The organism is Arthrobacter sp. Soil_N43 (genome assembly GCF_057655195.1).
Window position 1 is genome coordinate 1 of sequence record NZ_JBDGML010000081.1, and the last position, 41508, is coordinate 41508.

At 66.0% G+C, this 41508-nt stretch carries 38 protein-coding genes and 1 riboswitch; of the genes, 22 read left to right on the top strand and 16 right to left on the bottom strand.

All coding sequences use genetic code 11. The annotated features are described in order from the left end of the window. The 5 genes from AC3A3W_RS09185 to AC3A3W_RS09205 form a co-directional block, all read right to left on the bottom strand. The coding region (locus tag AC3A3W_RS09185; RefSeq protein WP_487442140.1) for an ABC transporter permease at positions 1-1193 on the bottom strand (1193 nt) is incomplete at its 3' end. Between the two features lie 360 nt (positions 1194-1553). Continuing rightward, positions 1554-2654, bottom strand: coding sequence for a substrate-binding domain-containing protein (locus tag AC3A3W_RS09190; RefSeq protein WP_487442142.1), 1101 nt, complete (start codon positions 2652-2654; stop codon positions 1554-1556). Positions 2655-2708: 54 nt separating this feature from the next. Then, a complete protein-coding gene (gene mmsB, locus AC3A3W_RS09195) occupies positions 2709-3986 on the bottom strand; it encodes a multiple monosaccharide ABC transporter permease (RefSeq protein WP_487442144.1) in 1278 nt (425 codons plus the stop codon). Between the two features lie 44 nt (positions 3987-4030). Beyond that, entirely contained in the window at positions 4031-5590 is a 1560-nt protein-coding gene (mmsA, locus tag AC3A3W_RS09200) for a multiple monosaccharide ABC transporter ATP-binding protein (protein WP_487442145.1), read from the bottom strand. A gap of 129 nt (positions 5591-5719) precedes the next feature. Continuing rightward, positions 5720-6910, bottom strand: coding sequence for an ROK family transcriptional regulator (locus AC3A3W_RS09205; protein ID WP_487442147.1), 1191 nt, complete (start codon positions 6908-6910; stop codon positions 5720-5722). 210 nt (positions 6911-7120) lie between these two features. Here AC3A3W_RS09205 and AC3A3W_RS09210 point away from each other — a divergent pair, with 210 nt between their 5' ends. After that, on the top strand, positions 7121-7948 hold the full coding sequence (locus AC3A3W_RS09210; protein WP_487442192.1) for a nitrilase-related carbon-nitrogen hydrolase: 828 nt from the start codon (positions 7121-7123) through the stop codon (positions 7946-7948). Here AC3A3W_RS09210 and AC3A3W_RS09215 read toward each other — a convergent pair. Beyond that, positions 7945-9567, bottom strand: a complete 1623-nt coding sequence (locus AC3A3W_RS09215; protein ID WP_487442149.1) for a PucR family transcriptional regulator — start codon at positions 9565-9567, stop codon at positions 7945-7947. The genes AC3A3W_RS09210 and AC3A3W_RS09215 overlap by 4 nt on opposite strands. Then, positions 9557-10789: an alanine racemase gene (alr, locus tag AC3A3W_RS09220; RefSeq protein ID WP_487442151.1), complete on the bottom strand. Its 1233-nt coding sequence runs from the start codon at positions 10787-10789 to the stop codon at positions 9557-9559. The genes AC3A3W_RS09215 and alr overlap by 11 nt, the downstream gene beginning before the upstream one ends. 101 nt (positions 10790-10890) lie before the next feature. Between alr and AC3A3W_RS09225 the strand changes: the two genes are divergently transcribed. Together AC3A3W_RS09225 and AC3A3W_RS09230 are read left to right on the top strand one after the other, a co-directional pair. Continuing rightward, positions 10891-12432 carry an amino acid permease gene (locus AC3A3W_RS09225; protein WP_487442153.1) on the top strand — a complete coding sequence of 514 codons (1542 nt, stop codon included), beginning with the start codon at positions 10891-10893 and terminating at the stop codon, positions 12430-12432. Beyond that, on the top strand, positions 12429-14156 hold the full coding sequence (locus AC3A3W_RS09230) for a flavin monoamine oxidase family protein (protein WP_487442154.1): 1728 nt from the start codon (positions 12429-12431) through the stop codon (positions 14154-14156). Before AC3A3W_RS09225 ends, AC3A3W_RS09230 begins: the two co-directional genes overlap by 4 nt. A 1-nt stretch (position 14157) precedes the next feature. Here the strand turns inward: AC3A3W_RS09230 and AC3A3W_RS09235 are convergent, their stop codons facing one another. From AC3A3W_RS09235 to purU, 4 genes are all read right to left on the bottom strand, one after another. After that, the gene (locus AC3A3W_RS09235; RefSeq protein ID WP_487442156.1) at positions 14158-14679 is read right to left on the bottom strand and encodes a gamma carbonic anhydrase family protein; all 522 of its coding nucleotides are present in this window, start codon (positions 14677-14679) and stop codon (positions 14158-14160) included. Positions 14680-14710: 31 nt separating this feature from the next. Then, positions 14711-15070 (bottom strand): class I SAM-dependent methyltransferase, encoded by a 360-nt coding sequence (locus AC3A3W_RS09240; protein ID WP_487442158.1) that lies wholly within the window; start codon positions 15068-15070, stop codon positions 14711-14713. Positions 15071-15146: 76 nt separating this feature from the next. Beyond that, on the bottom strand, positions 15147-15854 hold the full coding sequence (locus tag AC3A3W_RS09245) for a class I SAM-dependent methyltransferase (RefSeq protein WP_487442160.1): 708 nt from the start codon (positions 15852-15854) through the stop codon (positions 15147-15149). 5 nt (positions 15855-15859) lie between these two features. Then, complete coding sequence (purU, locus tag AC3A3W_RS09250; RefSeq protein ID WP_487442161.1) at positions 15860-16720, bottom strand: formyltetrahydrofolate deformylase; 861 nt, start codon at positions 16718-16720, stop codon at positions 15860-15862. A 42-nt stretch (positions 16721-16762) separates the two neighbouring features. Continuing rightward, positions 16763-16848: riboswitch (ZMP/ZTP riboswitch) on the top strand. A gap of 178 nt (positions 16849-17026) precedes the next feature. Here purU and glyA point away from each other — a divergent pair. The 10 genes from glyA to AC3A3W_RS09300 all read left to right on the top strand — a co-directional run bounded on the left by glyA (position 17027) and on the right by AC3A3W_RS09300 (position 26427). Further along, a complete protein-coding gene (glyA, locus tag AC3A3W_RS09255; protein WP_487442163.1) occupies positions 17027-18334 on the top strand; it encodes a serine hydroxymethyltransferase in 1308 nt (435 codons plus the stop codon). Positions 18335-18337: 3 nt separating this feature from the next. Next, positions 18338-19237 (top strand): bifunctional methylenetetrahydrofolate dehydrogenase/methenyltetrahydrofolate cyclohydrolase, encoded by a 900-nt coding sequence (locus tag AC3A3W_RS09260; RefSeq protein WP_487442165.1) that lies wholly within the window; start codon positions 18338-18340, stop codon positions 19235-19237. 190 nt (positions 19238-19427) lie between these two features. Next, positions 19428-20381, top strand: coding sequence for an ABC transporter ATP-binding protein (locus AC3A3W_RS09265; protein WP_487442194.1), 954 nt, complete (start codon positions 19428-19430; stop codon positions 20379-20381). 4 nt (positions 20382-20385) lie between these two features. Continuing rightward, a complete protein-coding gene (locus AC3A3W_RS09270) occupies positions 20386-21264 on the top strand; it encodes an ABC transporter permease (RefSeq protein WP_487442196.1) in 879 nt (292 codons plus the stop codon). Then, a complete protein-coding gene (locus tag AC3A3W_RS09275; protein ID WP_487442167.1) occupies positions 21261-22094 on the top strand; it encodes an ABC transporter permease in 834 nt (277 codons plus the stop codon). The genes AC3A3W_RS09270 and AC3A3W_RS09275 overlap by 4 nt, the downstream gene beginning before the upstream one ends. Before the next feature lie 85 nt (positions 22095-22179). Beyond that, entirely contained in the window at positions 22180-22743 is a 564-nt protein-coding gene (locus AC3A3W_RS09280; RefSeq protein ID WP_487442168.1) for a hypothetical protein, read from the top strand. 10 nt (positions 22744-22753) lie between these two features. Then, positions 22754-23587 carry an exodeoxyribonuclease III gene (locus AC3A3W_RS09285; RefSeq protein ID WP_487442171.1) on the top strand — a complete coding sequence of 278 codons (834 nt, stop codon included), beginning with the start codon at positions 22754-22756 and terminating at the stop codon, positions 23585-23587. An 18-nt stretch (positions 23588-23605) separates the two neighbouring features. Beyond that, positions 23606-24712, top strand: coding sequence for a tryptophan--tRNA ligase (gene trpS, locus AC3A3W_RS09290; protein WP_487442173.1), 1107 nt, complete (start codon positions 23606-23608; stop codon positions 24710-24712). A 4-nt stretch (positions 24713-24716) separates the two neighbouring features. Further along, entirely contained in the window at positions 24717-25325 is a 609-nt protein-coding gene (locus AC3A3W_RS09295; protein WP_487442174.1) for a 2'-5' RNA ligase family protein, read from the top strand. 37 nt (positions 25326-25362) lie between these two features. Then, entirely contained in the window at positions 25363-26427 is a 1065-nt protein-coding gene (locus AC3A3W_RS09300; protein WP_487442198.1) for a YihY/virulence factor BrkB family protein, read from the top strand. Here AC3A3W_RS09300 and AC3A3W_RS09305 read toward each other — a convergent pair. The 5 genes from AC3A3W_RS09305 to sdhC all read right to left on the bottom strand — a co-directional run bounded on the left by AC3A3W_RS09305 (position 26384) and on the right by sdhC (position 30830). Beyond that, positions 26384-27154, bottom strand: a complete 771-nt coding sequence (locus AC3A3W_RS09305; RefSeq protein WP_205654222.1) for an alpha/beta hydrolase family protein — start codon at positions 27152-27154, stop codon at positions 26384-26386. The genes AC3A3W_RS09300 and AC3A3W_RS09305 overlap by 44 nt on opposite strands. A 105-nt stretch (positions 27155-27259) precedes the next feature. Next, on the bottom strand, positions 27260-28042 hold the full coding sequence (locus AC3A3W_RS09310) for a succinate dehydrogenase iron-sulfur subunit (protein ID WP_205654223.1): 783 nt from the start codon (positions 28040-28042) through the stop codon (positions 27260-27262). A gap of 1 nt (position 28043) precedes the next feature. After that, positions 28044-29843 carry a succinate dehydrogenase flavoprotein subunit gene (gene sdhA, locus AC3A3W_RS09315; protein ID WP_215050415.1) on the bottom strand — a complete coding sequence of 600 codons (1800 nt, stop codon included), beginning with the start codon at positions 29841-29843 and terminating at the stop codon, positions 28044-28046. 102 nt (positions 29844-29945) lie between these two features. After that, positions 29946-30446, bottom strand: a complete 501-nt coding sequence (locus AC3A3W_RS09320) for a succinate dehydrogenase hydrophobic membrane anchor subunit (RefSeq protein ID WP_487442177.1) — start codon at positions 30444-30446, stop codon at positions 29946-29948. A gap of 3 nt (positions 30447-30449) precedes the next feature. Next, the gene (gene sdhC / locus AC3A3W_RS09325) at positions 30450-30830 is read right to left on the bottom strand and encodes a succinate dehydrogenase, cytochrome b556 subunit (RefSeq protein WP_082178227.1); all 381 of its coding nucleotides are present in this window, start codon (positions 30828-30830) and stop codon (positions 30450-30452) included. Between the two features lie 258 nt (positions 30831-31088). Between sdhC and AC3A3W_RS09330 the strand changes: the two genes are divergently transcribed. From AC3A3W_RS09330 to AC3A3W_RS09370, 9 genes are all read left to right on the top strand, one after another. Next, positions 31089-32222: a mannose-1-phosphate guanylyltransferase gene (locus AC3A3W_RS09330; RefSeq protein ID WP_205654225.1), complete on the top strand. Its 1134-nt coding sequence runs from the start codon at positions 31089-31091 to the stop codon at positions 32220-32222. Positions 32223-32311: 89 nt separating this feature from the next. Continuing rightward, entirely contained in the window at positions 32312-33532 is a 1221-nt protein-coding gene (locus AC3A3W_RS09335; protein ID WP_487442178.1) for an amidohydrolase, read from the top strand. Positions 33533-33685: 153 nt separating this feature from the next. Then, the gene (locus AC3A3W_RS09340) at positions 33686-34120 is read left to right on the top strand and encodes a MarR family winged helix-turn-helix transcriptional regulator (protein WP_487442180.1); all 435 of its coding nucleotides are present in this window, start codon (positions 33686-33688) and stop codon (positions 34118-34120) included. Positions 34121-34157: 37 nt separating this feature from the next. Next, positions 34158-34589, top strand: coding sequence for an organic hydroperoxide resistance protein (locus AC3A3W_RS09345; protein WP_487442182.1), 432 nt, complete (start codon positions 34158-34160; stop codon positions 34587-34589). Next, positions 34586-35614 (top strand): NADP-dependent oxidoreductase, encoded by a 1029-nt coding sequence (locus AC3A3W_RS09350; RefSeq protein WP_487442184.1) that lies wholly within the window; start codon positions 34586-34588, stop codon positions 35612-35614. The genes AC3A3W_RS09345 and AC3A3W_RS09350 overlap by 4 nt, the downstream gene beginning before the upstream one ends. A 314-nt stretch (positions 35615-35928) precedes the next feature. Next, positions 35929-37035, top strand: coding sequence for a BMP family lipoprotein (locus tag AC3A3W_RS09355; RefSeq protein ID WP_487442186.1), 1107 nt, complete (start codon positions 35929-35931; stop codon positions 37033-37035). A 166-nt stretch (positions 37036-37201) separates the two neighbouring features. Then, the gene (locus AC3A3W_RS09360) at positions 37202-38797 is read left to right on the top strand and encodes an ABC transporter ATP-binding protein (RefSeq protein WP_487442188.1); all 1596 of its coding nucleotides are present in this window, start codon (positions 37202-37204) and stop codon (positions 38795-38797) included. Beyond that, positions 38790-40142, top strand: a complete 1353-nt coding sequence (locus AC3A3W_RS09365) for an ABC transporter permease (protein WP_487442189.1) — start codon at positions 38790-38792, stop codon at positions 40140-40142. Before AC3A3W_RS09360 ends, AC3A3W_RS09365 begins: the two co-directional genes overlap by 8 nt. After that, positions 40139-41461 carry an ABC transporter permease gene (locus AC3A3W_RS09370; protein WP_487442190.1) on the top strand — a complete coding sequence of 441 codons (1323 nt, stop codon included), beginning with the start codon at positions 40139-40141 and terminating at the stop codon, positions 41459-41461. The genes AC3A3W_RS09365 and AC3A3W_RS09370 overlap by 4 nt, the downstream gene beginning before the upstream one ends. Positions 41462-41508 lie beyond the last annotated feature (47 nt).

Here is a 41508-nt window from a genome sequence, read left to right on the forward strand (position 1 = left end):
GTGCTGGTGTTTGAACTGACCAGAGCACTGGCGATTCCGCCGCTGGCAAAGGAAGCGATCGCGGCTCCCACCACGCTGCCGAGTGCCACCAGAACCAATGCCTCCAGGACGAACTGGAGCCCGATGGTGCGGTTGCGTGCACCGATCGCCTTCAGGACGCCGATCTCCCGGCGGCGCTCGCGGACCAGCATCACCATGATCAGCAGGATGATCAGGCCGGCGGTCCCGAGCGCGGCAACAAACGCAACGAAGGAGATGTTCTTGACACTGTCCAGCGAGCTGACGGCGGTTTCGAGGTTGCGCTGGCCCTGCGTGACATCGGCCTGATCCGACCCGAGGGCTTCCTGCAGCGCAGATTTGGCAGCGTCCACGTTTTCCATGCTGTTGACGGTGACGATCATGGTGGAGAGTTCATCGGGCAGTTCCGCGAGCGTCTGGGCCGCCGGCAGGGTCACGTAGAGCGCGTTGTTGCCGAAGGCCGTACCGGCGTCGAACAGTCCCGCCACAGTGAACGTGGTGCTGTTGATCGTGAACGTTGACCCGACGGCGAGGTTGTTCTTCTCGGCGAGGGTGGTGCCCAGCAGCGCCTTGGTGGAGGAAGCGGTGTAGTCGCCGAGACCGGTACCCTCGGTCAGCTTAAGCGCTTTGCCGGTACTGTCCACCTCGGCCCCGATGCCGGTCGCGGTGATGGGAAGGCTCCGCACCGGCTGCGTGGTTCCCGTTGTACCGGTTGTACCGGTGTCCTGGTTGCGGTTGCCGAGTGTACCGGCATCGACCGCAGCGGTGAGGCTCGTGGTGAGCGTCGTGGTGGACTGTGCGCCGGGACCGCCGAAACCCCCACCCGGGCCGCCTGTCTGGCCTGCCGCCGTCTGGGCCGCTGCTTCGGTGGCGTTGCGCAGCCGCAGCGCTTTGGTTCCGACGACGGCGGTCACGTTGGGTACGCCGGCAGCCGTCGCGGCCTGTGCCGCCGTCAACGGCTCGCCGCCGCCCTCAAAACCCTGGCCGCCGGCGGGGTTGACGGTGAGCACTGTCCCCACCGACGCGTTCAGCTCCTGGACTTTGGCGCCCACGGCCTGGTTGGCCACAAGCATGGCCAGGGCCAGTCCGATTGCTACAGCAAGAACGGCCACGACGGCGGCCGTCCTGACCTTGTTTCTGAAGGCATTGCCTACACTCCGGGCGAGAACGCTCACCTGTCTCCTTGAGATCATGTGCCGGCGGGATGGCCGGCTTCAGCTTCCACTGTTGTCCATGGCGCTGTGCGGAGGGCCAGCCGAAGCTATGTATGCGCTGTGAAGCACGGACGTGTGAATAGTGAGGGAGCGTGGGGTGGGAGGCGGCGAATAGTGAGGGAGCGTCGGGTGGGGGCGTGCGAATAGTGAGGGAGGGTCGGGTGGGAGGCGGCGAGAGGTGAGGGAGCGTCGGGTGGGGGCGTGCGGAAGGTGAGGGAGCGTCGGGTGGGGACGCCAAGAGCCCCGGCCCTCCCTTGCGGGGGAGCCGGGGCTCTTGGGTGCAGCGTCTGGCGTTACTCTGGCTTTACGCCGTCAGTGGCGCTACTTGGTGATCGGTCCGAGGACCGGATCGTCCACGTACGCCGTCTTAACGTTCTCCTGGGTCACGATAACCGGCTCCAGCAGGTAGGCCGGAACGGTCTTGACCTTGTTGTTGTAGGACTTGTCGTCGTTGATTTCGGGCTTCTTGCCAGCCTGGATGTCCTTGACCATGACAATCGCGTGCTCTACGAGCTTGCGGGTGTCCTTGTTGATGGTGGAGTACTGCTCGCCGGCCATGATGGACTTGACGGATTCAACCTCGGAGTCCTGGCCGGTGATGACGGGCAGCGGCTTGCCGGCACCCTTGACGGCAGTCAGGACAGCCCGGGCCAGCGTGTCATTCGGGGACAGCACGCCGTCCAGCGAAGCGCTGCCGTAGCTGCCGGTCAGCAGCGTGTCGGCGCGGCGCTGGGCGTTTTCTGCCTTCCAGCCCTGGGTGACGGCCTGTCCGAACGAGGTCTGGCCGGAAAGCACCTTGAGGGTGCCGTCGTCGATCTTGGGCTGGAGCACGCTCATGGCGCCGTCGAAGAAGACCTTCGCGTTGGCGTCATCCGGGGAACCGGCGAAGAGCTCGATGTTGTACGGGCCCTGCGGCTTCTTCTTCTGCATGCCTTCAAGGAGTGCCTGGCCCTGCAGCTCACCCACCTTGAAGTTGTCGTAGGCCACGTAGTAGTCCACGTTCTCGGTGTTCAGCAGCAGACGGTCGTACGCGATGATGGTCGCGCCGGCGTCCTTGGCCTGCTTGAGCTGGGTGCCCAGCTGTGCACCGTCGATCGCGCCGACGATGATGACCTTGGCGCCCTTGGTGATCATGGCACTGATCTGGTTCTGCTGCTCGGAGACGCCGCCGTTGGCGAACTGCACGTCCGGCTTGAAGCCGGCGTCCTTGAGCCCGTCGTTGAACAGCTTTTCCGCCAGGACCCAGTTCTCACTGGTCTTCTGCGGGAGTGCGACGCCGATCGAGGAGTCTTTGGGGAAAGCCTCGCCGCCTGCGGTGCCACCGCCCGTGGTGCCGGTGTCGGAACGGCCGCAGGCTGTCAGCGCCAGTGCCGCAATGGCAGCGACTGCTGCCGCCTTTCCTGCTTTACCAATCATTCGCATTGCTTGGTTCACTTTCTATAGGGGTGGGAAATACATCCGGGGAGCGGTCGGTGCTCAGGCTTCCCGGGCGATGGTTTCTTTGGTCGAGGTCACTTCATCGGGCTGAAGCGGGGCTCCGCCGCTGGGGCGGTTGAAGTTCTGGGTCAGCAGGCCGATGATGGACCGCTTGCCCTGGCTCTTGTTGTAGACGTCGAAGGCCACGGCGATCAGGAGGACCAGGCCCTTGATGATCTGGGTGAGGTCGGCGCCGACGCCGAGGAGCTGCAGGCCGTTGTTCAGGACGGCCATCACCAGGCCACCGACGATCGAACCGATCACGGTACCGACGCCGCCGGTCACCGCCGCGCCGCCGATGAAGACAGCCGCAATGGCATCGAGTTCCCAGCCGACGCCATCGAACGGGCCGGAAGCGGTGGAGCGGCCAACGAAGATCATGCCGGCCAGGCCGGCCAAAATGGCCATGTTCATCATGACCAGGAAGTTGACCTTCTTGGACTGCACACCGGAAAGCTCTGCAGCGTGGCGGTTGCCGCCGACGGCGTAGATGTGGCGGCCAACGACCGTCTTGGAGGAGATGAAGCCGTACACAAGAACCAGCACGGCCAGGATGAGGCCGGGGATCGGGAAGGACGTGCCTGGGCGGCCCGTGGCGAACAGGTACGTGGCGTAGAGGATGGCGCCGCAGATGAGGGCCAGCTTGGTGCCCATCACCCAGCCCTCGGGTACCTCTGCGCCGAGCGCCTTGGCAGTGCGGCGGGCGCGGAGTTCACCGACGACGACGAACGCGACGGCAGCGATGCCCAGCAACAGGGTGAGGTTGTTGAAGCCGGTGTTCGGGCCAACTTCCGGCAGGTAGCCCGAGCCGATGTACTGGAAGTCGGCGGGGACCGGAATGGTGTTGGACTTGCCGACGAACTGGTTGAAGCCGCGGAACAGGAGCATGCCGGCCAGCGTCACGATAAACGCGGGTATCCCCACGTACGCCGTCCAGAACCCTTGCCAGGCGCCGATCAGGACGCCGAGGCCCAGGCCGAGCAGGATGCCCGCGTACCAGGGTATTCCCCAGTCCCGAATGGCCAGGGCAACGGTGACGCCGACGAACGCCGCCACCGAGCCGACTGACAGGTCAATGTGGCCGGCGATGATGACCAGCACCATGCCGATGGCCAGGATCAGGATGTAGGAGTTGCCGTTGAAGAGGTTGATGACGTTGCCCGGAGTGAGCGTGCGGCCGTCGGTGGCGAATTGGAAGAAGACGATCAGTGCAACCAGGGCGAAGATCATGCCGAATTGGCGGGTGTTGCCGCCAAAGAGCTTCTTGAGCGCGTTCATTGTGTCAGTCCTTGTTCTGGAAGGTTCTGGAGGATTCCAGAGGGTCAGGCGGCGGCTTTGCGGGCGGAGGTCATCAGTTTCATCAGGCTTTCCTGACTGGCCTCGTCTTTGTTCAGGACACCGGTGATGGCGCCTTCGAAGATGGTGTAGATGCGGTCTGAGAGGCCCAGCAGTTCAGGCAGTTCGGAGGAGATGACGATGACACCCTTGCCCTGGTTGGCCAGCTGCTGGATGATGCCGTAGATCTCGTACTTGGCCCCGACGTCGATGCCGCGGGTGGGTTCGTCCAGGATCAGCAGGTCAGGATCGGTGAACATCCACTTGGCCAGGACCACCTTCTGCTGGTTGCCGCCCGAGAGCTTGGCCACGCCCTCCTCCACGGACGGCGTCTTGGTGCGCAGGGACTTGCGGTACTGCTCAGCCACCGTGAATTCCTTGTTGGCATCCACCACGAAGTGCTTGCTGATCTTGTGCAGCGCCGCCGAGACCGTGGTGGTCTTGATGTCATCCAGGAGGTTCAGGCCCAGGGACTTCCGGTCCTCCGTGACGTAGCCGAGGCCGGCGTCGATGGCCTGTTTGACGTTCTTGAGGTGGAGTTCCTTGCCTTCCTTGTAGATGCTGCCGGTGATGTACCGGCCGTAGGAGCGGCCGAACACGGAGCGTGCCAGTTCGGTGCGGCCGGCTCCCATGAGCCCGGCGAAGCCCACGATTTCGCCGCGGCGGACGAAGAAGTTGGAGCCCTTGCAGACCAGCCGGTCCTGGACCTGCGGATGCCCGACGGTCCAGTTCTTGACCTCGAAGAGCACCTCTCCGATCTTGGGCTCGTGGTCCGGGAAGCGCGACTCCAGGGTACGGCCCACCATGCCCTTGATGATCCGGTCCTCGTCAACGCCGTCGGCCTTCACGTCGAGCGTCTCGATGGACTTGCCGTCACGGATGATGGTGATGGAGTCCGCGATCTGCTCGATCTCGTTGAGCTTGTGGGAAATGATGATGGATGTGATGCCGCGGCCCTTCAGGCCGAGGATCAGGTCCAGGAGGTGCTGGGAGTCGGATTCGTTCAGCGCCGCGGTGGGCTCGTCGAGGATGAGGAGCTTCACGGACTTGTTCAGCGCCTTGGCGATCTCCACGAGCTGTTGCTTGCCGACGCCGATTTCCTTGATGGGGGTGTCCGGGTCTTCGCGCAGCCCCACCCGGGCGAGCAGTTCGCGGGTCCGGGTGCGGGCCTCGGCCCAGTCGATCACGCCGCGCTTCACGGGTTCGTTGCCCAGGAAGATGTTCTCCGTGATGGAGAGCTCCGGGATCAGGGCGAGCTCCTGGTGGATGATCACGATCCCTGCGTGCTCGCTGGCCCGGATGTCCTTGAACTGCTGGACCTCGGCCTGGTAGACGATGTCGCCGCTGTAGGTGCCGTACGGGTATACGCCGGACAGAACCTTCATCAGGGTGGACTTGCCGGCGCCGTTCTCTCCGCAGATGGCGTGGATCTCTCCGGCTTTAACGCGCAGATTCACATCGGCCAAAGCTTTAACGCCGGGGAATTCCTTGGTGATGGAGCGCATCTCGAGGATTACGGGATCTTTGTGCGTGGTCTCGGACGTCATGTGCCCTTACGCCTCCAATGCTGACTTCGTTGTCTGCCCCGCAAACCGCAGGGCCGTCTGATGAAAAAGTAAACTGGATCACAGCCATTGTCGTCAAGTCTTTAACGCAACAGCCAGATAACGAAAAGCTTACGAGCGCCTGATTCCGGCATGCTGGAAGACCAGGGCGGCGGCTCCCAGCGCCTCGGCACGGTTACCCAGGGAGGACATGGTCAGGGTTGTGGTTTCCCCGATGACGGGAACGGCATGCCGGACCAGGCCCCGCCGGATGGGGTCGAGCAGAAGGTCGCCGAGCCCGGCCAGGGGGCCGCCCACGACTATCACCTCCGGATTGATCAGGTTGGCGACATTGCCCAGGGCGCGGCCCACCGCCAGGCCCGCGTCGTCTATCACACGCAGCGTGGCGGAGTCCCTGGCCAAGGCCTTCCGGACGATGTCCTCCGGGGCCATCGGCGTGTCCTTGCCCCGGCCCAGCAGCTCGATCATGGTGGTGGTGGACGCGATGGTCTCGAGGCAGCCCCTGTTGCCGCAACGGCAGATCAGTCCGTGTTCGTGAATGGTGGCGTGGCCGATTTCGCCGGTGATTCCCACGCTGCCGTAGTAGGGGGCGCCATTGAGGATAAGGCCGGCACCGATGCCCGAACCGATCTTCATGAACATGAGGTTGCTGACCCCGCTGTGCGGACCCCAGGTGACCTCTGACAGCGCGCCGAGGTTGGCGTCGTTATCGATAAAAACCGGGAACTGCAGCGTGCTCTCGAGATGCTCCAGGATGTTGATGCCGACCCATTCGGGCAGGATGGCGCCCTGCGCCACGGTGCCGGTCCGCCTGTCGATGGGGCCGGGAATTCCGACGCCGGCGCCCACTATGGCGCTGCGCTCCACGCCGCTGTCCGCCAGCAGTTTCGCCAGCAGTGCGACGGCTGCGTCGATGCCCTCGTCCGCGTGGTGGCCCAGCGGCAGGAGGACCGATTCCTCGGCGATGATGTGGTAGCTCAGGGAGGCCAGCACCACGCGCAGATGCCGGCGGCCGAAGTCGATGCCCACGGCCACGGCGCCGTTGCTGTTCAGCCGGACATTGAGGGCCCGCCGCCCGGAACTGGTAATCGGCTCCGTCGATGCCAGGCCCGAGTCCTGCATGATCTTGACGATGTTGGACACGGTCGCGGTGGACAGGCCCGTTTGCCGGGCGAGTTCCGCCTGGGTGGAGGGGCCATTAAGCAGGCACTCGATGATCCGTTGCTGGTTCAGGTGCCGGAGCGCGGACTGTGACCCCGGGTTTTTGGTTCGGCTCCTCGTTGAGCGCGATGTTGAGGGCATGCTTAGAAGAGTGCACCATCGGCGCGTTGCAGTCAAGAAGTTAACGCAACTGGGCGGTTGCCCCTGTCTTGGGAGCGGGCGGACAATACGTCCCGCAACCGGCGCCGGGAAGTGCAAATGGCCCGGCGCGGAGGGCGGAACCCGGGGCTACGCTGAGGAGGAAAGCGGTCCGGAAACCGCGGACATTTACAGAATTCTCTTGAGGTGATCATGGTGTTGCTGGCGCTGATGCAGGCAAACTCTGCTGTTTTGGATGTTGACGGAAACTGCAATGCGGTGGATCAGGCGGCGCGCGAGGCCGCGGCGGCCGGCGCGCGCGTGCTGCTGACTCCCGAGCTGTTTCCCGTGGGCTATGCGCCTCTGCGGGTGCGCACCGAACTGGACCCGTCCGGCCTTCCGGCAATCCGGCGGACACTGGCCGGCTTCGCGAAGCGCCACGGGATCGCCGTCGTCTATAGCCTGCCCACCGTCACGGCCGGCGGGCAATGGCAGATTTCCGCAACACTGGTCAGCAGCCGGGGGGAGGAGCTGCTCAGCTACTCCAAAGTGCACCTGTTTGGTGCGGAGGAGCGGAAGGCGTTCAGCCCCGCCGAAGCAGCCCCCGCCGTCGTGGACCTGGACGGGATCAAGACGTCCTTGGCTATCTGCTACGACGTGGAATTTCCCGAGACCGCGCGGGCGGCGGCCGCCCGCGGCGCCGAACTGCTCCTGGTCCCCACAGCTCTCGCGCACGGCTTCGAGGAGGTGCCCCAGATCCTGCTGCGGGCGAGGGCGCTGGAAAGCCAGCTGACCGTCGCCTACGCCAACCACTCCGGTTCGGAAGACGGCTGCGAGTTCCTCGGCGGCAGCGTGATAGCCGCTCCCGACGGCTCCCTGCTGGCCGCCGCCGGGCCCGGCCCGGAACTGCTGTTCGCCGAAGTCAGCGCAGAGGCGGCCCGGGACGCGAGGGACGCCGTGCCCTACCTTGCCGAGCGCCGTCCGGCTGTCTACCGTGCCTGGGAAGACAGCCTGCGCCAGGAACGCCCGGCAAAGTCCTAGGACAACAGCTCGTCCACATACTGCAGGGCGATCCACAGCTCCGCCCGCACCTGCGCCTGGTTGAGATCAGTGTCCAGCAGTTCCGCCACTGCATTGACCTGGCGCCGCACGCTGTTGCGGTGCAGCCCCAGTACCTTGGCCGTGGCGTCCCAGCTTCCGTTTTCGCCCAGCCACGAGCGCAGCACAGTCAGCTGAGCGTCCCGCCTCTCCGGCTCCTGGCTCAGCAGCGGCTCCAGCAGCCGGCCTGCCAGCATGGTGCCGGCCTCGCGGCCGAGGAGCCCGGCCACCGTCCATGACACGTCATCCACCCTCGCGCTCTTGCCGGTGTTCCGCACCCGGGACCGCAGGGACGTCACACGCTGGTACGCTCCGGCCAGCCCCGCCAGTTCGGTGGCATCTCCGATGACCAGGCGCCAGCCGAGTTTCTCCACCTCGCTGACGAGTGCATCATCAACCTTCAGCCGGGTGACCGCGGCGAAGCCGTAGTCAGTGATCTCCACGAGTTTGGTGTCGAACAGCCGCCGCCACTGCAGCAGCTCCCGGACGGGACTGTCGCCCGCGGGCCACGTGCCCTGGTCCGCCTTGATGCCCTGCACCACCCGCAGCGGCGCGGAGCGCGTGGAGGAAGTGCTTTGGGCCAGCAGGTCCCGGAGCCCGTTGACGTGCCGGGTTCCGCCGCTGGACAGGCTGTCCGGGTGCAGCAGCAGCGCCGTGGCCAGCTGGCTCGGCGCGAGGGATCCGCTGGTCCGCTGCCGGACCAGGAGTTCCAGCAGCCCGACGGCGGATGAGACAACGCTGTTCTGCGACGGCGTCAGCGGCTGGTCCGTCCCGAGAATCAGGGCGCCGAGGTTGGCATCCCGTGTGCTGCGCAGCGGGTGCCCGAACACCAGGGCAGAGCCGGGAACGTCGAAGGAATCCATTTCCACCCGGGGGCCGCTGCCGCCGAGCAGCCTTTCGAGGAGCTGCTGCAGGGCGGAAAGCTCGACGCCGGTGCCCGCCCGGGCGCGGACCCTGCCGTCCGCGCCGACCAACACGGCCCACACCGGGACCCGCTGGGCCAAGGCGGCCAGGAGCTCATGCTCGGGGCGGGCGGAGAGGACCGCGCGCATCAGCTGCCGGTTGGTGTCGGCCAGCTGCCGGAAGACTTTGGCGTTATCTGATTCGAGCAGCTGCGAAAACTCCAGCCCGATGGCAGCGAACGGCACCGTGTCCGGTACCTCCACCAGCGTCAGGTTGTGCCGGACGCAGGCCTTGACGAGTTCCTCCGGCACGGCATCGAAGTAAGGTTCGAGCCCGAAGCCGAGGGCTCCCACGCCGGCTCCCACCAGGCGCCGGATGTAGGCGTCCACCCGCGCTTCGTTGCCTGCCTCGCCCACGAACGGCAGTCCCGCCGTGAGGAGGAACTCGCCGTCGAGCAGGTACGGCGTGGGATCCTCCAGCTCGCTGGGCTCCACCCAGCGCAGCAGGCCGGAACCGTTGCCGGCGTCGTGAAGGATGGTCAGCTGCGGCGGCAGCTTGGCCAGGAATTCCGCCAAGGTGACGGCGCTCAGCCGCTCGGCACCTGTCCCCGTTCCCGTTGCGGCTCTGGTTCCAGCTCCGGCGGCAGCGTCAGGCGACATGCGGCGCACCGTCTTCGGGGTCCTGGTAGTCGGGGCACTCGTAGGACGTGGGCTGGTCATAGGTCCGCGGAAGACGGGGCGCGATCCGGTTGATGATTTCGTCGCCGTGGCTGCCGATGGCCGAGCCCCATTCGTCCGCGCTCGCCGCCCCGGTGTCCGGATCACCGAACAAGACGGCGGTGTCGCCGACGGACACGCCGCGGGATTCCGGGCCGAGGTCCACCATGAACTGGTCCATGCACACCTTGCCGATCACGGGCACCCGCCTGCCGCCCAACTGCACAATGCTGCGTCCCGAAATGCCTTTCGGGATACCGTCCGCATAGCCGAGGGGGATCAGCCCCAGATACCTTGCCTCGTGGGTGATGGCCTGGTGTTCATAGCTCACACCGGTGCCGGCCGGAACCTTCTTCACGAGCACCACGGGAGCGGTGACGGTCAGGGCCGGGCGCAGCCCGAAATCCGCGGGGTCAAGATGGTCGGCGGGCGCCAGGCCGTAGATGGCCAGCCCGGCCCGCACCATGTCGAAGGCAAACTCGGGGCGGTCCAGGATGTTGGCCGAGCTGGACACATGCATCAGCTCCGGGTCCACGCCGCCTTCCCGGGCCTGCCGTACGGCGTCCAAGAAGGCCTCCACGGCTGCGGCGTTCCCGGGATGGGCCGGCACGTCGGCCCAGGCCAGATGGGTCCAGATGCCCCGGACAGTGAGGGTCCCCTCGAGTTCGGCGTTGCGTGCGGCGGCCACGAGGCCAGGCCAGTCCTCCGCGCGGGCGCCGCCGCGGCTCAGCCCGCTGTCCAGCTCAAGGTGGACCGCGGCGGGCCGGCCGAGCGTGCGGGCAACGCCGGCCACGACCTCCAGCTGGGCGGGGCTGCCCAAGGACATGTCGACGTCGTTTTCCACTGCCTCGCGGATGATCCCGCTGGACGCTGTGGCGAGGTACAACCAGGACAGCACCGGCGCCGTGATGCCTGCGCGGCGCAGCGCAAGAGCCTCGGTGAGCTGTGCCGTGCCGAGCCAGTCGGCGCCGCCGGCGAGGGCCGCCTGCGCCCCCTCGACAAGCCCGTGGCCGTACGCGTTGCCCTTCACCACCGCCATGAAATGCGGCGCGGGAGTGAGCGCCCGGAGGGCACGGACATTGTCGGAAATCGCGGCCAGATCAACGCTGACCCGGCCGGAAAGCACCGCCGAAGGCGTGCTGGTCTGTTGTGCATTACGTCTCATGCCAGAACACTATAGGTCATTTTGCACAACCATGAGAGATGCCTCACACGCCTAGGCTGGGTCGGGGGAAAACGACAACAACTCACGAACGGACGTCAACGATGACTGTGCCCACCACCACAGAACGGCGGCCGGCAGCGCCTGCCGGCCGGCCCGGCCTGGCCGCGCAGCTGCTGCGCCGCAAGCCGATCGGACAGATGGTCAATGAAGCCGAAACAGGCCACGGCGGCACCCGGCTGATCCGCAGCTTCGGCGTTTTCCAGCTGACCATGATCAGCGTCGGCGCGACCCTGGGAACCGGCATCCTGGTGATCCTGGGCGAATCGGTTCCGCTTGCGGGGCCGGCCATCTGGATCTCCTTCGCCATTGCCGGGCTCGCCGCGCTGCTGTCCGCGGTGTCCTACGCCGAAATGGCCGGCCTGGTTCCGGTGGCAGGCTCGAGCTACTCCTACAGCTACGCCACGTTGGGCGAGGGCATGGCCTGGATCTGTGGCTGGTGCCTCGTGCTCGAATATGCCGTCTCGGTCGCGGCCGTGGCGGTGGGCGCGGGCCAGTACGTGAACGAGTCCCTGGCGGTCTTCGGCCAGATCCTGCCCGACGCCATCTCCCAGCCGCCCGGAGACGGCGGGGTGGTGAACATCCCGGCGATGGTCATAGTTCTGCTCGCCATGATCCTGCTGGTACGCGGCGCGAAGGAAAGCGCCTGGATCAACACCGCCATCGTGGTGATCAAAGTGGGAATCCTGATCTTCTTCTGCGCCGTGGCCTTCACCGCCTTCAACGCCGGCAACTTCGAGCCCCTCCTCCCCATGGGCGCAGCCGGTGTCTCAGCCGCCGCGTCCAGCGTCTTCTTCTCCTACATCGGCTTCGATGCGGCATCCACAGCCGGCGAGGAAGCGCGCAACCCCAAGCGGGACCTGCCGCGGGCCATCATGCTCTCCATGCTGATCGTCACCACCATCTACGTCCTGGTGGCCGTGGCCGCAATCGGCGCACGGCCCTGGGGCTGGTTCGACGGCACGGAGGCCGCCCTGGTCAAGATCCTCGAGGAAACCACCGGTCAGCCATGGATCGCGCTGGTCTTCGCCGTCGGCGCCGTCCTGGCCATCGCCAGCATCGTCCTGACGGTCCTGTACGGACAGACCCGCATCCTTCTCTCCATGGCCCGCGACGGGCTCATTCCCGGGATCTTCGGCCGGGTCTCCGCAAAGACCGGCACTCCGGTTGCCGGCACCCTGATCGTCGGCATCCTCGTGGCAGTCACGGCGGGCCTGGTTCCACTCGGAGCCCTGGCAGACGCCACGAGCATCGGCACCCTCTTTGCCTTCGCGCTGGTGAACGTTGCCGTCCTCTATCTCCGCCGCGTGCGGCCCGAACTCAAGCGGACCTTCCGGGTCCCGCTGTTTCCGCTCACGCCCATCCTCGGAGCGCTCATGTGTGCGTACCTGATGGCAAACCTCGGGGCGGACACCTGGATGACCTTTGGCATCTGGATGCTGGTGGGTCTCGCGGCGTACTTCGGTTATGGCCGCCGCAACTCCAGGGTGGCTTCCCTGACTCACGAGGAATACCGTGAATTGTCCAGCCGTGAACTTTCGAGCACCCCGTCAAACCCCGAACCCATGAAGGCAGACCTTCCATGACAACCGCTACCGAATTGCCGGCTTCAGACCCGTCCAGCACGGCCACCTTCGCCCCGTCCGCCGCGGACACGCTAGGCCAGGCACCCATCACCATGCTGAATCCCGACTTCCCGTTCAGCTACGACCATTACCTCGCCCATCCGGACGGTTTGGGTTCGGTACCGCCCGAGCTCTACGGTGCGGAGGTGGCTGTGGTCGGGGCCGGCCTCTCCGGACTGGTCACCGCCTACGAGCTCATGAAGCTGGGGCTGCGCCCCGTGGTCTACGAGGCCGACCAGATCGGCGGCCGCCTGCGCACCGCCGGCTTCCCCTCCGCTCCCGGTGTGGTGGCGGACCTCGGCGGCATGCGCTTCCCCGTCTCCGGCAAGGCGTTCTACCACTACGTGGATCTGCTGGGTCTCGAAACCCAGGACTTCCCCAACCCGCTCGCGCCCGCCACCTCCAGCACGGTGATCGAACTTGCCGGGGAGAAGCACTATGCCAGCACCGCGGCGGACCTGCCGCCGTTCTTCCGCGAAGTGGCCGAGGCCTGGAAAGCCGCTGTGAACGACGGCGCCAAGTTCAGCGAGATGCAGGACGCGATCCGGGCACGCGACACGGCCCGGATCAAGGAACTCTGGAACGAGCTGCTGCCGCTGCTGGACGAGCAGACCTTCTACGGCTTCATTGCCGCGAGTGAGTCCTTCCGGGAAGCGGGCTTCGCCCACCGCGAGGCTTTCGGCCAGGTGGGCTTCGGCACCGGCGGCTGGGACACGGACTTCCCCAACTCCATCCTGGAAATCCTGCGCGTCGTTTATACCGACGCCGACGACCAGCACCGCCTCATCGCCGGGGGAGCGCAACGGCTCCCCGAGGCACTGTGGCACCACGCGCCGTCGGGCATGGCCCACTGGCCGGACGGGACGTCCCTGGCGTCACTGCATTCCGGCTCCCCGCGGGGAGCCGTGGACCGGATCAGCCGCGACGCGAACGGCGACCTGCGCATCCGCGAGCGGTGGGGGCGCGAATCGGCCTACCCGGCCGTGGTGACCACCTGCCAGTCGTGGCTGCTGTCCACCCGCATCCACACCGAAGAGGCGCTGTTCCCCGCCGAGCTGTGGACGGCGATCGAGCGCTCGCACTACATGCAGTCCTCCAAGACGTTCGTGATGGTGGACCGGCCGTTCTGGAAGGACATCGATCCGGCCACCGGCCGGGAGGCCATGTCCATGACACTGACGGACCGCCTGAACCGCGCCACCTACCTGCTGGACAACGGCCCGGACCAGCCCGCCGTGATCCTGCTGTCCTATACCTGGAACGACGACGCGCTGAAGTGGCTCGCCCTCGACGCGGACCAGCGCGTTGAACTGATGCTGCACTCGCTGGAACAGATCTATCCGACCGTGGACATCGCGAGCCACATCGTGGGCCAGCCCATCACCGTGTCGTGGGAAGCGGATCCCAACTTCATGGGCGCGTTCAAGGCGAACCTGCCCGGGCACTACCGTTACCAGCAGCGGCTGTTCACCCACTTCAAGCAGGACAAGCTGCCGGAAGCGCAGCGCGGGATCTTCCTGGCCGGCGACGACGTCTCGTTCACCGCGGGCTGGGCCGAGGGCGCCGTGACCACCGGGCTCAACGCGGTCTGGGGCGTGGTGAACCACCTCGGCGGTACATCCTCCGCAGCAAACCCGGGCCCGGGCGACCTCCTCGACGCCTTGGGACCCATCAGCCTGGACTGAGTCAGCCGGCGTGGATCTCGCGGTGCGCCTGCGCGAGGTCACGGTAGCGCGCCGCGTTGCGCTTCACGCCGTCGAACTCCTCATCCGTGAGTTCCCGGCGCACCTTGGCGGGGACCCCGGCCACGAGGGAGCGCGGCGGAACCACGGTGCCCTCCAGCACCACGGCGCCGGCTGCCACGAGCGAGCCGGCGCCGATCACCGCCCCGTTGAGGATGGTGGCGCTCATGCCGATGAGGCAGTCGTCCTCCACGGTGCAGCCGTGAACCACCGCGCCGTGCCCGACGCTGACCCGCGCCCCGACGCTGCAGGGGAATCCCGGGTCGGCGTGCAGCACCACGTTGTCCTGCAGGTTGCTGCCGGCGCCGACGCTGATGGTTGCTGTGTCGGCCCGTACGGAGACTCCGTAGAAGGCGCTGGCGTCCTCGGCGAGCGTGGCGCGGCCGATGATGGACGCCGTCGGAGCAACGAAGACGGAGGGGTGGATATCCGGGTTGTCGCCGGCGAAAGAGTAGATGGGAGCCATGCCCCCAGCCTAAGACACAGTGCAGTGCCGCTCAGGGGAGGACGACGGCGATCGGCGCGCCCGGTTCTGCTACCCGCTCAAGCTCCCGCACGACGTCGTCCGCCTGGTCCGTCGTGAGGCCCGCCAGCGACTCCACCGCCCAGACAGCCGAGAACGTGTTGTCGGCGAAGGGCAGGCGTGCAGGCTCGGCCACCGACACGCTCAGGCGGCGGGCGACGGCAAAACAAACGTTCCCGTCGAACGGATCGACGCCCGTGTAGTGGATTCCTGCCTGGACAAACCTGATGCCGTCATCGCCCGGGCCGCAGCACACGTCCAGGACTGCGTGCCGTCCCTCGGCCTTGAGCAGCGCGATAAAGGGTTCCAGTGAGGTGTCCGTCAACAAAGGCATGGTGTTAACCAGTCTCAGTTAAAACACGGCCGCTGTGAACCGCCGCTCGCTTCTGTCAGGCCGATCGGCGCGCCACCTAGTTATGCCGTGGAACGCGGAGAATCAGGAACTGGTAATGCTGCGTCCAGTGGCCGGCGCCAGGGCCGGACTCGGCGCCAGTTCCTTCCGGCCACGTGACGAATTCCTCAATCTCGCCGTGACGGCCGAAGATCTGCCGCAGTGCGGCGTCACTTCGACGGCTGAAGAATCGCCGCGGCCGGATCTGGTCTTCGGGGTTGAGCACCTCTTCGTCCTCCCCGGACCAGAGGCCGACGGCGATCGGCGCACCCGGCTCGGCCACCCGCACGAGTTCACGGACGACGCCGTCGATGTCCCGGTTGGGGATGTGCAGCAGCGTGCTCATGCTCCACAGCGCAGGGAACGCACCGTCGGCGAAGGGAAGGTTCCGGACACTCGCAACCGAGACGTTCAGGCCCTTGGCTGTGGCGATCCGCACCTGCCCTTCGGACAGGTCAACGCCGGTGTACTGGATGCCCGCCTGGACGAACTTCACACCGTCGAGCCCCGGGCCAGTGCCGATTTCCAGAACGCCGTGCCTGCCCTCGGCTTTCAGCCGGGCGATGAACAGCTCCCGCTGCTCCGCACGCTGTGCGGTCAGCGGATGCTCCGGATGCAAGATGGCTCGCTGGTTGTAGAACTTTGCCAGCATGTCCTCGCCGCTGTCCTGCGGAGCGGGGTCCTCCCCGGCCGGCGCCACGTCCTTGTCCCCGGATCCTGGCTGCAAGGAGGCTAGTTGAAAACCACGGTCCGGTTGCCGTCCAGGAGCACCCGGTGCTCGGCGTGCCACTGCACGGCCTGGGCAAGGGTGCGGCCTTCGACATCGCGGCCCATCTGCACGAACTGCTCGGGAGTGCGGGCATGATCCACCCGGATCACTTCCTGCTCAATGATGGGGCCCTCATCCAGCGCTGCGGTGACGTAGTGTGCCGTGGCGCCGATCAGCTTCACGCCCCGGTCATGGGCCTGGTGATAGGGCTTGGCGCCCTTGAAGGACGGCAGGAAGGAATGGTGGATGTTAATGGCTTTGCCGGTCAGCTCCGCGCACAGATCATCCGAGATGATCTGCATGTAACGGGCCAGGACGGTCAGTTCAATGCCTTCCTCCGCAATGATCTTCCGCAGCTGGTCCTCCGCCTGGACCTTGGTGTCGGGCGTGACAGGAATGTAGTGGAACGGGATTCCATAGAACTCTGCGAGTCCGGCCAGGTCATTGTGGTTGGAGACGATGGCCGGAACCTCGATCGGCAGCGTGCCGGAGCGCTGCAGGAACAGCAGGTCGTTCAGGCAGTGCGCGGATTTGCTGGCCATGAGCAGTGTGCGGACCTTCTGGCCCACCGGATGGAGGCTCCACTGCATGCCGAAGGCCTCGGTAACGGGTTCCAGGGCAGCCTGGACTTCGGCCCGGGAGGCGGACGTGGTCGCCTCGACGCGCATGAAGAAGGTTCCGGTGGACTGGCTGCCGTACTGCTGGGAGTCCGTAATATTGCAGCCTGCCACGAGCAGGGCGCCGGCCACGGCGTGGACAATTCCGGGGCGGTCCGGGCAGGACAGGGTTATTACGTACGCTTTGGCGGGCTGGTCTTCAATCACGAAGAACAGCCTACCCGCGCCGGCGGCCGGCTTTTGGTAGTCTGGTGGGGTCGCAACTGGCGTTGGGTGGCTAACCACCAGGGAGCGGCAATCACGAAGACCACGGATCGTACGCCTGGGCCGAGGGTCATGTTTTGCCGGTTGAACGCTGCGCTTCCTGAAGTGCGCGGTCTCCCGGGTGCGCTGCGGCGCCCTGAACGGACGGACCGTCCGGGCCAGTCCCGGATTGTGGTCATCAAGGGCGGAGCTGCGCCCCCAGCCGGTAGCCTGACCTTAGCAGTGCCCATCCCTAGCCAGGAGTTTTTCGTGACTACTTCACCGACTTCCGTCAGCACTTCCGCCACCGTCAGCAACCAGCCGCTGGCTGAACTCGACCCCGAGATCGCCGCAGTCCTGGACCAGGAGCTCGGCCGCCAGCGCGGCACCCTGGAAATGATCGCATCCGAAAACTTCGCGCCGCGTGCCGTGATGGAAGCCCAGGGCTCCGTCCTGACCAACAAGTACGCCGAAGGCTACCCGGGCCGCCGCTACTACGGCGGCTGCGAATACGTGGACGTTGCCGAGCAACTGGCCATCGACCGGGTGAAGGCCCTGTTCGGCGCCGAATACGCCAACGTCCAGCCGCACTCCGGCGCGCAGGCCAACGCTGCCGCACTCTCTGCCATGATCACCCCGGGCGACAAGATCCTGGGCCTGTCTCTGGCGCACGGTGGCCACCTGACCCATGGCATGAAGCTCAACTTCTCCGGCAAGCTCTACAATGTGGCGGCCTACCAGGTGGAGCAGGACAACTTCCGTATCGACATGGACAAACTGCGCGAGCAGGCCATCGCCGAGAAGCCGCAGGTCATCATCGCCGGCTGGTCCGCCTACCCGCGCCACCTCGACTTCGCTGCCTTCCGCTCCATCGCGGACGAGGTGGGCGCCCTGCTCTGGACGGACATGGCGCACTTCGCCGGCCTCGTGGCGGCCGGACTGCACCCGAGCCCCGTGCCGCACTCCGACGTCGTCACCTCCACCGTGCACAAGACCCTCGCCGGCCCCCGCTCCGGCGTGATCCTGGCCAAGCAGGAGTGGGCCAAGAAGCTCAACTCCAACGTCTTCCCCGGCCAGCAGGGCGGACCGCTCATGCACGTGATCGCGGCGAAGGCTGTGGCCTTCAAGATCGCCGGCACGGCAGAATTCAAGGAGCGCCAGGAGCGTGTCCTCGAAGGTGCGAAGATCATCGCCGACCGCCTCAACCAGTCCGACGTCGCCGAAGCCGGCGTCTCGGTCCTGACCGGCGGCACGGATGTGCACCTGGTGCTGGTGGACCTGCGCAACTCGCAGCTGGACGGCCAGCAGGCCGAAGACCTCCTGCACTCCGTGGGCATCACCGTCAACCGCAACGCCGTGCCGTTCGACCCCCGCCCGCCGATGGTCACCTCCGGCCTGCGCATCGGTACGCCGGCGCTGGCCACCCGCGGCTTCGGCGCCAAGGAATTTACCGAGGTTGCCGAGATCATCGCCACCGCACTGAAGGCCGGCTCCGGCACCGACGTGGAGGCGCTGCAGGCCCGCGTGGACAAGCTCGCCGCCGACTTCCCGCTGTACCCGCAGCACGAGCAGTGGTGATCCGTGACTGAAACCGCAAAAACTGCGCAGATCCTTGACGGCAAGGCCACCGCCGCCGCCATCAAGGCCGAGCTGACCGAACGCGTGGCCGCACTCAAGGCCAAGGGCGTCACTCCGGGACTGGGCACCATCCTCGTCGGCTCCGACCCGGGCAGCATGTGGTACGTGGGCGGCAAACACAAGGACTGCGCCGAGGTGGGCATCACGTCCATCCGCCGCGACCTGCCCGAGGACACCAGCCAGGACGAGCTCCTGGCCGTGGTCCGCGAGCTGAACGCCAATCCGGAGTGCACCGGCTACATCGTCCAGCTGCCGCTGCCCAAGCACATCGACCAGGACGTCATCCTGGAGGCCATGGATCCGGACAAGGACGCAGACGGCCTGCACCCGATGAACCTGGGCCGTCTCGTGGCCAACATCAGCGGCCCCATGAAGTCCCCGCTGCCGTGCACACCCAAGGGCTGCGTTGAGCTGCTGACCCGCCACGGCATCGACCTCAAGGGCAAGCGCGTCCTCGTGGTGGGCCGCGGCGTCACCATCGGCCGCCCGGTGGGCCTGCTGCTCACCCGCAAGGACGTCAACGCCACCGTGGTCCTGGCCCACACCGGCACCGTCGACCTGCCCGCCGAACTCCGGCAGGCCGACGTCGTGATCGCCGCTGCGGGCTCGCCGCACATGATCAAGGCTGAAAACCTGAAGCCGGGTGCCATAGTGCTCGACGTCGGCGTCAGCCGCGTCGATGACGGCACCGGCAAGGCGGTGGTCACCGGGGACGTGCACCCGGATGCGGCCGACGTCGCCGCCTGGCTGTCCCCGAACCCGGGCGGCGTGGGGCCGATGACCCGCGCCATGCTGCTGGCCAACGTGGTGGAGACCGCCGAACGCCACGCCGGCCTGGCCTAGGTTGGTCAAGCTCAGCCGGCGGGGCCTCCGCTGACCGAAGCGCAGGGCGCCCTCTCCTCCGGGAGCGGGCGCCCTGCGGCGTTTGGCGGGCGCAATCTTTTGAGACCGAGCTATTCCTTTGGTCCCGGACGGGTATTAGCGTAATGGGGTGCCCGAACTCCACTCTTCCGAAGAAACGTCCGAAAAGCCTGTGTCCAGCGAGGAATCCGGGTCAGTACCGCGCCCGTTCGTCATCAAGGCCGAAAACCTGACCAAAACCTACGGCGATGTCACCGCCGTCGACGGCATTTCCTTCAGCGTTCCCGCAGGGGAGTCGTTCGGGCTGCTGGGACCCAACGGCGCCGGCAAGTCCACCACGATGAAGATGATCGGCGGGGTTGCCCAGCGCACTTCCGGCAGCCTGACCATCATGGGGCTTGACCCGGAACAGCACGGGCCGGAAGTGCGTGCGCACCTGGGCGTCGTGCCGCAGCAGGACAACCTGGACGAGGAACTCAGGGTCCGGGACAACCTGCTGGTGTACGGGCGCTACTACGGGCTGCCGATGAGCTACCTGCGGCCGAAGGCGGATGAACTGCTCGAATTTGCGCAGCTCACGGACAAGGCCAAGTCCAAAGTGGATGCGCTGTCCGGCGGCATGAAGCGGCGCCTCACGATCGCCCGCTCGCTCATCAACGAGCCCCGCATCCTGCTCCTCGACGAGCCCACCACGGGCCTCGATCCGCAGGCGCGGCACATCCTGTGGGACCGCCTGTTCCGGCTCAAGGAACAGGGAGTCACGCTGATCCTTACCACCCACTACATGGACGAGGCCGAGCAGCTCTGCGACCGGCTCATCGTCGTGGACAAGGGCCGGATCATGGCGGAGGGCTCCCCGGCTAGCCTGATCCGCAACTATTCCACCCGCGAGGTCCTGGAACTGCGCTTCGGTTCGGAACGGAACGCCAGCATTGGCGGCGAACTCGAAGGAATCGGCGAGCGGCTGGAGACCCTGCCGGACCGCGTCCTGATCTACACCCACGACGGCGAGGCGGCCCTGGAGGAAGTCTCCGCCCGAGGCCTGCGCCCGCTCACCTCGCTGGTGCGCCGGTCCTCGCTGGAGGACGTCTTCCTCCGGCTCACGGGCAGGAGCCTCGTTGACTGAGCCGCTGTCCGGAAGAGACCCCCTTTCGGGGGGCGTTGCAGAACGTCCGACGGCGGGACCCGCCCTGCGTGCCCACTCACCGGAGGTGTCCGCCGCCAAGGCGCGGCGCTGGGGCGCGTTCTATTTCGCGGAGCAGGTCCTGCGGGTGATGAAGGGCTACGGCTGGTCCATCTTCCTGTACAGCGTGGGACAGCCGGCCGCCTACCTCTTTGCCATGGGCGTTGGCCTTGCCACACTCGTGGAAGCCAGCGCAGCCGGGGCGTTCGGAGGGGTCAGCTACCTGGCATTCATCGCCCCCGCGCTGCTGATCTCGGCCGCCGTCATGACCGCCGCCACGGAATTTACCTTTCCGGTGATGGACGGCTTCAAATGGCGCCGGGTCTACTACGGGCCACATGCTTCACCGCTGACGCCCGAGCAGATCGCCGGCGGCCAGATCATTGCCGTGACGGTGCGCTTCTTCGTGCAGTCGGTCATCTACTTTGCGATCGTGGCGCTGTTCGGTGCCTCGCCCAGCGCCTGGGGATGGCTCTCCATCCTCGTGGCCACCCTGGCAGGCCTGTCCTTCGGGCTCCCGCTGATGGCGTACGCCGCCACCATCAAGGAGGACAAAGGCCAGTTCGCCATGGTCATGCGGTTCATCGTGATGCCGCTGTTCCTTTTTTCCGGCACGTTCTTCCCGCTGGACACGCTGCCTCTGCTGGTGCGCTGGGTCGGCTGGATCTCGCCCATCTGGCACGGGACGGAACTGGGCCGGGTCCTGAGCTACGGCTATGACGAACCACCCGTGCTGACCATCATCCACGTCGTCTTCCTGCTGGGGCTCGCCTGGTTCGGCTGGGTGCTCACCAAGCGCCAATTCGTGAGGAGGATGGGGCAATGACACTCCTGACCCAGGGACACAGTGTCACCGAGGAGGCACGCAACAGGCGCTTCGGACCGCTGTACTCCCGCAACGCCAAGGCCGTGATCGGGCGCGGGCTGATGGCCACCAAGAGCAGCAACTGGCTGGTCATGCTGTCCGGATTCTTCGAGCCGGTGCTGTTCCTGCTGTCCATGGGCATCGGGATGGGTGCCGTGGTGGGCACGGTCCAGGGACCGGGCGGGCAGGAGATCAGCTACGCGGCCTACATCGCCCCCGCACTGCTGGCGGTTTCGGCCATGAACGGCGCTGTGTACGACTCCACCTGGAACGTCTTCTTCAAGATGAACTTCGCCAAGCTCTACCAGGGGATGCTCTACACGTCGCTGGGCCCGCTGGACGTGGCGATGGGCGAGATCTTCCTGGCACTGCTGCGCGGACTGCTCTACGCCACCGGCTTCACGGCCGTGATGGGCCTGCTGGGACTCATCACCACGCCGTGGGCGTTGCTCATGATCCCGGCGTCGGTCCTTATCGCCTTCGGTTTTGCCAGTTTCGGCATGGGCATCACCAGCTTCATGAAGACGTTCCAGCAGATGGACTGGATCAACTTCATCATGCTGCCCATGTTCCTGTTCAGCGCCACGTTCTATCCGCTGAGCGTCTACCCGCAGTACATCCAGTGGCTGATCCAGGCGATGCCGTTGTGGCACGGCGTGGAGCTGCTGCGCCAGATCAGCGCGGGAACCTTCACCCCGGCGACCGCCATCCACATCGGCTATTACCTGGTGATGATCGTGCTCGGCCTGATGCTGACCACCGGCAGGCTGCGGAGTCTGTTCCTGAAGTAACTGACTGCCTGCGCTGACTGCCGGACCTGTTCGCCTCCGGTGGAAGCGTTCCTGGCCACGCCAACAGATTTGAGACAATGGCACCATGCAATCTCTGGGCAGCTCCAAATCTTCCTCCGACCCGGCCAAGGGCGGATTCTCCATGTTCCGCATCAGCGGCCCCGGCCTCCTGGTCCTGATCACGGCGTTCCTGGTGGCCGTCATCTTCGCGGCAAACCAGAACGACGTCGTCGGCTGGGTCGTGGCTGTCATCGCACTGTTCTGGCTCCTGCTGGCATCGTTCGTGGTGTTCAGCATCCAGAAGGCAGCCAAAAAGGCCGGAGCGAAGCTGAACGAAGCGCAGAATGCGTTCAACGCGGCGGCCGGCCGTGCGCCGTCGCACACCTCCGCAGACCACGGCGGAACCCGCCTGGTGCGTGAACGCGGCGAAGCCGAGGAAGTCCGTGACCTGAAGCTGGACCACTCCTTCAAAATCGTCCAGGTGCAGGTCCGGGTGGTGGAGCAGGAGCGCGCCAAGGGTGCCGCCGCGGACCAGGACACCATCCGCCGCGCCCTGGAGACGATCGAAATCACGGCGACCAACGCCAGGGACATGATCAAGTCCTCCGGCGGCCCCGGTGAGCCCGTTACCGGAACCATCATCGACTAGAGTGGAGCGGGTGAGCTCGGCATTGAAGAAGGACCACCTTCGCATCGCAACAGTCAACGTCAACGGCCTCCGCGCTGCCTACAAGAAGGGCATGGCGGAGTGGCTGGCGGACCGCGAGGTGGACATCCTTACCCTGCAGGAAGTCCGCGCACCGGACGCCATCGTCCACAAGCTGCTGGGCGACGGGTGGCATGTCCTGCACGCCGAGGCTGAGGCCAAAGGCCGCGCCGGCGTCGCCATCGCTTCCCGGGAGGAGCCGCTGGAAACCCGGGACCACATCGGAGATGACTATTTCGCCACTGCCGGCCGCTGGGTGGAGGCTGATTTCCGCGTCCGGGACGCCGCGGGCAACGCCTCCCAGCTGACCGTGGTGAGCGCCTACGTGCACTCGGGCGATGTCGGGACGCCCAAGCAGGTGGACAAGTACCGCTTCCTGGACGTCATGACCACACGCCTGCCCGAACTGGCCAAGCACAGCGACCATGCCCTGGTCACGGGTGACCTGAACGTCGGCCACACCGAGCTGGACATCAAGAACTGGAAGGGCAACGTCAAGAAAGCCGGCTTCCTGCCCGAGGAGCGCGCCTATTTCGACCATTTCTTCGGCGAGGAAATCGGCTGGAAGGATGTCCACAGGGGCCTGGCGGGCAACGTCAACGGCCCCTACACCTGGTGGTCCCAGCGTGGCCAGGCCTTTGACAATGACTCTGGCTGGCGCATCGACTACCACATGGCCACCCCCGCCCTCGCCGCCGCAGCAGTTTCGGCGGTCGTGGACCGCGCGCCCTCGTGGGACACCCGTTTCTCTGACCATGCACCGCTGGTAGTGGACTACCGGCTCTAGTCTTAAGGCCTCCGACGAATGACCTCCACCCCCATCGTGACCAACTCCGCGGCCTCCGGGCAGCCTGATGCCGCCGCCCTCCAGCAGGAGACCGGGACCGGGCAGGACGCCGGGATCCGCCACCGCATCCTGTCGGGGATGCAGCCCTCCGCGGACTCGCTGCACCTGGGCAACTACCTGGGTGCCCTCGTCAACTGGGTGCGGATGCAGGAAGAGTATGACGCCATCTTCTTCATCCCGGACCTGCACGCCATCACCGTTCCGCAGGACCCGGCCGAACTGGCACACCGCACCCGCGTCACGGCGGCCCAGTACATTGCCGGCGGGGTGGACGTGGACAAGTGCACACTGTTTGTCCAGTCCCAGGTGCCCGAGCACGCGCAGCTGGCCTGGGTCCTGAACTGCATCACGGGCTTCGGCGAAGCGTCCCGCATGACGCAGTTCAAGGACAAGGCGCTGCGGCAGGGCTCCGACGCCGCCAGCGTGGGCCTGTTCACCTATCCCGTCCTGCAGGCCGCGGACATCCTGCTGTACCAGCCGCACGGTGTTCCGGTCGGCGAGGACCAGCGCCAGCACGTGGAGCTCAGCCGCGACCTCGCCACCAGGTTCAACACCCGCTTCGGCCAGACGTTCACGGTGCCCAAGCCCTTCATCCAGAAGGAATCCGCGAAGATCTACGATCTGCAGCAGCCCACCGTCAAGATGTCCAAGTCGGCTGAATCGCCGGCCGGCCTGATCAACCTGCTCGACGAGCCCAAGGTCACCGCCAAGCGGATCAAGTCCGCGGTGACCGACGCCGAAACCGAGATCCGTTTCGACCGCGAGGCCAAGCCGGGCGTGTCCAACCTGCTGACCATCTACTCGGTCATCACCGGCCAGAGCGTGGAACAGCTGGTCGCGGCCTACGAAGGCAAGATGTACGGCCACCTCAAGGTGGACCTGGCCGACGTCGTGACGGAGCGCCTGACGCCGATCCGCGACCGCGCCAACGAACTGCTCGCAGACCCGGCCGAGCTGGACCGGCTCCTGGCCCACGGGGCGGACAAGGCCCGTGAAATTGCCGCGGCCACCCTCCAGGACGTCTACGCCAAGGTCGGCTTCCTTCCATACGCCGGAGCCCGCTAATCCGATGCCCGCTCGGAAGCCTGCCACCAGCGAAGCCAGCTCCGCGATGAGCCTTGGGGTCATTCTGGGCTTTCCGCCTGGAATCGCCGAGGAACTGCAGCGGTGGCGGGCCTCCTTCGGGGACCCCATGGCCACGGTCATTCCGGCGCACATTACCCTCGTCACCACCACGCCCACCCAGGACTGGGAGGCCGCGCGGGAACACGTCCGTGAAGTGGCGCGCACGCAGACGCCCTTCATGGTCACGATCGCCGGCACGGGCTCGTTCCGGCCGGTGTCCCCGGTGGTCTTCATCAACGTGGAAGAGGGGTTCGAGGAGTGCGTCGAGCTGCACGAAAAACTGCAGACCGGGCCTTTGAAGCGTGAGCTGCCCTTTGCCTACCACCCCCACGTGACCGTCGCGCATGACGTGGCCCCGGAAAGCCTGGACGAGGCCGAAACGGTACTCAAGGACTACAGGGCGACCTTCCCTGTGGTTAGCATGGGACTCTACGAGCACGATACAGACGGTATTTGGCAGCTACGGGAAGAGCTTGACTTTGGTACCGAACCTGACGACGAACGGGAGCCGCTCCGAGCCGCAGACGCCGGAGGAGCCACCGCTTCCCACTGAGCGGGAACGCCTGAAGCTCGAGGTCATCCGCAAGAAGGTGGAGTGGGGCAAGACGCGCCGCTCGGGCAAAGGGCCGGTGCCCGAGCTCATGGCCATGCTCCAGTGGCTGCTCGCCCGGCTGAACGCCTTCCGCCCGATGCGCGCATGGCAGCACTACACCCGGCAGCACGGACCGCTGATGAGCGCCGGCAGCGGGTTCAACATGTTTTTCTCCATCACCGGCCTGCTGACCACCGGATTCTCCGTCGCCGGTCTGGTGCTCCGCGGCCAGCCCGCCCTGCTGGACCGCATCATCGCCAGCGTGGCGGAAAGCGCGCCGGGCCTGCTCAAGGTCAACGGGGGTAACGGCCTGGTGGATCCCCAGGACCTCCTGAACCCGGACGGCCTCGGCTGGACTGCCGCCATCGCCGCCGTCGTCACGGTGGTCACCTCGTTGGGCTGGATCGCGGGCCTGCGGGAAGGCCTGCGCGGCGTCATGATGCTGGGCCCGCTGAAGCTCAACCCTGTGGTCCTCAAGCTGCACGACGCCGGAACCCTGCTGCTGCTCGGTGTCGCCCTCGTGATCAGTTCCGGAGCCTCGCTCGTCTTCGGAACGGCGGCCGGATGGGTGATCGAGCAACTCCGCCTGGATCCGGCAGTGGGCGGGCGGCTGGCCGCACTGATCAAGATCGCCGTGCCCCTGCTGCTGAACTGGGTCACCGCAGTGATCATGTTCCGCCTGGCCGGGGGGCTGAAGCTGTCCCGCCGGGCGCTGCTGGAGGGGACCATTCTCGCCGGCGTGGGCACGGCCGCGCTTCAGGTGTTCAGCACCGAGCTGCTGGCGGGCGCCGGACGCAACCCCATCCTCGCCCCGTTCGCCATCATCATCGGGCTGCTCATCTGGTTCAGCCTGGTGAGCCAGGTCTATCTCGTGGCCGCGGCCTGGTCCGCCATCCGCGAGGAGGACCTGAAGGCCGCTCCGGCAGCGAAAACCACAGGCTGGGGGCCACGGCAGGTGCAGCCCGGGAAAACGCCCGTCGAGAAGCACCACGCGGCCGAACGTCCCCGTCCGGCGGGGATCACCGCCCGGCGTCGAGGTACTGATCGGCCCACGCCGCGATAATCTTCGCTGCCCGGGCCGCCTGGCCTTTGCCGGTGAGGAGGTGGTCGCTGCCTTCCAGAGACACGAAGTTCCGCGGGTGGCGGGCGGTTTGAAAGATGGTGCTGGCATTCTCGATGCCCACGGTGTTGTCGGTGGGGGAGTGGAGCACCATCAGGGGCTTGTGCAGCCGCTTGATGCAGTCGGTGAGGTCGGCGTTCTCCAGGTCCTCGACAAAGTGCCGGCGGATCTCCACCCGCTTGCCGCCGAGGTCCACCTCCGCGCTGCCCTCGCTGAGGATCTTATCCAGGGCGGCGTCGAAGACGTGGGCCACATGCTTCGGCGAAAACGGGGCAGCGACGGTCGCCACGGCGTCCAGTTCGGGAATCTCGGAGGCTGCGGCGAGGACAGCGGCGCCGCCGAACGAGTGGCCCACCAGGAGGGAAATCGCCCTGCCCTCGGCACGCATGAACTCGGCTGCCCGGACGGTGTCGGCCACCTTGTGGCTGAAGGACCCCTCGGACCACAGGCCGGCCGAATCGCCCAGGCCCAGATTGTCGAAGCGGAGCATGCCGATCCCGTTGTCCGCCAGGGCCTTGCAGATCCGGGATGCCGCCGGGCTGTCCTTGCCAAGGGTGAAGCCGTGCGAGAACACACCCCAGCCCTTGACGGCGCCCTCGGGCACGTCAACGATCCCTGAGAGCATCTCGCCGGTGGAGCCTGCGAAGGTGACTTTTTCGGAACGTGACATGACGCTCCCCTTTCGTTTGGGAGATCTACCACGACGGCGCCCCCACCGGAAGGTGAGAGGCGCCGTCGTCGTCAATGCTGGGTGGACCTTGCTAGCTGCCGGACACTAGATCTTGCGGGACAGAATTGCCTGCTTGACCTCGGCGATCGCCTGCGTGACCTGGATGCCGCGCGGGCACGCTTCGGAGCAGTTGAAGGTTGTGCGGCAGCGCCACACGCCCTCCTTGTCGTTCAGGATTTCCAGCCGCATGTCGCCGGCATCATCGCGGGAGTCGAAGATGAAGCGGTGCGCGTTGACGATGGCGGCCGGCCCGAAGTACTGGCCGTCGGTCCAGAACACGGGGCAGGACGACGTGCACGCGGCGCACAGGATGCACTTCGTGGTGTCGTCAAAGCGCTCACGGTCCTCGGCGGACTGCAGGCGTTCCTTGGTCGGCTCGTGGCCCTTGTTGATCAGGAACGGCATGACTTCGCGGAAGGACTGGAAGAACGGCTCCATGTCCACGATCAGGTCCTTCTCCACCGGCAGGCCCTTGATGGGTTCAACCGTGATGGGCTTGGACGTGTCCAGGTCCTTCAGGAGGGTCTTGCAGGCAAGGCGGTTGCGGCCGTTGATGCGCATGGCGTCGGAGCCACAGACACCGTGGGCGCAGGACCGGCGGAAGGAGACGCTGCCGTCCACTTCCCATTTGATCTTGTGCAGGGCGTCCAGCACGCGGTCCGTGCCGTACATGGTCAGCTTGAAGTCATCCCAGCGGGCTTCCTCGGAAACCTCCGGGTTGTAGCGGCGCACGCGCAGGGTGATGTCGAACGTGGGGATTTCCCCGCCGCCGCCGACGCCGGCGGGCAGTTCAATCTTTGAGGCTGGCTCAGCAAGTTCAGCGGACATTTTAGTACTTCCTCACCATCGGCTCGTAGCGCGTAAATACAACCGGCTTGGTGGCAAGCCGAATCCCGGCAATGCTCTCCGCGGAACCGTCCGCGGGAGCGTGCTCGTCCTTGTACGCCATGGAGTGCTTCATGAATTTTTCGTCGTCGCGGTCCGGGAAGTCCTCGCGGAAGTGGCCGCCGCGGGATTCCTCGCGGTGCAGGGCGGCAACCGTCATGACCTTCGCCAGTTCCAGCAGGAAGCCGAGTTCCACGGCCTCGAGCAGGTCCAGGTTGAAGCGCTTTCCCTTGTCCTGGACGTTGATGCGCTTGTAGCGCTCCTCGAACGAGGCGATGTCCTTCAGGACCTGGTTGAGTGTCTCAGCCGTGCGGAACACCTGCATGTTGGCGTCCATGGTGTCCTGGAGTTCCTTGCGGATCACGGCCACCTTTTCGTCGCCGGTGCCCTTGCGGGCAATGTCCAGCAGTTCCAGGGTGTACGCCTCCGGATCCTCCGGGAGTTCCACGAAACCGGCCGTCTTGGCGTATTCAGCGGCTGCGATGCCGGCGCGCTTGCCGAACACGTTGATGTCCAGCAGCGAGTTGGTGCCCAGGCGGTTGGAGCCGTGAACCGAAACACAGGCCACCTCGCCGGCGGCGTACAGGCCGGGAACCACGGTGTCGTTGTCCTGGAGGACCTCGGTGTTGATGTTCGTGGGGATGCCGCCCATGGCGTAGTGGGCCGTCGGGAAGACGGGAACCGGCTCCGTGTAGGGCTCCACACCGAGGTAGGTGCGGGCGAACTCGGTGATGTCCGGCAGTTTGGCGTCGATGTGCGCAGGCTCAAGGTGCGTCAGGTCAAGGAGGACGTAGTCCTTGTTCGGGCCGCAGCCGCGGCCTTCGCGGACTTCGTTGGCCATGGAGCGCGCCACGATGTCACGCGGGGCAAGGTCCTTGATGGTGGGGGCGTAACGCTCCATGAAGCGCTCACCTTCGGAGTTGCGCAGGATGGCGCCCTCGCCGCGCGCGGCCTCGGAAAGCAGGATGCCCAGCCCGGCAAGGCCGGTCGGGTGGAACTGGAAGAACTCCATGTCCTCCAGCGGAATGCCGCGGCGGAAGGCGATGCCCATGCCGTCGCCCGTCAGGGTGTGGGCGTTGGACGTGGTCTTGAAGACCTTGCCGGCGCCGCCGGAGGCGAACACCACGGACTTGGCCTGGAACACGTGCAGCTCGCCGGAGGCGAGGTCGTAGGACACGACGCCGGCAACGCGCTTCTGCTTGTACGGCGTGCCGTCCTCGCGCACTGCGTCTTCCTCGACGGTGAGGAGGTCCAGGACGTAGTACTCGTTGTAGAACTCGACGTTGTGCTTAACACAGTTTTGGTACAGCGTCTGCAGGATCATGTGGCCCGTGCGGTCGGCTGCGTAGCAGGCCCGGCGGACCGGAGCCTTGCCGTGGTCGCGGGTGTGGCCGCCGAAGCGGCGCTGGTCAATCCGGCCCTCGGGCGTGCGGTTGAACGGCAGACCCATCTTCTCGAGGTCCAGCACTGCGTCGATGGCTTCCTTCGCCATGACTTCGGCGGCGTCCTGGTCAACCAGGTAGTCGCCGCCCTTGATGGTGTCGAACGTGTGCCATTCCCAGTTGTCTTCTTCGACATTGGCCAGGGCCGCACACATGCCGCCCTGGGCCGCACCCGTGTGGGAGCGGGTGGGGTAGAGCTTGGTCAGTACCGCTGTTCGCGCACGCTGACCGGATTCGATCGCGGCGCGCATCCCGGCGCCACCGGCACCGACGATGACGACGTCGTACTTATGGACCTGCATACCAGACGCTCTTTCTCTCAAAATTCGCAATAAAACAACGGGCGGGCTGAGGCCTGCTCCGCAAACAGAAGCCCGCCGGACGGGGCGGGCAGCCGCGGTCCGCTACGCGGGGCAGAAGCCGCCGGGGAGCTGGACGCCGTCAACGACCGGGCACGGGTTGAAGGTGAAGATCACCAGGGTGCCCAGGATGATGATGACGGTGGTGGCGGCGTAGAGGACCATCTTCAGCCAGAAGCGGGTGGAGTCCTTCTCGGCGTAGTCGTTGATGATGGTGCGGACGCCGTTGGTGCCGTGCAGCATGGCCAGCCAGAGCATGGCGAGGTCCCAGAACTGCCAGAACGGGTCAGCCCACTTGCCGGCAACGAAGCCGAAGTCGATGGCGTGGATACCCTCACCCACGAGCAGGTTGACGAAAAGGTGTCCGAAGATCAGGACAACCAGCACCACGCCGGAGAGGCGCATGAACAGCCAGGCCAGCATCTCGAAGTTGCCGCGGGCGCTGCCGTTGCGGCGGTACTGCGGGGCGATCCTGCCGCTGTCACCGCTGCTGGACTGTCCACGGCCATTTCCGCTGCGTGGGGACTGGATCTGTGTTGCAGTCATGGCTTAGTGACCTCCGAGTGCGAGCGACAGGTGGCGGATGGAGAAGGCGACCATGGTGACGACCCAGAGGCCGAGGACAACCCAGAGCATCTGTCGCTGGTACTTGGCGCCCTTCTTCCAGAAGTCGACGGCGATGATCCGCAGGCCGTTGAAGGCGTGGAATACGATCGCTGCGACAAGGCCCGTTTCACCCAGGGCCATCAGCGGGTTCTTGTAGGCACCGATCACAGCGGTGTAGGCCTCCGGTGACACCCTCACAAGGGAGGTGTCCAGCACGTGGACCAACAAGAAGAAAAAGATCACAACACCGGTAATGCGGTGTCCAACCCAGGACCACATGCCTTCACGGCCGCGGTACAAGGTGCCAGCTGGTTTCGTCGGCACTGAATAAACCTCCCTGCAACACAGCGGCGCTGGCACGGGATCCATGCGGGGGGAACGCCTGCTGTGAGAGCACTCGTAGCTCAGGCCTAAATCTAGGCTTCGCTCACAGCTTATTCAATTTAGGCATTCCTCGGCTGCCGCCTACTGTACGGTTTTGGGTCCATTTTTGAGACGAACGCCACATATTGTTTCCCGTATTTATGCCCTGTGCGCCCGTCACAGGAGCACCTTGAGGCTCGTCAGCTAAAGTAGGCCGTGATGAGTAAAGACAAAGTGACACGCCAGGATTCACCTCTCAGCCGTTTCATTGCTGTGATTCCTGCAGGTGGGGTGGGGACCCGCCTCTGGCCTCTATCGCGTGCAGCAGCTCCCAAATTCCTTCACGACCTCACGGGCTCGGGGAGCACGCTTTTGCGTGCCACCTATGACCGGCTTGAGCCCCTGGCGGGCAACCGGGTCCTCGTTGTCACCGGAAATGCCCACCGTGAGGCGGTCTGCCGCCAGCTGCCCGAGGTCCAGGACGCTGACCTCGTGCTCGAAAGCGAACCCAAGGATTCCGGCGCCGCCATCGGCCTGGCCGCAGCCATCCTGCACCAGCGGGACCCGGACATCATCATGGGCTCGTTTGCCGCCGACCAGGTGATCAGCCCGAACGACCTCTTCCAGGACGCGGTCCGGGAAGCCATCCACACCGCCGCGGCGGGCAAGATCGTCACCATCGGCATCAAGCCCACGCACCCTTCCACCGGGTTTGGCTACATCCGCTCCGGAGCGTCCCTGCACATCCCCGGCGCGCCGAGCGCCCAGGCGGTAGTGGAATTCGTGGAAAAGCCGGACGAGGAAGTCGCCCAGCAGTACGTGGACAGCGGCGAGTACGTCTGGAACGCCGGCATGTTCGTGGCGCCCGTCTCCCTCATGCTCAAGCACCTGGAAGCGAACCAGCCGGAACTCTATAACGGCCTGCAGGAAATCGCCGAGGCCTGGGACACGCCGAACCGTGACGAGGTCACGGCCCGGATCTGGCCTACCCTGCCCAAAATTGCCATTGACTACGCGGTGGCCGAGCCCGCAGCGGCAGCCGGGGACGTCGCCGTCGTGCCCGGAACCTTCCGCTGGGACGACGTCGGTGACTTCGCCTCGGTGGGGCGGCTCAACAGCGCCAGGGAAGTGGACGAGGTCACCGTCCTCGGCGTGGGCGCACGCGTCTTTACCGAAAACGCCAGCGGCGTAGTGGTGTCCGACACCAAGCGCGTCATCGCACTGATCGGGATCAAGGACGTGGTCATCGTGGACACTCCGGATGCGCTGCTCGTCACCACCAAGCAGCACTCCCAGCGGGTGAAGCAGGCCGTGGACGCCCTCAAGGCCAGCGGCGACTTCGACGTGCTGTAACCCCCGGGAGCCTGGATTCGCGACCGGCAGTTCCGTAACGCGGCGAAGGCGAATGCCGCTATTCTTACGGCCCTCGCTAGAGTTGTGGTGTGCGCAATTACACTACTGAAGCTGAGCCCACCGCGCTGGTGGGGCCGTGGCTCGAGCCGCTCCTGCCGGAACTGATCGATTTCCGCCGGGACCTGCATGCGCACCCCGAACTGTCCTTCAAGGAGTTCCGGACCACGGACAAGCTCGTGGAGCGACTGGTTGAGGCAGGGCTGGAACCGCGCCGCCTGGACGGCACCGGCCTCACCGTGGACGTCGGAGAGGGCCCCATCGCCACCGCGCTGCGCGGCGACATCGACGCCCTGCCGATCATTGAAGAAACGGGCCTGCCGTTCGCGTCCAAGAACCACGGTGTGACCCACGCCTGCGGGCACGACGTCCACACGACCACCATGCTGGGCATCGCCCTGGTGCTGCACCGCATGCACCTGGAATCGCCGCTGGGCGCCACCGTCCGGATCATCTTCCAGCCCGCGGAGGAGACCATGCCGGGCGGCGCCCACTCGTGCATCGAGCAGGGTGTCCTGGAAGGCGTGCCGCGCATCCTGGCGCTGCACTGCGACCCGCGGATCAACGTGGGCAAGATCGGCACCCGGATCGGCGCCATCACCTCCGCCTCGGACACCATCAAGATCGAACTCAGCGGCCGCGGCGGCCACACCTCGCGCCCGCACCTCACCGAGGACCTCGTCTTCGCCCTGGCCCAGATCGCGGTGAACGTTCCGGCGGTGCTTTCCCGCCGCGTGGACGTCCGCAGCGGCGTGTCGGTTGTCTGGGGCCAGATCAATGCCGGGTCGGCGCCGAACGCCATTCCGGGAACCGGCTACATGTCCGGGACCATGCGGTGCCTGGACCGCGACGCCTGGCACAGCGCCGGTGAACTCCTGGACGAAGTGGTCCATCAGGTGGCCGAACACTATGGCGTGGACGTGCACCTGGAACACACCCGTGGCGTGCCCCCGGTGGTGAACTCGGAGCACGAGACGGCCCTCATCGAGGCAGCGGCCCGGGCCGAGATCGGCGAAGGCGCCGTGGTCCTGACGCCGCAGTCCATGGGTGGCGAGGACTTCGCCTGGTTCCTGGCCGAGCTGCCCGGCGCCATGATGCGCCTTGGCACCAAGACTCCGGGCGGTGAAGAGTACGACCTGCACCGCGGCGACTACATCCTCGACGAACGCGCCCTCGGCTACGGCATCCAGGTGCTCACCGCCGCGGCTCTCCGCACCATCCGCGACCTCGACCCAGCGCGAACGGACACTTAAGCCCCTCCGCCCGAGCGCGAACGGACACTTAAGCCCCGCGGACCAGCGCGAACGGACACTTAAGCCCCTCCGCCCGGGGCTCCAAGTGTACGTTCGCGCTCTTCTTGGGCGGGTAAGTTGTGCACAATTGAATTGTGGGCTACCGTTATCGTCATGACCGACGCCCCCCGCCTGGACCGCCAGGTGTGTTTTGCGCTCTACTCCGCCTCCCGCGCCGCCACCGCCGTCTACCGTCCGTTACTGGACGAGCTGGGCCTGACCTACCCGCAATACCTCGTGATGCTGGTGCTCTGGGAAAACGAGCCGCGCGGCGTGCGGGAGCTGGGTGACGAGCTGGGGCTCGATTCCGGCACCCTCTCGCCCCTGCTCAAGCGGCTCGAGGCGCTGGGCTTCGTGGAACGGCGGCGCTCCGGCGAGGACGAGCGCCGCGTCGCAGTCCACCTCACGGACGCCGGCACGGCGCTCAGCGGCAAGGCATCCCGCATTCCCCAGCGGCTGGCCGACGCCGCGGGCCTGACCCCGCGTGAACTGGAGCAACTCCGCGAAACCCTGGGCAAGCTGACCACCGCGCTGCACGGCGCGCACTGACTCCCTGACCACCCCGAACCACCAGAACGGAACTGCTGTGAAGACTCTCTATACTGCCGAGGCACTTGCCTCCGGCGAAGGCCGCGATGGCTCTGCCCGCACCAAGGATGGGACGCTTGACCTGAACCTGGCCAGCCCCGTGGAGCTCGGGGGTGACGGGCAGGGCACCAACCCCGAGCAGCTCTTCGCCGCCGGCTATGCGGCCTGCTTCCACTCCGCCCTCCGCCTGGTGGGCCGCAAGGAACGGGTCGACCTTACCGACTCCGCGGTGGCCGCGAAAATCCACTTCGGCGCGCTCGACGGCGGTGCGGGCTACGGTCTCGCCGCGGAACTGGAGATTGCGCTGCCCGCCCTGGACCGCGCCACGGCGCAGGCGCTCATGGACAAGGCGCACCGAATCTGCCCGTACTCGAACGTGACCCGGGGCAACATGGATGTGGCCCTGACCCTCGTGGAGTTTGCGGCATGAGCGCCAGCCAGGACACGGCCCTGCCCGCAGCAACCCGCGAAATCCAGCTGGCCTCGCGCCCCGTGGGCCGCCCGGCGCCGGAGAACTTCCGGCTGGCCGAAACTCCGCTGCCCGAACTCCAGGACGGCCAGGTGCTGGTCCGCAACCAGTTCATCTCCGTGGACCCTTACATGCGCGGCCGCATGAACGACGTCAAGTCCTATTCAGCGCCCTTTGCGCTGGATAAAGCGCTCGATGGCGGGGCGGTGGGTGAGGTGATCGCGTCCCGGGCCGACAACCGCAAGGTGGGGGACGCCGTCGTACATCAACTCGGCTGGCGCGAATATGCCGTGGTGGACGCCGGCGCAACGACTCCCGCCCGCACCGACCTGGCCCCGGTCTCCGCATTCCTGGGTGCCCTCGGCATGACAGGCCTGACGGCGTACGCCGGCCTGCTGAAAGTGGCCGAGTTCAAGGCCGGCGACGCCGTGTTCGTTTCCGGCGCTGCCGGGGCCGTGGGTTCACTGGTAGGGCAGATCGCCAAGGCCATGGGCGCTTCCCGGGTGATCGGCAGCGCCGGGTCGCCGGAAAAAGTGGCCAGGCTCCTGGAACTCGGTTTTGATGCCGCCTTCAATTACCGCGACGCGCCTGTCCGGGACCAGCTCAAAGCCGCCGCCGGCGAGCAGGGGATCGATGTGTACTTCGACAACGTGGGCGGCGACCACCTCGAAGCGGCGCTGTCCGTCCTCAACGTCGGCGGCCGGGTTGCGATGTGCGGTGCCATCGCGCAGTACAACGCAACGGAACCGCCTGCCGCTCCGCGCAACCTTGCCTTGGCCATCGGCAAGCAGCTGACGCTCCGGGGCTTCCTCGTCAGCGGCCAGCGGCAGCATGCGGCGGAGTTCGCGGAGCGGATGGCCGGATGGCTGGCCGACGGCACCGTCAGCTATGACGAGACGGTGGTGGAAGGCCTCGAGAACGCACCCGCGGCGTTCATGGATCTGCTCGACGGCGGGAACACCGGAAAGATGCTCGTCCGCCTCTGACCGGGCGACCCACCAGCGCGAACGGACACTTGAGGCCCTCCGCCCGGGGCCCCAAGTGTCCGTTCGCGCTTTGCGTGCGCGGGGCTGCATTAGACCGGCCTACTCGTAGGTAACAAGTTCTCAACAATCTTCAGTTTCCGCGAAGTATGTGTTATTCGGACGTGGCGCAGGCCACTACAGTGGCTTCATAAGTGCGCTTCGGCGCAGTGCTGCGAAACCATCAGTGAAAACAGAATTTCAGTGTGGAGCATTAGAAACGGACACTCATTGACTCTCCGTCGTGGCGCCTATGTCTCTTTCTTCCTGGAGGAAATTTGAAGAACTCAGTGCGTGCAAACGTCAAGCGCGGTTCGTTCGCCGGCGCGGCTTCCGTCAGTGCAGCGGCCTTGCTGCTGACCGGTTGCGGCCCTGCACCCGAAGCGGGCAGCCCGACCGCCACCGCCAGCGACTACTCCGGCTGCATCGTGTCCGACTCCGGCGGATTCGATGACCAGTCGTTCAACCAGTCCTCCTACGAGGGCCTCAAGAAGGCTGAGAAGGACCTGGGCATCAAGGTCAACCAGATCGAGTCCAAGACCAACAACGACTACGAACCGAACCTGCGGGCCATGGTGTCCGCGGGCTGCGACCTCACCGTGACGGTCGGCTTCCTCCTCGGTGACGCCACGAAGAAGCATGCCGAGGCCAACCCGGACAGCCACTTCGCCATCATCGACTTCGGCTACCCGAAGCCGATCGCCAACGTCAAGCCCATCATCTACGACACGGCGCAGGCTGCCTTCATGGCCGGCTACCTGGCCGCCGCCTCCACGAAGACCGACACGGTAGCAACCTTCGGCGGCGTCAAGATCCCCACCGTCACCATCTTCATGGACGGCTACGCCGACGGCGTGAAGTACTACAACGAGAAGAAGGGCAAGAGCGTCAAGCTCCTCGGCTGGGACAAGGCCAAGCAGGACGGCAGCTTCACCGGCGACTTCGAAAAACAGGACAAGGGCAAGCAGCTGACCCAGAACTTCCTGGACCAGGGTGCTGACGTGGTCATGCCCGTTGCCGGCCCCGTGGGCAAGGGCGCCGGTGCGGCGCTCAAGGACGCCAAGGCCGCAGGCAAGGACGTCAAGCTCATCTGGGTTGACTCCGACGGCTTCCTCACCGCCCCCGACTACAAGGACATCATGCTGTCCTCCGTCATGAAGCAGATGGGCACGGCCGTTGAGACGGTGGTCAAGGAAGACAAGGACGGCAAGTTCAGCAACGAGCCGTACATCGGCACGCTCGCCAACGAAGGCGTCGGCCTGGCCCCCTTCCACGATCTTGATTCGGCTGTTCCGGCCGACGTCAAGACGGAGCTGGACCAGATCAAGAAGGACATCATCGACGGCAAGCTGAAGGTTGAGTCCGCAGCCAGCCCCAAGGCGTAACTTCCTCCGCTAAGCGCCACCGCCCGGATGGTCATTGACTGAACGGGAGGTGGCGCTTTTCGTTGGGCGCTTCAGGCTCACCCATGACTGCAGGCACTAGGCTGGTGCTGCAGCCACATATCCCGTCCGGCCAGCAGTTCCGGACGCAACGAGATTGGTTAGAGTTTTGAAACTTGAACTCAAGGGGATCACCAAAAGCTTCGGCTCCCTGCTCGCCAATGATCACATAGACGTGGTTGTTGAACCCGGACAGATCCATTGTCTGCTGGGCGAAAACGGGGCCGGCAAGTCCACGCTCATGAATGTCCTGTATGGGCTGTACGAGCCCAGCGACGGCGAAATCCTCATCGATGACAAGCCAGTGAGCTTCCGCGGCCCCGGGGATGCCATGGCTGCGGGCATCGGCATGGTGCACCAGCACTTCATGCTGGTGCCGGTGTTCACTGTGGCGGAGAACGTGGCGCTCGGCGCCGAGTCCACCAAGGCGGGCGGCTTCCTGAACCTGGATGACACCCGCCGCAAGATCCAGGAGATCTCGGACCGCTACGGTTTCGACGTCGATCCCGACGCCCTCGTGGAGGACCTCCCGGTGGGAGTCCAGCAGCGCGTCGAGATCATCAAGGCGCTCGTACGCGACGCGAAGGTGCTCATCCTGGATGAGCCGACGGCGGTGCTGACGCCCCAGGAGACCGACGAACTGCTGGACATCATGCGCCAGCTCAAAAGCAGCGGCACGTCCATCGTGTTCATCTCGCACAAGCTGCGGGAAGTGAAGGCCGTCTCGGACATCATCACCGTCATCCGGCGCGGCAAGGTGGTGGGGAGCGCCGATCCCGGCGCCTCGACCACCGAACTGGCCTCGATGATGGTGGGCCGCGCCGTCAGCCTCACGCTGGACAAGGCCCCGGCCCAGCCGCAGGAAACCACGTTCGAGGTCAAGGACCTTACCGTGATTGCGCCGAACGGCCACCACACCGTGGACGGCATCAGCTTCAGCATCGCGCGCGGCGAAATCCTCGCCGTCGCGGGCGTCCAGGGCAACGGCCAGACGGAGCTTACGGAGGCGATCCTGGGCTTGCAGGAGCGCGTCAGCGGCTCCATCCTGCTCGACGGAAAGGAACTCCTGGGCCGCAGCGTCAAGGAGGTCCTGCATGCCGGCGTCGGCTTCGTGCCGGAAGACCGCAAGGTGGACGGGCTGGTGGGGACGTTCTCGGTGGCTGAAAACCTGGTGCTTGACCTCTACGACAAGGCTCCTTTCGCCAAGGGCATTGGCATGAGCCCGGCCAAGGTCATGGAGAACGCCAACTCCCGGATCGGCGAATTCGACGTCCGCACCCCGTCCGCCGCTGCCGCCGCCGGAACGCTCTCCGGCGGCAACCAGCAGAAGGTGGTGATGGCCAGGGAGCTCTCGCGGCCGCTGCGGCTGTTCATCGCCTCCCAGCCCACGCGCGGCGTGGATGTCGGCTCCATCGAGTTCCTGCACCGCCGCATCGTGGCGGAGCGGGATACAGGCACACCGGTCATGATCGTCTCCACGGAACTGGATGAGGTCATGGAACTCGCCGACCGCATTGCCGTGATCTACAAGGGCAAGCTCGTGGGCATCGTGCCGGCCGGAACCGGGCGCGACGTCCTGGGCCTCATGATGGCAGGGCTTTCCCCCGACGAGGCGCATGCGGACACCGTCCACCACCGCCCTGCCCGCCACCGCGAGCAGGAACCGACGTCCACCTCCCACGCCGAAGGAGGCGACCATGACTGACCAGAACCCGCACCACGATAAGCATCACGTGCCGAAACCCGCGGACGAGGAAACTGCCGCGGTGGTGTTGCTGGACACCGCAGGCGGAGCCATGGAACCCTCAGCGGTTCCGGCCACGGCCCAGAGCGGCAAGATCCCGGGCGGCCCCGAAAGCCTTGTGCGCAGGATCTTCACCGGCAGCGGCATGGTGTCCGTCCTGGCCGTGCTGCTCGCCCTGATTCTCGGCGGCGTGCTGATCGCGCTCACGGACAAGCAGGTCGGGACCACGTCAACGTACCTGCTGGCCCGCCCCACGGATTTCCTGTCGGCGGTCTGGAGTGCCGCTACCCGCTCGTACGTGGCGCTGTTCCAGGGGTCCGTCTTCAACCCGCGCGGCGCAGGCATCGCCGGGCAGCTTGCCCCCCTCATGGAAACGCTGACCATCGCCACGCCGCTCATCACCGCGGGCCTTGGCGTCGCCCTGGCCTTCCGGGCCGGGCTGTTCAACATCGGCGCGCAGGGCCAGATCATCATGGCCGGCATCCTGGCCGCGTGGGCCGGTTTCGCCCTCCATCTGCCCTTGGGCCTGCACCTGCTGCTGGTCCTTGTGGCCGGAATCATCGGCGGCGCCATCTGGGGCGGCCTGGTGGGTTACCTCAAGGCCCGGACAGGGGCCCACGAGGTCATCCTCACCATCATGTTCAACTACATTGCGCTGTACCTGCTCCGGTATCTCCTGAACACGCCGGCGTTCCAGCGGCCGGGGGAGACCAACCCGATCTCCCCGGTCCTCGACGCCAACGCGGCGTACCCGCAGATTTTCGGCAGCCAGTACCGGCTCCACCTCGGATTCCTCCTGGCCATTGCCGCCACAGTGTTCGTGTGGTGGCTCCTCAACCGTTCCACGGTGGGCTTTGAGTTCCGCGCCGTCGGCGCCAACCCCAAGGCAGCGCAGACCGCTGGCATCAACGTCTCCCGGTCCACCATTCTGGTCATGGCACTCGCCGGTGCCCTCGCCGGGCTGTCCGGGGTGGCCCAGGTTGCGGGCACGGAAAAGGTGCTCACCGACGGCGTCGCCGCCACCTACGGTTTTGACGCCATCACCGTTGCCCTGCTGGGACGCTCGACGCCGTGGGGGACCTTCGCCGCCGGCCTCCTGTTTGGCGCCTTCCGCGCCGGAGCGGTCCAGATGCAGATCCAGACCGGAACCCCGATCGACATTGTGCTGGTGGTCCAGTCGCTGATCGTGCTCTTCATCGCGGCCCCGCCGCTGGTGCGGGCGGTCTTCGGGCTTAATCCGCGGCGCAGGAAGCGGGCCACCGCCGGCAAGTCCAAGGCGGCAGCAACCACCGGAGGTGCAGCATGAGCACAACATCAACATCGCCCCTTCCGGGAAAGCCGGGAACCCCGCAGCAGTCGGAAGAGAGCCGGCAGGCAACATCGGCGAAGCCCGTTACCTGGAAGACCCCCGTCCTCCTGACCGCGCTGGGCATTGTGGCCTTCATCTTCTTTGGCCTCATGGGGCCCAACCAGACGGCAGGCTTTGGGCTGTCCTCCAGCGGAGACTTCTTCCAGCTGCCTGCCCTCGAAGTGCCTGCCTTCCTGGGCGGCATCGTCCTCTCGATCCTGATGCTTGGCCTGGCGGGATATGCGCTGTATCTCAAGACGAGGGACCAGGCCGCGCCGCGCTGGGTGCCTGTCACGTTCACCGTCCTCTTCGTGGCCGCCTTCCTCATCTGGGTGGTGGGCGGTGCCCGCACCCCGAGCATCTCCCTCGCCGGCCTCATCGCCGGTTCGGTGACGCTGGCCGTGCCGCTCGTGTTCGGTTCACTCTCCGGCGTGCTGTGTGAGCGGGTGGGCGTGGTGAACATCGCCATCGAGGGCCAGCTGCTCGGCGGAGCCTTCACCGCGGCACTGGTCGCCTCCATGACCAAGAACCCGTTCATCGGGCTGCTGGCCGCTGCCGTGGCGGGTGCCGTCGTCTCCATGGTGCTGGCACTGTTCAGCATCAAGTACCTCGTCAACCAGATCATCGTCGGCGTGGTCCTGAACGTGCTGGTCTCCGGCCTGACCGGATTCCTGTTCAACACCGTGATGCAGGCGGATAAGGCGGCGTTCAACTCGCCGGACCAGCTGCCCATCATCGACATCCCGGTGCTGTCCAGCATCCCGGTGATAGGTCCCATCCTCTTCAAACAGTCCGTGGTGGGCTACCTCATGTACATCGCCGTCATCGTGGTGTGGGTCGGGCTGTTCAAGACGAAGTGGGGCCTCCGGGTCCGTGCCGTCGGCGAACACCCACAGGCGGCCGACACCATGGGCATCAAGGTGAACACCACCCGGTTCTGGAACGTCACCCTGGGCGGCGCCATTGCCGGCATCGGCGGATCGTTCTTCACGCTGGTGGCGATCGACAGCTTCACGGAGGAGATCTCCGGCGGGCGCGGCTTCATCGCCCTGGCCGCCCTGATCTTCGGGCGCTGGAACCCCATCGGTGCGTTCTTCGCCTCCCTGCTGTTCGGCTTCGCGGACAACCTCCAGAGCATCGTGACCATCATCGGCACGCCGGTTCCCAGCCAGTTCATGGCCATGCTGCCGTACCTCGTGACCGTCCTGGCAGTGGCCGGGCTCGTCGGCAGGTCGCGTCCGCCGGCCGCCAGCGGCATTCCGTACGTCAAGGGTTGACAGCCGTGGACAGGGTCTCGTCAAGCTCCCCCGCCGGGGGCGAAACG

Bases quoted from the DNA above. Each gene is read 5' to 3' on its own strand.
- AC3A3W_RS09215 (WP_487442149.1), bottom strand. From the start codon at position 9,567: ATGTCGCCTGACGCTGCCGCCGGAGCTGGAACCAGAGCCGCAACGGGA.
- AC3A3W_RS09205 (WP_487442147.1), bottom strand. From the start codon at position 6,910: ATGCCCTCAACATCGCGCTCAACGAGGAGCCGAACCAAAAACCCGGGG.
- mmsB (WP_487442144.1), bottom strand. From the start codon at position 3,986: ATGAACGCGCTCAAGAAGCTCTTTGGCGGCAACACCCGCCAATTCGGC.
- AC3A3W_RS09235 (WP_487442156.1), bottom strand. From the start codon at position 14,679: ATGGCTCCCATCTACTCTTTCGCCGGCGACAACCCGGATATCCACCCC.
- AC3A3W_RS09305 (WP_205654222.1), bottom strand. From the start codon at position 27,154: ATGTCACGTTCCGAAAAAGTCACCTTCGCAGGCTCCACCGGCGAGATG.
- alr (WP_487442151.1), bottom strand. From the start codon at position 10,789: ATGAGACGTAATGCACAACAGACCAGCACGCCTTCGGCGGTGCTTTCC.
- AC3A3W_RS09190 (WP_487442142.1), bottom strand. From the start codon at position 2,654: ATGCGAATGATTGGTAAAGCAGGAAAGGCGGCAGCAGTCGCTGCCATT.
- sdhA (WP_215050415.1), bottom strand. From the start codon at position 29,843: ATGCAGGTCCATAAGTACGACGTCGTCATCGTCGGTGCCGGTGGCGCC.
- AC3A3W_RS09240 (WP_487442158.1), bottom strand. From the start codon at position 15,070: ATGCCTTTGTTGACGGACACCTCACTGGAACCCTTTATCGCGCTGCTC.
- AC3A3W_RS09340 (WP_487442180.1), top strand. From the start codon at position 33,686: ATGACCGACGCCCCCCGCCTGGACCGCCAGGTGTGTTTTGCGCTCTAC.
- trpS (WP_487442173.1), top strand. From the start codon at position 23,606: ATGACCTCCACCCCCATCGTGACCAACTCCGCGGCCTCCGGGCAGCCT.
- AC3A3W_RS09225 (WP_487442153.1), top strand. From the start codon at position 10,891: ATGACTGTGCCCACCACCACAGAACGGCGGCCGGCAGCGCCTGCCGGC.
- AC3A3W_RS09275 (WP_487442167.1), top strand. From the start codon at position 21,261: ATGACACTCCTGACCCAGGGACACAGTGTCACCGAGGAGGCACGCAAC.
- mmsA (WP_487442145.1), bottom strand. From the start codon at position 5,590: ATGACGTCCGAGACCACGCACAAAGATCCCGTAATCCTCGAGATGCGC.
- AC3A3W_RS09330 (WP_205654225.1), top strand. From the start codon at position 31,089: ATGAGTAAAGACAAAGTGACACGCCAGGATTCACCTCTCAGCCGTTTC.
- AC3A3W_RS09320 (WP_487442177.1), bottom strand. From the start codon at position 30,446: ATGACTGCAACACAGATCCAGTCCCCACGCAGCGGAAATGGCCGTGGA.
- AC3A3W_RS09280 (WP_487442168.1), top strand. From the start codon at position 22,180: ATGCAATCTCTGGGCAGCTCCAAATCTTCCTCCGACCCGGCCAAGGGC.
- AC3A3W_RS09365 (WP_487442189.1), top strand. From the start codon at position 38,790: ATGACTGACCAGAACCCGCACCACGATAAGCATCACGTGCCGAAACCC.
- AC3A3W_RS09210 (WP_487442192.1), top strand. From the start codon at position 7,121: ATGGTGTTGCTGGCGCTGATGCAGGCAAACTCTGCTGTTTTGGATGTT.
- AC3A3W_RS09370 (WP_487442190.1), top strand. From the start codon at position 40,139: ATGAGCACAACATCAACATCGCCCCTTCCGGGAAAGCCGGGAACCCCG.
- AC3A3W_RS09230 (WP_487442154.1), top strand. From the start codon at position 12,429: ATGACAACCGCTACCGAATTGCCGGCTTCAGACCCGTCCAGCACGGCC.
- AC3A3W_RS09295 (WP_487442174.1), top strand. From the start codon at position 24,717: ATGCCCGCTCGGAAGCCTGCCACCAGCGAAGCCAGCTCCGCGATGAGC.
- AC3A3W_RS09350 (WP_487442184.1), top strand. From the start codon at position 34,586: ATGAGCGCCAGCCAGGACACGGCCCTGCCCGCAGCAACCCGCGAAATC.
- AC3A3W_RS09310 (WP_205654223.1), bottom strand. From the start codon at position 28,042: ATGTCCGCTGAACTTGCTGAGCCAGCCTCAAAGATTGAACTGCCCGCC.